Source organism: Variovorax sp. LjRoot175, assembly GCF_964253805.1.
Taxonomy (GTDB): Bacteria; Pseudomonadota; Gammaproteobacteria; order Burkholderiales; family Burkholderiaceae_C; genus Variovorax.
In genome coordinates this window covers 5,236,174-5,292,565 of record NZ_CAXURY020000001.1, presented here as the reverse complement: position 1 = coordinate 5,292,565, position 56,392 = coordinate 5,236,174, and the positions used below count along the sequence as shown (strand labels likewise).

Annotated in this window: 51 protein-coding genes and 1 pseudogene (1 of these 52 cut by a window edge); 23 read left to right on the top strand and 29 right to left on the bottom strand. The window is 63.6% G+C overall.

What is annotated here, in order from left to right:
• The 3 genes in view from ACSQ89_RS26225 to ACSQ89_RS26215 are tightly spaced (at most 58 nt apart) and all read right to left on the bottom strand, a layout consistent with a single transcriptional unit that may run on beyond the window.
• Window positions 1-399: the 5' end (the start) of a M14 family metallopeptidase gene (locus tag ACSQ89_RS26225; RefSeq protein ID WP_436294096.1), read on the bottom strand. It extends 696 nt beyond the left edge of the window; the window shows 399 of its 1,095 coding nt (coding positions 1-399); it begins with the start codon at window positions 397-399; its stop codon lies off the left edge, out of view.
• Window positions 396-1,610, bottom strand: a complete 1,215-nt coding sequence (locus ACSQ89_RS26220; RefSeq protein WP_436294097.1) for a M20 aminoacylase family protein — start codon at window positions 1,608-1,610, stop codon at window positions 396-398. The genes ACSQ89_RS26225 and ACSQ89_RS26220 overlap by 4 nt, the downstream gene beginning before the upstream one ends.
• 58 nt (window positions 1,611-1,668) lie before the next feature.
• Entirely contained in the window at window positions 1,669-2,862 is a 1,194-nt protein-coding gene (locus ACSQ89_RS26215; RefSeq protein ID WP_436294098.1) for a glycerophosphodiester phosphodiesterase, read from the bottom strand.
• Between the two features lie 108 nt (window positions 2,863-2,970).
• On the opposite strand from ACSQ89_RS26215, the gene argE reads away from it, so the two are divergent.
• From argE to ACSQ89_RS26200, 3 genes and pseudogenes are all read left to right on the top strand, one after another.
• Complete coding sequence (gene argE, locus ACSQ89_RS26210) at window positions 2,971-4,179, top strand: acetylornithine deacetylase (RefSeq protein WP_436294099.1); 1,209 nt, start codon at window positions 2,971-2,973, stop codon at window positions 4,177-4,179.
• Between the two features lie 113 nt (window positions 4,180-4,292).
• Window positions 4,293-5,399, top strand: coding sequence for a DUF445 domain-containing protein (locus tag ACSQ89_RS26205; RefSeq protein ID WP_244503912.1), 1,107 nt, complete (start codon window positions 4,293-4,295; stop codon window positions 5,397-5,399).
• Window positions 5,400-5,467: 68 nt separating this feature from the next.
• Window positions 5,468-5,644: pseudogene (locus ACSQ89_RS26200) on the top strand (helix-turn-helix domain-containing protein); the annotation flags it as partial.
• A 407-nt stretch (window positions 5,645-6,051) separates the two neighbouring features.
• On the opposite strand, the gene ACSQ89_RS26195 reads toward ACSQ89_RS26200, so the two are convergent.
• Window positions 6,052-7,176, bottom strand: coding sequence for an ABC transporter substrate-binding protein (locus tag ACSQ89_RS26195; protein ID WP_436294100.1), 1,125 nt, complete (start codon window positions 7,174-7,176; stop codon window positions 6,052-6,054).
• Window positions 7,177-7,248: 72 nt separating this feature from the next.
• Here ACSQ89_RS26195 and ACSQ89_RS26190 point away from each other — a divergent pair, with 72 nt between their 5' ends.
• The 3 genes from ACSQ89_RS26190 to ACSQ89_RS26180 are packed head-to-tail and all read left to right on the top strand — an operon-like array spanning window position 7,249 to window position 10,750.
• Entirely contained in the window at window positions 7,249-9,276 is a 2,028-nt protein-coding gene (locus ACSQ89_RS26190) for a molybdopterin-containing oxidoreductase family protein (RefSeq protein ID WP_436294101.1), read from the top strand.
• A gap of 9 nt (window positions 9,277-9,285) precedes the next feature.
• Window positions 9,286-10,422: an aminopeptidase gene (locus ACSQ89_RS26185; RefSeq protein ID WP_436294102.1), complete on the top strand. Its 1,137-nt coding sequence runs from the start codon at window positions 9,286-9,288 to the stop codon at window positions 10,420-10,422.
• Window positions 10,415-10,750: a polyhydroxyalkanoic acid system family protein gene (locus ACSQ89_RS26180; RefSeq protein WP_436294103.1), complete on the top strand. Its 336-nt coding sequence runs from the start codon at window positions 10,415-10,417 to the stop codon at window positions 10,748-10,750. The genes ACSQ89_RS26185 and ACSQ89_RS26180 overlap by 8 nt, the downstream gene beginning before the upstream one ends.
• A gap of 15 nt (window positions 10,751-10,765) precedes the next feature.
• Here ACSQ89_RS26180 and ACSQ89_RS26175 read toward each other — a convergent pair whose 3' ends face one another.
• The 4 genes from ACSQ89_RS26175 to ACSQ89_RS26160 form a co-directional block, all read right to left on the bottom strand.
• On the bottom strand, window positions 10,766-11,020 hold the full coding sequence (locus tag ACSQ89_RS26175) for an acyl-CoA-binding protein (protein WP_436296567.1): 255 nt from the start codon (window positions 11,018-11,020) through the stop codon (window positions 10,766-10,768).
• Between the two features lie 59 nt (window positions 11,021-11,079).
• Window positions 11,080-11,910, bottom strand: a complete 831-nt coding sequence (locus ACSQ89_RS26170; protein WP_436296566.1) for a hypothetical protein — start codon at window positions 11,908-11,910, stop codon at window positions 11,080-11,082.
• Between the two features lie 20 nt (window positions 11,911-11,930).
• Window positions 11,931-12,605 carry a TetR/AcrR family transcriptional regulator gene (locus tag ACSQ89_RS26165; protein ID WP_436294106.1) on the bottom strand — a complete coding sequence of 225 codons (675 nt, stop codon included), beginning with the start codon at window positions 12,603-12,605 and terminating at the stop codon, window positions 11,931-11,933.
• 79 nt (window positions 12,606-12,684) lie between these two features.
• Complete coding sequence (locus ACSQ89_RS26160; protein WP_436294107.1) at window positions 12,685-13,152, bottom strand: phasin family protein; 468 nt, start codon at window positions 13,150-13,152, stop codon at window positions 12,685-12,687.
• Between the two features lie 153 nt (window positions 13,153-13,305).
• Between ACSQ89_RS26160 and rfbB the strand changes: the two genes are divergently transcribed.
• The 6 genes from rfbB (at window position 13,306) to ACSQ89_RS26130 (ending at window position 18,606) form a co-directional block, all read left to right on the top strand.
• Window positions 13,306-14,367 carry a dTDP-glucose 4,6-dehydratase gene (gene rfbB / locus ACSQ89_RS26155; RefSeq protein WP_436294108.1) on the top strand — a complete coding sequence of 354 codons (1,062 nt, stop codon included), beginning with the start codon at window positions 13,306-13,308 and terminating at the stop codon, window positions 14,365-14,367.
• Window positions 14,364-15,254 carry a dTDP-4-dehydrorhamnose reductase gene (gene rfbD, locus ACSQ89_RS26150; RefSeq protein ID WP_436294109.1) on the top strand — a complete coding sequence of 297 codons (891 nt, stop codon included), beginning with the start codon at window positions 14,364-14,366 and terminating at the stop codon, window positions 15,252-15,254. Before rfbB ends, rfbD begins: the two co-directional genes overlap by 4 nt.
• A gap of 17 nt (window positions 15,255-15,271) precedes the next feature.
• Window positions 15,272-16,159, top strand: a complete 888-nt coding sequence (gene rfbA, locus ACSQ89_RS26145; protein WP_436294110.1) for a glucose-1-phosphate thymidylyltransferase RfbA — start codon at window positions 15,272-15,274, stop codon at window positions 16,157-16,159.
• Window positions 16,156-16,704: a dTDP-4-dehydrorhamnose 3,5-epimerase gene (gene rfbC, locus ACSQ89_RS26140; protein ID WP_436294111.1), complete on the top strand. Its 549-nt coding sequence runs from the start codon at window positions 16,156-16,158 to the stop codon at window positions 16,702-16,704. The genes rfbA and rfbC overlap by 4 nt, the downstream gene beginning before the upstream one ends.
• A 27-nt stretch (window positions 16,705-16,731) precedes the next feature.
• Window positions 16,732-17,775, top strand: coding sequence for a class I SAM-dependent methyltransferase (locus tag ACSQ89_RS26135; RefSeq protein WP_436294112.1), 1,044 nt, complete (start codon window positions 16,732-16,734; stop codon window positions 17,773-17,775).
• Window positions 17,776-17,982: 207 nt separating this feature from the next.
• Window positions 17,983-18,606, top strand: coding sequence for a class I SAM-dependent methyltransferase (locus ACSQ89_RS26130; protein ID WP_436296565.1), 624 nt, complete (start codon window positions 17,983-17,985; stop codon window positions 18,604-18,606).
• Window positions 18,607-18,618: 12 nt separating this feature from the next.
• Here ACSQ89_RS26130 and ACSQ89_RS26125 read toward each other — a convergent pair.
• From ACSQ89_RS26125 to ACSQ89_RS26075, 11 genes are all read right to left on the bottom strand, one after another.
• Window positions 18,619-20,180, bottom strand: a protein-coding gene (locus tag ACSQ89_RS26125; protein ID WP_436296564.1) for an IS3 family transposase whose coding sequence is annotated in 2 segments (ribosomal slippage) — window positions 18,619-19,751 and window positions 19,751-20,180 — 1,563 coding nt in all. Because the reading frame shifts where the segments join, the coding sequence is not laid out codon by codon here.
• A 90-nt stretch (window positions 20,181-20,270) separates the two neighbouring features.
• Window positions 20,271-20,789 carry a hypothetical protein gene (locus ACSQ89_RS26120; protein ID WP_436295681.1) on the bottom strand — a complete coding sequence of 173 codons (519 nt, stop codon included), beginning with the start codon at window positions 20,787-20,789 and terminating at the stop codon, window positions 20,271-20,273.
• 91 nt (window positions 20,790-20,880) lie between these two features.
• A complete protein-coding gene (gene tnpC / locus ACSQ89_RS26115) occupies window positions 20,881-22,437 on the bottom strand; it encodes an IS66 family transposase (RefSeq protein ID WP_436296563.1) in 1,557 nt (518 codons plus the stop codon).
• A 68-nt stretch (window positions 22,438-22,505) separates the two neighbouring features.
• Complete coding sequence (tnpB, locus tag ACSQ89_RS26110; protein WP_436295679.1) at window positions 22,506-22,853, bottom strand: IS66 family insertion sequence element accessory protein TnpB; 348 nt, start codon at window positions 22,851-22,853, stop codon at window positions 22,506-22,508.
• Window positions 22,850-23,260: an IS66-like element accessory protein TnpA gene (tnpA, locus tag ACSQ89_RS26105; RefSeq protein WP_436295678.1), complete on the bottom strand. Its 411-nt coding sequence runs from the start codon at window positions 23,258-23,260 to the stop codon at window positions 22,850-22,852. Before tnpA ends, tnpB begins: the two co-directional genes overlap by 4 nt.
• 344 nt (window positions 23,261-23,604) lie before the next feature.
• A complete protein-coding gene (locus tag ACSQ89_RS26100) occupies window positions 23,605-25,923 on the bottom strand; it encodes a hypothetical protein (protein ID WP_436295677.1) in 2,319 nt (772 codons plus the stop codon).
• Window positions 25,907-26,350, bottom strand: a complete 444-nt coding sequence (locus ACSQ89_RS26095; protein ID WP_436295676.1) for a GtrA family protein — start codon at window positions 26,348-26,350, stop codon at window positions 25,907-25,909. The genes ACSQ89_RS26100 and ACSQ89_RS26095 overlap by 17 nt, the downstream gene beginning before the upstream one ends.
• Before the next feature lie 178 nt (window positions 26,351-26,528).
• Window positions 26,529-27,452: a glycosyltransferase family 2 protein gene (locus ACSQ89_RS26090; RefSeq protein ID WP_436295675.1), complete on the bottom strand. Its 924-nt coding sequence runs from the start codon at window positions 27,450-27,452 to the stop codon at window positions 26,529-26,531.
• 7 nt (window positions 27,453-27,459) lie between these two features.
• On the bottom strand, window positions 27,460-28,323 hold the full coding sequence (locus tag ACSQ89_RS26085; protein ID WP_436295674.1) for an NAD-dependent epimerase/dehydratase family protein: 864 nt from the start codon (window positions 28,321-28,323) through the stop codon (window positions 27,460-27,462).
• Window positions 28,320-29,033, bottom strand: a complete 714-nt coding sequence (locus tag ACSQ89_RS26080) for a nucleotidyltransferase family protein (protein ID WP_436295673.1) — start codon at window positions 29,031-29,033, stop codon at window positions 28,320-28,322. The genes ACSQ89_RS26085 and ACSQ89_RS26080 overlap by 4 nt, the downstream gene beginning before the upstream one ends.
• Window positions 29,034-29,045: 12 nt before the next feature.
• Window positions 29,046-30,044 carry an NAD-dependent 4,6-dehydratase LegB gene (locus ACSQ89_RS26075; RefSeq protein WP_436295672.1) on the bottom strand — a complete coding sequence of 333 codons (999 nt, stop codon included), beginning with the start codon at window positions 30,042-30,044 and terminating at the stop codon, window positions 29,046-29,048.
• Window positions 30,045-30,322: 278 nt separating this feature from the next.
• Here ACSQ89_RS26075 and ACSQ89_RS26070 point away from each other — a divergent pair, with 278 nt between their 5' ends.
• From ACSQ89_RS26070 to ACSQ89_RS26060, 3 genes are all read left to right on the top strand, one after another.
• Window positions 30,323-31,195 (top strand): methyltransferase domain-containing protein, encoded by an 873-nt coding sequence (locus ACSQ89_RS26070; RefSeq protein ID WP_436295671.1) that lies wholly within the window; start codon window positions 30,323-30,325, stop codon window positions 31,193-31,195.
• Window positions 31,196-31,438: 243 nt separating this feature from the next.
• Window positions 31,439-32,476 (top strand): GDP-mannose 4,6-dehydratase, encoded by a 1,038-nt coding sequence (gmd, locus tag ACSQ89_RS26065; protein ID WP_436295670.1) that lies wholly within the window; start codon window positions 31,439-31,441, stop codon window positions 32,474-32,476.
• Between the two features lie 295 nt (window positions 32,477-32,771).
• Entirely contained in the window at window positions 32,772-35,624 is a 2,853-nt protein-coding gene (locus tag ACSQ89_RS26060; RefSeq protein WP_436295669.1) for a glycosyltransferase, read from the top strand.
• Here ACSQ89_RS26060 and ACSQ89_RS26055 read toward each other — a convergent pair.
• From ACSQ89_RS26055 to ACSQ89_RS26040, 4 genes are all read right to left on the bottom strand, one after another.
• Entirely contained in the window at window positions 35,617-39,393 is a 3,777-nt protein-coding gene (locus ACSQ89_RS26055; protein ID WP_436295668.1) for a glycosyltransferase, read from the bottom strand. The two genes, ACSQ89_RS26060 and ACSQ89_RS26055, sit on opposite strands and share 8 nt — an antisense overlap.
• A gap of 305 nt (window positions 39,394-39,698) precedes the next feature.
• Complete coding sequence (locus ACSQ89_RS26050; protein WP_436295667.1) at window positions 39,699-40,400, bottom strand: ABC transporter ATP-binding protein; 702 nt, start codon at window positions 40,398-40,400, stop codon at window positions 39,699-39,701.
• A 6-nt stretch (window positions 40,401-40,406) separates the two neighbouring features.
• Window positions 40,407-41,210, bottom strand: coding sequence for an ABC transporter permease (locus ACSQ89_RS26045; RefSeq protein WP_436295666.1), 804 nt, complete (start codon window positions 41,208-41,210; stop codon window positions 40,407-40,409).
• Window positions 41,207-42,628, bottom strand: a complete 1,422-nt coding sequence (locus ACSQ89_RS26040; RefSeq protein ID WP_436295665.1) for a mannose-1-phosphate guanylyltransferase/mannose-6-phosphate isomerase — start codon at window positions 42,626-42,628, stop codon at window positions 41,207-41,209. Before ACSQ89_RS26040 ends, ACSQ89_RS26045 begins: the two co-directional genes overlap by 4 nt.
• 115 nt (window positions 42,629-42,743) lie before the next feature.
• Here ACSQ89_RS26040 and ACSQ89_RS26035 point away from each other — a divergent pair, with 115 nt between their 5' ends.
• Genes ACSQ89_RS26035 through ACSQ89_RS26025 form a run of 3 tightly spaced genes read left to right on the top strand, consistent with a single transcriptional unit; the run spans window position 42,744 to window position 46,819 of the window.
• Window positions 42,744-44,744: a glycosyltransferase family 2 protein gene (locus ACSQ89_RS26035; RefSeq protein ID WP_436295664.1), complete on the top strand. Its 2,001-nt coding sequence runs from the start codon at window positions 42,744-42,746 to the stop codon at window positions 44,742-44,744.
• Window positions 44,741-45,757 (top strand): glycosyltransferase family 2 protein, encoded by a 1,017-nt coding sequence (locus ACSQ89_RS26030; RefSeq protein WP_436295663.1) that lies wholly within the window; start codon window positions 44,741-44,743, stop codon window positions 45,755-45,757. Before ACSQ89_RS26035 ends, ACSQ89_RS26030 begins: the two co-directional genes overlap by 4 nt.
• 12 nt (window positions 45,758-45,769) lie before the next feature.
• Window positions 45,770-46,819: a glycosyltransferase family 2 protein gene (locus tag ACSQ89_RS26025; protein WP_436295662.1), complete on the top strand. Its 1,050-nt coding sequence runs from the start codon at window positions 45,770-45,772 to the stop codon at window positions 46,817-46,819.
• 11 nt (window positions 46,820-46,830) lie between these two features.
• On the opposite strand, the gene ACSQ89_RS26020 is transcribed toward ACSQ89_RS26025, so the two are convergent.
• A complete protein-coding gene (locus tag ACSQ89_RS26020; RefSeq protein WP_436295661.1) occupies window positions 46,831-47,586 on the bottom strand; it encodes a glycosyltransferase family 2 protein in 756 nt (251 codons plus the stop codon).
• Window positions 47,587-47,630: 44 nt separating this feature from the next.
• Here ACSQ89_RS26020 and ACSQ89_RS26015 point away from each other — a divergent pair, with 44 nt between their 5' ends.
• Window positions 47,631-48,725, top strand: coding sequence for an MraY family glycosyltransferase (locus ACSQ89_RS26015; RefSeq protein WP_436295660.1), 1,095 nt, complete (start codon window positions 47,631-47,633; stop codon window positions 48,723-48,725).
• A 43-nt stretch (window positions 48,726-48,768) separates the two neighbouring features.
• Entirely contained in the window at window positions 48,769-49,662 is an 894-nt protein-coding gene (gene argB, locus ACSQ89_RS26010; RefSeq protein WP_436295659.1) for an acetylglutamate kinase, read from the top strand.
• Window positions 49,663-49,671: 9 nt separating this feature from the next.
• Here the strand turns inward: argB and galE are convergent, their stop codons facing one another.
• Window positions 49,672-50,691 (bottom strand): UDP-glucose 4-epimerase GalE, encoded by a 1,020-nt coding sequence (gene galE / locus ACSQ89_RS26005; RefSeq protein ID WP_436295658.1) that lies wholly within the window; start codon window positions 50,689-50,691, stop codon window positions 49,672-49,674.
• A 124-nt stretch (window positions 50,692-50,815) separates the two neighbouring features.
• Between galE and slmA the strand changes: the two genes are divergently transcribed.
• Both slmA and ACSQ89_RS25995 read left to right on the top strand, forming a co-directional pair.
• A complete protein-coding gene (gene slmA / locus ACSQ89_RS26000; RefSeq protein WP_436295657.1) occupies window positions 50,816-51,463 on the top strand; it encodes a nucleoid occlusion factor SlmA in 648 nt (215 codons plus the stop codon).
• Window positions 51,464-51,575: 112 nt separating this feature from the next.
• The gene (locus ACSQ89_RS25995; protein WP_436295682.1) at window positions 51,576-52,226 is read left to right on the top strand and encodes a catalase; all 651 of its coding nucleotides are present in this window, start codon (window positions 51,576-51,578) and stop codon (window positions 52,224-52,226) included.
• Window positions 52,227-52,241: 15 nt separating this feature from the next.
• Here the strand turns inward: ACSQ89_RS25995 and ACSQ89_RS25990 are convergent, their stop codons facing one another.
• Both ACSQ89_RS25990 and ACSQ89_RS25985 read right to left on the bottom strand, forming a co-directional pair.
• Window positions 52,242-52,754: a BON domain-containing protein gene (locus ACSQ89_RS25990; protein WP_436295656.1), complete on the bottom strand. Its 513-nt coding sequence runs from the start codon at window positions 52,752-52,754 to the stop codon at window positions 52,242-52,244.
• Between the two features lie 32 nt (window positions 52,755-52,786).
• Window positions 52,787-53,593 carry a hypothetical protein gene (locus ACSQ89_RS25985; protein WP_436295655.1) on the bottom strand — a complete coding sequence of 269 codons (807 nt, stop codon included), beginning with the start codon at window positions 53,591-53,593 and terminating at the stop codon, window positions 52,787-52,789.
• 212 nt (window positions 53,594-53,805) lie between these two features.
• Here ACSQ89_RS25985 and ACSQ89_RS25980 point away from each other — a divergent pair, with 212 nt between their 5' ends.
• A complete protein-coding gene (locus ACSQ89_RS25980; RefSeq protein ID WP_093108490.1) occupies window positions 53,806-54,441 on the top strand; it encodes a LysE family translocator in 636 nt (211 codons plus the stop codon).
• Here the strand turns inward: ACSQ89_RS25980 and ACSQ89_RS25975 are convergent, their stop codons facing one another.
• Both ACSQ89_RS25975 and ACSQ89_RS25970 read right to left on the bottom strand, forming a co-directional pair.
• Window positions 54,442-55,476 carry an L-idonate 5-dehydrogenase gene (locus ACSQ89_RS25975; protein WP_436296562.1) on the bottom strand — a complete coding sequence of 345 codons (1,035 nt, stop codon included), beginning with the start codon at window positions 55,474-55,476 and terminating at the stop codon, window positions 54,442-54,444.
• A 20-nt stretch (window positions 55,477-55,496) separates the two neighbouring features.
• Entirely contained in the window at window positions 55,497-56,270 is a 774-nt protein-coding gene (locus ACSQ89_RS25970) for a glucose 1-dehydrogenase (RefSeq protein WP_436295215.1), read from the bottom strand.
• Window positions 56,271-56,392 lie beyond the last annotated feature (122 nt).

Sequence of the window (56,392 nt, the reverse complement as noted above, 5' to 3'; positions counted from 1 at the left end):
CGGCTGCGAGAAGTCGAGGAAGTTGCGGTTCAGGTCCACGTTCTCGTGCGTCACGCGCCGGCTGTACGAGAAGCCGTACGGATTGAGCGCATGCACGTACAGCACGGCCACGCCCTGGTCGCGCGCCTTCTCGCGCCACTCGGCATCGTGCAGCGCGAAGGCCTGCACGCCGCTGCCGCAATGGCCTTCGACGCCGTGGCAGGCGCTGCTCACGATCAACAGCTTTTCGGCCTTCGCTTCGCCATCGAGCGCCACGTCCATCGCGAGCGCTTCGCCGTCGCGCCCCTTGAGCGGATGGACATGGGAGCGCGCGGCCAGCCCGGCGCTCGCGCAACCCTGCAGGAACTTCTGGCGTGCCTGCGCGTAGCGAGGGGAGAAGGCCTCGCCGACGCCGATCATGCGGCCGTCCCTTCAGGCGCCTTCGGCCCCTGGAGGAACTCTTCGGCCAGCCGGACCCAGCAGGTCGCGCCCAGCGGAATCAGATCGTCGTTGAAGTCGTAGCTCGCGTTGTGCAGCATGCAGGGCCCGCCGCCGTGGTGCATGTCGCGGTGGCTGCCGTCGCCGTTGCCGATGAAGGCATAGGCGCCCGGCTTGGCCAGCAGCATGAAGGCGAAGTCTTCGGCCGTCATGGCGGGCTCCTGCACCAGCACGTTGTCCGCGCCGACGATGCCGGCCATCACGCGGCGTGCGAAGTTCGCTTCGTCGGCCGTGTTGATGGTGGGCGGGTAGTTGCGGTGGAAGCGGAACTCGCACTGCGCATCGTGCGCGGCGCTCACGTGCTCGGCGATCTTCTGCATGCGGGCCTCGATCAAGTCGAGCACCTCCAGCGTGAAGGTGCGCACCGTGCCCTTGAGCTCGCAGCTGTCGGGAATCACGTTGTTGGCCTCGCCCGCGTGGATCATCGTGACCGAGATCACGCCGGCGTCGGTGGGCTTCTTGTTGCGCGTGATGATGGTCTGGAAGGCCTGCACCATCTCGCAGGCCACCGGCACCGGGTCGATGCCGGTGTGCGGCAGCGCCGCATGGCCGCCCTTGCCGCGGATGGTGATGGTGAACTCGTTGCTCGAGGCCATGGCCGGCCCCGGGCTCACCGCGAACTGGCCGGCCTTCATGCCCGGCCAGTTGTGCATGCCGAACACGGCTTCCATCGGGAACTGCTCGAAGAGACCTTCCTTGACCATCTCGCGCGCGCCGCCGCCGCCTTCTTCGGCGGGCTGGAAGATCAGGTAGACCGTGCCGTCGAAGTTGCGGTGCTTCGCCAGATGCTGCGCCGCTGCCAGCAGCATCGACGTGTGGCCGTCGTGGCCGCAGGCGTGCATCTTGCCGGGGTGCTTGCTCGCATGCGCGAAGGTGTTGAGCTCGGTGACCGGCAGCGCATCCATGTCGGCGCGCAGGCCGACGGCGCGTGTGCTGGTGCCGTTCTTGACGATGCCGACCACGCCGGTGGTGCCGAGGCCGCGGTGGATCGGGATGCCCCATTCGGTGAGCTTGGCCGCCACCACGTCGGCGGTGCGCACTTCCTGGAAGCAGAGTTCGGGATGGGCATGCAAGTCACGTCGAACCGCGGCGATGCCGGCCGCCTCGGTGACGAGGGAATCGATGAGTTTCATGGGCACGAGTCTAGGCTTTGCGCAAGAGGCTCGCAAAGACCGTGCCCCCTCATCCGACTCAGCGGCCGGTTTCCTTCAGCCAGCTGCGGCGGGCTGCCAGCGCGGTGTCGGTGAAGTCGGTGAAGACGCCGTCGACGCCGAGCCGGTAGTAGGCCAGGTACTCGTTGGCCGCGTCCCCCTTGTAATCCGCCGCCAGCCGGCGCGACTCGTTGCGGAAGGTGAAGGGGTGCACGAACAAGCCGGCCTTGTGCGCGTCGGCCACCAGGCTGGTCGGCGCGGTGGAGGTGGCGTCGGCATCGTTGACCTTGCCGTCGCGGTTGACGTCGACCGGCTTGCCGTCGGCGCCCTTGATGCTCACGATGTAGCGCTTCCACGGGCCGATGCCGTCGGCATAGGTCTTGATCTCGGCCAGGCCCGCGGGCGTGACCATGACGTCGAAGTTGCGCTTGTCGCCGGCCTTGGTCCACTCGTAGGGGCGGTCCACCGGCACCGCATAGGTCATGGCGCCGGTCTTCATGTCGATGCCGTCGCCGTCGATCAGCTGGATCAGCCGGGTCTTCAGGCCCTTGCTCTTCATGTACTTGAGGCTGCCGGGCTCGAAGGACTGCACCAGCACCGGCGCCGTGCGGCTGTTCCAGCCCGCGGCCTCGAGCATGGCGATCAGCTTGTCTTCCATGGGCATGCCCAGGTCGCGGAAGTAGGTCGGGTTCTTGGTCTCGGGATAGATGCCGATGGTGCGGCCGGTCTCGCGCGACTTGGCCTTGGCCAGGTCGATCACTTCCTGGAAGGTCGGCACCTTGTACTGGCCGTTGAACTGCTGCGGCCGCTCGGCATCGGTCGAGATCGCGCCGAGGCGCTTGATCTCGGCCAGCGTGAAGTCGTTGCTGAACCAGCCGGTCTGGGTTTCGCCATCGACCTGGATGGTCTTCTTGCGCGCCGCGAATTCGGGGCGCTTGGCGACGTCGGTGCTGATTGCGAGGTTGGGGTCGTGGCGCGTGATCAGCACGCCGTCCTTGGTCGACACCAGGTCCATCTCGATCATGTCGGCGCCGAGTTCGATCGCGCGCGCGTAGGCTTCCAGCGTTTCCTCCGGCAGCAAGCCCGAGGCGCCGCGGTGCGCCACCACCAGCGGCGGCTGGCCGTCGAGCGTGGGCAGCTTGCCCGATGGGCCGGTGCCCGGCAGGCTGCAGGCGGCCAGGCCGAGGGCGGCGCCGGCGGCCAGTGCGGCCTTCGCGATCTTGGATTGCGTCATGAGCTTCTTCTCCATCCGGTTTGAAAAAAAAGCGCAGCCTACTCCCATGCGGTGACAGTATCCCGGCGGCAGCGGCGGGCTGGCCGGACTTCCGGGACAATCGTCCGCATGTCCTATGTGCTTTCCACCCGCAGCCTCGAACTCGCGCAAACGCTGGTGCGCATGAACACCGTGAGCGCCAACAGCAACCTGGAGCTGATCGACTTCGCGCGCGACCACCTCGCCGGCCTGGGCGTGCGCAGCCGGCTCACCTACAACGCCGACAAGACCAAGGCCAACCTGTTCGCCACGCTGGGCGCCGGCAAGAAGGCCGGCGTCATCGTTTCGGGCCATACCGACACCGTGCCCTGGGACGGCCAGGACTGGAGCGTCGACCCGCTCTCGGCCACCGTGCAGGACTGGCCGCAGGGCGGCCATGACGGCGAGGCGGTGCATGCCGAGCCGCGCCTCTATGGCCGCGGGTCGGCCGACATGAAGAGCTTCATCGCGATCGCGCTGGCCAATGCCGAGCGCTTCGTCGAAAGCGAGTCGCCGTTCGCGGTGCACTTCGCCTTCAGCTACGACGAGGAGGTCGGCTGCTTCGGCGTCAAGGAAATGATCGCCGACATGAAGGACCAGGGCATCAAGCCGCTGGCTTGCATCGTCGGCGAGCCGACCCTGATGGTGCCGGCCATCGCGCACAAGGGCGTCTACCGCTACCGCTGCTGCGTGCGCGGCAAGGAGGCGCATTCCTCGCTCACGCCGCAGTCGGTCAATGCGATCGAGATGGCGGCGCGGGTGGTCGGCAAGCTGCGCGACATGGCCGAGGGTTTCGAACGCGACGAACCGCGCTACGCCGGCTTCGACGTGCCCTTCAGCACCGCCAGCGTGGGCCAGTTCCACGGCGGCATCGCCGACAACGTGGTGCCGCGCGATGCCGAGTTCCGCTACGAATTCCGCGATCTGCCCACGGCCGACGCGCAGCAGATGCAGAAGGAGCTGCGCGGCTACGCGAGCCGCATCGAGGCCGGCATGAAGAAGGTCGCGCCCGACGCCGGCTTCAGCTTCGAGACCATCTGCGAGATCCCGAGCTTCCTGACCACGCCCGACGATCCGGTCACTCGCCTCGCGCAGCGCCTGGCCGGCGAAGTGCGCACCACGCTGGTCGCCTTCGGTACCGAGGCCGGCATCTTCAAGAACGCCGGCATCCCGACCGTGGTCTGCGGCCCCGGCAGCATCAATCAGGCGCACCAGCCCGATGAGTACGTGACGCTGGAGCAGCTGGCGCGCTGCGAGCAGTTCCTGCGGGGGCTGGCAACGACAAAGGAAATCCGCTGAAGCGCATCGCCTTCGGCCTGCTCTGCGCCGCCGCGCTGCTGTACGCGGCGGCGACTGCGCTCGAGGCGCAACACCCCGCCTGGGGCTATGTCGCCGCCTTCGCCGAAGCCGCGATGATCGGCGCGATCGCCGACTGGTTCGCGGTGGTGGCGCTGTTCCGGCATCCGCTGGGCCTGCCGATCCCGCACACCGCGATCATCCCGGCCAACAAGGACCGCATCGGCGCCAAGCTCGCCGGCTTCATCTGCAACAACTTCCTGAGCACGCCGCAGGTGCTGGCCAAGCTGGAGCAGCTCGACCCGGCCGCGCGGCTCGCGCACTGGCTTTCGGCGCCCGAGCATGCGGCCAAGCTCGGCGAGCACCTGGTGGCTGCCGCGCGCTACGGGCTCAGCGCTTTCGACGACGCGCGCGTGCGCGCCTTCCTCGGCCGCATCGCGACCGCGGGCTTGGCGCAGGTCGACATCTCGCGGCTGGCGGGCCAGGCGCTCGATGCGCTGACCGCAGACGGGCGGCACCAGGCGCTGCTCGACGACGTGCTGGCGCAGGTCGCCGGCGTGGTCGAAGGCGACGAGGTGCAAGAGCAGATCACCGAGGCGATCGCGCGCGAGATCAGGGCGCTGCGCTACGTGGGCCTGGACCAGGTCGCCGCCAAGCTCGCCACGCGCAAGATCGTGGCCGCGGTGGCGCGCACCATCGCGGAGATGGCGGCCGAGCCCGGGCATCCGCTGCGGCTGCGCTTCGATGTCTTCATGCACGTCTTCATCGCGAAGCTCAAGACCGACCCCGAATTCCATCGCCGGGGCGAAGCGATCCGCGCCGAGCTGCAGGCGCATCCTGCGCTGGGCGACTACCTGCATGGCCTGTGGGGCGAGCTCCTGGCCTGGCTGCACGACGACCTGACGAAGACCGATTCGGGCATTCGCCAGCGCATCGTCGCGATGGCAGGTGCGCTGGGCGCGCGCCTTGCGGCCGACGCGGCGATGCGGCGCTGGATCAACGAGCAGATCGTGGACGCGGCGCCGCGCACGATCGAGCGCTACCGCGAGGACATCCGGCGCTACATCGTCGAACGCGTCGAAGCGTGGAACGCGGACGAGATGACGCTCGAGCTCGAGCGCCACATCGGGCGGGACCTGCAGTTCATCCGGGTGAACGGCACGCTGGTGGGGGGGTTGGTGGGATTGACCATTCACGCGCTGACGCAGGTGACGAGGGCTTAGTCTCGCATCGTGAACACGACCGATAGATACGTCACCGGGCCGCAAGAAGCCCTGGCTCATCGAGCAGGCATCGAGCAGGCATCGAGCGTTCGCATTTGGGGAAGATCGAGCGCGGCGAGCATATGCCGACCCTGGCGTTGATTTTGCGGCTCGCAAGGGCCCTTGGGCGAAGTGCAGGGGAGCTTCTTATGGAGACGGAAGCAAAGCTCGTTGAGAGGCCGCATGCTCCTAGAGCGGAATACTAGTCCGCTGGCGTTGCTTCAAGGCTAGATGCCCACCGCCACAAACCGCGCGACATTTGGCGAGTCGAGTTGTCGGAACGGCGGCACTCTCTCGAGTGCACCCGCCCGGACACATCGGCGATGCGCCCGGACCCCAAGGCAGATGGCTGCTTCGACGCATTCTTCTGTCATCACCGCTTCATGCGGCTGGATCTGCGTAACCCCGCCACTCCATCCTGAGCATTCAAGGTGTTTACTATGTCCCCGCACACCCGTTACCCAGGTTCCCGGTCCGTACAGCGAGACAAGAAAAAGTGAGTCGCCCGCCGGGGCGAATTTCCGGCCCCGGCCTCACACAGGCGCAGCGTACAAATCAAAGCAAAGGCCCGAGTGCCCTCACCCCAACCCTCTCCCAGAGGGAGAGGAAGCCATCAGGTCCGAATTCGCCCATCTCCCGTGATCATCGACAGCTCGACGAACTTCGAAGCCACGTGGTTGCGCGGCGAGAAGGACACCTCGAAGCCGCCGAACTGCTGCCGGTCGATGGATTCCAGTCCCGCGATCAACCCGTCGCGCGTGAGCTTGCCCGGCGCGCGGCGCAGGCCTTCGGTCAGTACCTTGGCGGCCAGATAGCCTTCCATGCTGGAGAAGTTGGCCTTGGTGGCGCCGCCGCTTTTCTTCACCGCGTCGTTGAACTCGCGCGTGATGCCGTTCGCGGCGTAGTAGGGCGAGGGCACGACCTGGGTGACGACGACGCCGGCGCCGTCCTTGCCGAGTTCGTCGGCCAGCGCCTGCGTGCCGACGAAAGACACGTTGTAGAAGGTGCCGCCATAGCCGGCCTTGCGCGCCTCACGGATGAAGGCGGCGCAGGACTTGTAGGCGCTGACCTGGACCACGGCATCCGGCTTCGCGGCCACGATGGTCTTGACCGCTGCCGCAACGTCGACCGAGTTGCGCTCGACCGTCGCGAGCGCTGCCGGCTTCAGGTCCAGCTGCGACAGCGCGAGCGTCGTGCCGTCGAGACCGGCCTTGCCGTAGGCGTCGTTCTGGTAGAAGACCGCGATCTTCTTCAGGCCCAGGTGGGTGAGCTGCTTCACGATCAGCGCGGTCTCGTCGTTGTACGAGGCGCGCAGGTGGAACACGTTCCTGTGGAAGGGCTCGCGCAGCGCCATCGCACCGGTGAAGGGCGCAATGAACGGGATCTTCGCGCCCACGGCCAGCGGCAGGGCCGCCAGGCTGGTGGGCGTGCCGATGTAGCCGAAGAGCGCGAAGGCTTCCTCGTCGATCAGCTTCCTGGTGTTGGCGACGCAGCGGTCGGGCTCGTAGCCGTCGTCGAGGAACTTGATCTGCACGTCGCGATGGCCCGGCGTCGCGTTGTACTGGTCCAGGAACAGCTTGGCACCCTGGTAGAACTGGATGCCCAGCTGCGCGGCCGGCCCCGAGAAGGGCGCCGACTGCCCGAGCACGATCGGCGCTTCGCTCTGTGCCCGCGCGATATGAAAGCCGCCGAGCGCTCCAGCGCCCGCTGCGACCGAAAAGTGCCTGCGATTGATCATCGTGAAAACCCCTCAGCGCATCTTCGGCGCGCAACTTAGACTCGACTGAATACTCGTTGTCCCCGGCCCACCATGACTTCTTCGATCCAGGTGCTCGGCGCCTGTCCGCACGATTGCCCCGACACCTGCGCACTCGTGACCACCGTGCAGGACGGCGTCGCCGTCAAGCTGCAAGGCAACCCGGCGCATCCGCACACGGCCGGCGTGCTCTGCACCAAGGTCTCGCGCTACATCGAACGCAACGACCATGCCGAGCGTCTTGTCCAGCCCTTGAAGCGCGTCGGCCCCAAGGGCAGCGGCCGCTTCGAAGCGGTGACATGGGATGCTGCCCTCGACGACATCGCCGCGCGCTTGAGCGTGTGCAAAAGTAACAATCCGGAAACGATTGTGCCTTACAGCTACGCCGGAACCATGGGTTTGGTGCAGGGCGAATCGATGGACCGTCGTTTTTTTCACAAGCTTGGCGCGTCGCTGCTGGACCGCACGATCTGCTCGACTGCTGGCGGTGAGGCTTTAAGTTTTACTTTGGGCGGCAAGGTCGGCATGCGGGTCGAGTTTTTCGCCGAAGCGAAGCTGATCCTGATCTGGGGCAGCAACTCGATCGCGAGCAACCTGCATTTCTGGCGCCACGCGCAAGCCGCCAAGCGCACCGGCGCGCGGCTGGTGTGCATCGATCCGCGCAAGACCGAGACCGCCGACAAGTGCGACGAGCACATCGCCCTCTTGCCGGGCACCGACGCGGCGCTGGCCCTGGCGCTGATGCACGAGCTGATCGTCAACGACTGGCTGGACCACGACTACATCGCGCAGCACACCCTGGGCTGGGAGCAGCTTCGCGAGCGCGCCCTGCAATGGCCGCCGGCGCGCGCGGCTGAAGTCTGCGGCGTGCCCGAGGCGCAGATCGTGGCGCTCGCGCGCGCCTACGGAACCACGAAGCCGGCCGCGATCCGCCTCAACTACGGCATGCAGCGCGTGCGCGGCGGCGGCAATGCGGCACGCGCCGTCGCCTGCCTGCCCGCCCTGGTCGGCGCCTGGCGGGATCGCGCCGGCGGCCTGCTCCTGAGCAGCTCGGGCCTGTTCCCGGTGGACCGCGCCGCCTTGCAGCGGCCCGACCTGCTGGCCGGCCGGCGCCCGCGCACCATCAACATGAGCGCGATCGGCGATGCGCTGCTCGATACTGCGAACCCGATCCACGCGCTGGTGGTCTACAACAGCAACCCGGTCGCGGTCGCGCCGGAGTCGGGCAAGGTGGTGGCCGGCTTTGCGCGCGAGGACCTGTTCACCGTGGTGCTCGAGCAGTTCCAGACCGACACCGCCGACCATGCCGACTACGTGCTGCCGGCCACCACGCAGCTCGAGCACTGGGACATCCATACCAGCTACGGCCACACCGACGTGCTCTTGAACCGCCCGGCCGTGGCGCCGCGTGGCGAGGCCCGCAGCAACACCTGGGTGTTTCGCGAACTCGCGCGGCGCATGGGCTTCGACGAGCCCTGCTTCTCGGACGACGACGAGACGCTGTGCCGCAGCGCCTTCGCGCCCGGCGCGATCGACTTCGACGAGCTGCAGGCGCAGGGCTTCACCAGCCTGAAGCTGCCCGATGCGCCCTTCGCCGAAGGCGCATTCCCCACGCCCTCGGGACGCTGCGAGTTCTTCAGTGCCCGGCTGGCCGCGCTGGGCCAGGACGGCCTGCCCGACCATGTGCCGAACTACGAAGCGGCCGGCAGCTCCAAGGAGTTTCCGCTCGCGATGATCTCGCCGCCGGCGCGCAACTTCCTCAATTCGAGCTTCGTCAACGTGAAAAGCCTGCGTGCGATTGAGGGCGAGCCGCTGCTCGAGATCCATGAAGCCGATGCGGCGGCGCGCGGCATCGTCGACGGCGCCACGGTGCGCGTGTTCAACCAGCGCGGCGAGCACCGCTGCCGCGCCGAAGTCTCGCGCCGGGCCCGGCCCGGCGTGGTGCACGGCCTCGGCATCTGGTGGCGCAAGCTAGGGCTCGACGGCACCAACGTCAACCAGCTCACGAGCCAGCGCTTGACCGACATCGGGCGTGGGCCGACCTTCTACGACTGCCTGGTCGAGGTAGCTCCAGATGCCTGAGAGGCACGCGTGAACAGGAGGCGCGCGGTCTTCGCGGCGGCGGCCTTGCTGTGCCTGGCCGGCTGCGCCGACCTCGGCTATTACTGGCAGTCGGCCAGCGGCCATCTCGGGCTCATGCGCGCGGCGCGGCCGGTGCCCGAATGGCTGCAGGATCCCGGCGCATCCGACGCGCTCAAGGCCAAGCTGGAACTCACCCAGCGCATCCGCCGCTTCGCCTCCTCCGAGCTCGGCCTGCCCGACAACCCGAGCTACAAGGCCTATGCCAACCTGCATCGCCCGGCCGCGGTCTGGAACGTGGTGGCCGCGCCGCCCTATTCGCTCACGCTCAAGACCTGGTGCTTCCCGGTCGCGGGCTGCGTCGGCTATCGCGGCTACTACAACGACGCCGATGCCAGGGCCGAGGCGGAGGCCCAGCGCGCGCTGGGCCTGGAGGCGGCGGTCTACCCGGTGCCGGCCTATTCCACGCTCGGCTGGATGAACTGGGCCGGCGGCGACCCGCTGCTTTCCACCTTCATCGGCTACCCCGAAGGCGAGCTGGCGCGCATCGTGTTCCACGAGCTCGCGCACCAGGTGCTCTACGTGCCGGACGACACGATGTTCAACGAGTCCTTCGCGACCGCGGTGGAACGCATCGGCGGTGCGCGCTGGCTGCAGACCCAGGCCGGCGAGGCCGCGCGGCTCGAATATGCGCAGTTCGACGGGCGGCGCCAGCAGTTCCGCGCTCTTGCAAACGAGACGCGCCGCGCGCTCGCGGGCATCTATGCCTCGAAGGAGGCGCAGGCCGGGGACTGGCCGGCGGTCGATGCGATGAAGAAGGCGGCCATGGACGATTTCCGCCAGCGCTACGCCGTGCTGCGCACAGGCTGGACCGGCCCGCGCCAGGGCGCCTACGACGCCTGGGTGGCGCGCGCTAACAATGCGATGTTCGGCGCGCAGGCCGCCTACGACGAACTGGTGCCTGCCTTCGAAGCGCTGTTCGAACGCGAGGGCCGGGACTGGCCGCGCTTCTACGCCGCGGTCAAGCGCTTCGCCGCGCTGCCCAAGGGCGGGCGTGCGCAGGCGCTGAAAGCCGCTGCCGTCCCCGCCACGGCGGACACGCACACCCCACAACCCCACAACCACGACAAGGGAGGCCGCGGTGCCTGACATCCACATCGAACGCAGCCACACGCTGGGCATCGAGGCTGCGCGCGCGGTGGCGCGCCAATGGATGCAGAAGGTCGAGCGGGACTACGGCCTCGCATGCAGCTACGACGAAGGCGAGCGCCGCGATGTCGCCCAGTTCACGCGCCCCGGCATCGACGGCAGCGTCGAAGTCACCGCCGACAGCTTCAGGCTGCGTGCGACGCTCGGCCTTCTGTACGCCAGCTTCAGCGACCAGATCGAGCAGCGCCTGCAGCGCAACCTCGACGAACTGCTGGGCACGAGCGAGTCGGACGACGACGACGGCTACAACGACAAGGCCTGGTTGTAGGCGCGGGCGCGTTTTTCAGCGCAGCGATTCGATGAGGTCGATGTACTTCTGCTTGGCCTCGTCGGCGCCCACGCCCTTCTGAGCCGTCCAGGCGTCCCACTTGGCGCGCGCGACGATGTCGCTGAAGCTGGGCTTCTTCTCGGTGTTGTCGCCCTGGGTGGCCTGCTTGAAGAGGCCGTAGATCTTGAGCAGCGTCGGGTTGTCCGGCCGTTCGGCGAGCAGTTTGGAGTTGGCTTGGGCGGCTTCGAACAGGGCGTTCAGATCGGACATGGCGGCAGGCGGGTTGGAACAAGGACGCGCATCTTAAGTGACGCTGTCGTTGATAAAGATCAGTCGGAGAGCCCCGCGCGCGCCAGTTCCACGTCGAGCCGTTCTCGCGCATCGGCCGGCTCCAGGGCGGCCGCTTTCTCATAGAGGCGCGTGGCTTCGGCCATGCGCGACTCACCCTCCAGCATCAGAAGACCGCGGGCGTATTCCATCAGCGCGCTGGCCGAATGGGGATTGAGCTGCAGGCCGCGCCCGAACAGCTCGATCGCGGTTTCGGCGCGCACGCCGTAGGTCATGCGGCCCACCAGCATCCCGACCTTGTCGATGACTTCGGCATGGAAGGCGGCGAGTGCGATGTGGGCATCGGCATGGTGCGGCCGCAGCTCGATCACGCGCTCGAGCGCGCCCTTGACCTTGGTGCCCAGGCCCTGCGCCAGCGCGCGTGCCACGCTGATGCCCTGGCTGTAGCGCCCCAGCGCATAGGCTTGCCAGTACAGCGCCTGGCAGTTGTCGGGCTCTGCGGCGACCTGCGCGGTGGCGCGTTCGACCACCTGCCTGAACAGGGCCTGCCGCACGGCTTCGCGCGGTTCCAGATAGTTGGCATAGATGGCGGTGGCCTGGTTGGCGAGCGCCAGCCCTTCGTGGCCGTGCCGCAGGCCCACGCCGGCGGCTCGCTCGAATTCACCGCTGTGATAGAGCGCCCAACCCTCGGCCAGCGGTCCGGGCACCGGCGGCTGCAGGCCCTGGCCGGCATGCAGCTGCGGCCAGTGGCTGAGAAGGTTGGCCGTGTCGAAGGACGGCGCGTCTCTGTAGGGCAAAAGTGTCCATGGCTCCGTGGCAGGCACCGTGCCGGTCGACAACAGCGAAAGGGGTTGGATGTCGTGGTGGGGCATGCGATGGAAGGATGGAATTTTCAGACCGTTGCTCTGTGATCTTCGCCTGTGTAGGCGCTGCTCAGTGTCAGCAAATGCCGCCGTTGTTCCGTCGCCAAGTAGGGTGCCAGCAGATGCAACGTGTGGTGGGCGCCGCGCAGCAGGGCGCCCTGGGCGTGCGCCGGCTCCAGCGCTTCGCGCGGGTTGCGCACGTACTCGTAGCTCAGCCAGTAGGTCAGCACCACCACCATGCTCTGCGCCAGCGGGTCGACCTCGCGCATGTCGATGTCGAGGTGGCCGGCGCGGCTCATGCCGGCGAGCAGGGTGCGGATGGCGCGCGCCTTGTTCTTCAGGACCAGCTGGAACTGCGTTTCCAGGTGCCGGTTCTTGCTCAGCAGATCGTTGAGGTCGCGATAGAGAAAGCGGTAGCGCCAGATGAGCTCGAACAGGCTGTGCATGAAGAACCAGGCATCCTCGACATCGTGCACGCCTTCGCTGGCATGCAGCAACTCGTTGAGCTCGGTCTCGTAGCCCTCGTAGAGCCGATTGATCAGCTCGTCCTTGGCGGGGTAGTGGTAGTAGAGATTGCCGGGGCTGATGTTGAGCTCGCCCGCCACCAGCGTGGTCGAGACGTTCGGCTCCCCGAAGCGGTTGAACAGGTCAAGCGCGGCTTCGAGGATGCGTTGTGCAGTGCGGCGTGGCGCTTTCTTGGCCAATTCGTAGCCCTGGTTTTTGTCTCCTGGGGCCACTCTAGCGCAAGTCTGTGCCGGCCGGGGTGGGTGTTCTTCCTGCCCCTCAGGCCCCGCTGCCCGGTTTGTGCCGCCGCGACGGCCTCGCGGCCTCGGGCGGCGTGCGCGCGGCGGTCTTGCGCGTGGTGCCGGTCGCGTTCTTCCGCTTCAACTGAGCCTCGAGCGCCTCTACCCGCACCTGCAGCGCGGCCACTTCCTGCGCCGAGGGCATGCCGAGCTTTTCGAGGGCGCGCGCCACGCGGTCTTCGAAGATGGTCTCCAATTTGCCCCAGCCGCCCGCGGCCTTGGTGCCGAACTCGCTCGCAAAGCCCGCCATCCGGGCCTGGGCCTGCGACAGTGTTTCCTCGGCGGCCTGCTGGGTCTTCTTCTGGACGCCGAGGCCATCCTTCACGAGCGCTTCGAAGGCCTTGCTGCCTTCCTGCTGCATCTTGGCGAAGGCGCCCAGGCCGGCGAGCCAGATCTGTTGGGCGGAGTCCTTGATGCGGTCGGGTTTGTCGTCGTCTTTGTTGGCCATGGGCATTCCTTGAAGTACGTCGGAAGCACTCTATCCGCGCTTCGGGTTGCCCGGTAGGGACTGGTCTCTAGCAGCGTCTTGAAACATTCCACGATGGGATAATCGCGGTTCGACCGCCACCCGGCGGTTTTTTTCCAACAAACGGGAGACCCCATGATCCTGGTTACCGGCGGCGCCGGCTTCATCGGCGCCAACTTCGTACTTGACTGGATTGCGCAAGCCGACGAAGCGGTCGTCAATCTCGACAAGCTGACCTACGCCGGCAACCTCGAGACCCTGGCCTCGCTCAACGGCAACCCCAAGCACGTGTTCGTGCAGGGCGACATCGGCGACAGCGCCCTGGTCGACCGCCTGCTGGCCGAGCACAAGCCGCGCGCCGTGCTCAACTTTGCGGCCGAATCGCATGTGGACCGCTCGATCCATGGCCCTGAAGACTTCGTGCAGACCAATGTGCTGGGGACATTCCGCTTGCTCGAATCCGTGCGCGGTTACTGGAGTGCATTGCCGGCCGACCAGAAGGCGGCGTTCCGCTTTCTGCATGTGTCAACCGACGAGGTCTATGGTTCGCTGTCGGCCACCGACCCGGCCTTCACCGAAGAGAACAAGTACGAGCCCAACAGCCCCTACTCGGCCAGCAAGGCCGCCAGCGACCACCTGGTGCGCGCATGGCACCACACCTACGGCCTGCCGGTGCTCACCACCAACTGCTCGAACAACTACGGCCCCTTCCATTTCCCCGAGAAGCTGATCCCGCTGATGATCGTCAACGCGCTCGCCGGCAAACCGCTGCCTGTGTACGGTGACGGCATGCAGGTGCGCGACTGGCTCTACGTCAAGGACCACTGCAGCGCCATCCGCCGCGTGCTCGAGGCCGGCAGGCTCGGCGAAACCTACAACGTCGGCGGCTGGAACGAGAAGCCCAACATCGAGATCGTCAACACCGTGTGCGCGCTGCTCGACGAACTGCGCCCGCGCGCCGACGGCAGGAGCTACCGCGAACAGATCACCTACGTGACCGATCGCCCCGGCCATGACCGCCGCTACGCCATCGATGCGCGCAAGCTGGAGCGCGAGCTGGGCTGGAAACCGGCCGAGACCTTCGACACCGGCATCCGCAAGACGGTTGAGTGGTATCTGGACCATGCCGACTGGGTGCGCAACGTGCAAAGCGGCGCGTACCGCGAGTGGGTGCAGAAACAGTACGAGGCGGCATGAAACTATTGCTGCTCGGCAAGACGGGACAGTTGGGCTGGGAACTCCAGCGCAGTTTGGCGCCGCTCGGAGAGCTGGTCGCGCTGGATTCCGCAAGCAGCGAGTTCCATGCCGATTTCCAGCACCCCGAGCAGGTGGCGCAGACGGTGCTGAAGCTGCGCCCCGACGTGATCGTCAATGCCGCGGCGCACACCGCGGTCGACAAGGCCGAGAGCGAACCCGAACTCGCGCGCACCTTGAATGCGACAGCGCCTGGCGCGATCGCGCAGGCCGCGCAAGAAGTCGGTGCGCTGATGGTGCATTACTCGACCGACTATGTATTCGACGGCAGCGGCAGCAAGCCGTGGCAGGAAGACGATGCCACCGGCCCGCTCAGCGTGTACGGCCGCACCAAACTCGAGGGCGAGCAACTGATTGACGAACATTGCCCGCGTCACCTGATCTTTCGCACCAGCTGGGTCTATGCCGCGCGCGGCGGCAACTTCGCGAAGACCATGCTGCGGCTGGCCAAGGAGCGCGAGCGGCTCACCGTGATCGACGACCAATTCGGCGCGCCGACCGGTGCGGAGCTGCTCGCGGACGTGACGGCCCATGCGATCCGCGACACGCTGCGCGATCCCGCCAAGGCCGGGCTCTATCACCTGGCGGCGGGCGGCGAGACGACTTGGCACGGCTACGCGCGCTTCGTGCTCGAACAGGCGCAGGCGGCGGGTGTCGAACTCAAAGCGCAGCCGACAGCTATCGATCCCGTTCCGACAAGCGCGTTTCCCACACCCGCCAAACGCCCACACAACTCTCGCATGAACACTGACAAGTTGCAGGCCGCGTTTGACCTCAAGCTGCCGCACTGGCAGCTTGGCGTGGCACGCATGCTGGTCGAGACCCTCTAACTTAACGACGCTAAAGAATGACCCAACGCAAAGGCATCATCCTCGCCGGCGGCTCCGGCACCCGCCTCCACCCGGCCACGCTCGCGCTGAGCAAGCAACTGCTGCCGGTGTATGACAAGCCGATGATCTACTACCCGCTCAGTACGCTGATGCTAGGGGGCATCCGTGACATCTTGGTTATCAGCACGCCGCAGGATACCCCCCGCTTTCAGCAACTGCTGGGCGACGGTAGCCAGTGGGGCATCAACCTCGAATACGCGGTGCAGCCGAGTCCCGATGGCCTGGCGCAGGCCTTCATCATCGGCGACAAGTTCGTGGGCAATTCACCTAGCGCACTAGTGCTGGGCGACAACATCTTCTATGGCCATGACTTTGTGCATCTTCTTTCCGATGCCAACGCCAAGGAGACCGGCGCGACCGTGTTCGCCTATCACGTGCATGACCCGGAACGCTACGGCGTGGTGGCTTTTGATGCACAAGGCAAGGCCAGCAGCATCGAAGAGAAACCCGTCAAGCCCAAGAGCAGCTATGCGGTGACGGGGCTCTACTTCTATGACAACCAGGTCGTCGACATCGCCAAGGCCGTGAAGCCGAGCGCGCGCGGAGAGCTGGAGATCACGGCGGTCAATCAGGCCTACCTCGATCGGGGCAAGCTCAGCGTGCAGATCATGCAACGCGGCTATGCGTGGCTGGACACAGGCACGCACGAAAGCCTGCTGGAAGCCGGGCAATTCATCGCCACGCTGGAGCATCGGCAGGGCCTGAAGATCGCTTGTCCGGAAGAGATTGCGTGGCGGCACGGGTTCATCGACCGGGAGCAACTCGCCAGGCTTGCGAAGCCGCTCGAGAAGAGTGGCTACGGCAAGTACCTCAACCATCTGCTGGCTGAAGAGATCCGCTCATGAAAGTGACCGCCACATCGATCCCCGACGTACTCGTCATCGAGCCGAAGGTCTTTGGCGACTCGCGCGGATTCTTCCTGGAAAGCTTCAATCAGAAGGCGTTCGACGAAGCGGTGGGCGGGCACGTGGAGTTCGTGCAAGACAACCATTCGCGTTCCGTCAGGGGGGTGTTGCGAGGGCTGCATTACCAGATCCAGGAACCCCAGGGCAAGCTGGTCCGCGCCGTGCGCGGCGCCGTGTTCGATGTGGCAGTGGACATCCGCAAGTCATCACCGACATTCGGGAAATGGGCCGGCATCGAACTCAGTGAACAGAATCAAAAGCAGTTCTGGGTGCCAGCGGGCTTCGCGCACGGGTTCCTCGTCTTGAGCGAATCGGCGGACTTTCTCTACAAGACGACCAGCTACTACGCGCCGGTCCATGAACGCGCGATCGCCTGGAACGACAAGGTGCTCGGCATTCGCTGGCCTGACACTGGAGGCAGTCCCCAGCTGTCTGCCAAAGATGCTGCTGCCGCCGCATTCGAGACGGCCGAAGTATTTGATTGACCCGAAACCATTGAAGAAAAATTAGTCATGCTTGATTTCACGGGCGAACGATTCATCCCGACAGAGAGTGGCGAAATACGCTACGAGCACATGCATCGGTACTGCTGGGTCCAATCGCTGTGCTCCGGGCGCGACGTGCTCGATATCGCGTGCGGCGAGGGATACGGGTCGGCGCTATTGGCTGACGTCGCACGGTCGGTGGTCGGCGTGGACATTTCGCACGACGCGGTGGCTCATGCGAGTCGCACCTATGCGGCGCACGAGAACCTCCGCTTCCTTCAAGGGAGCGCCACGCAGATACCTGTGGCAGACGCCTGCATCGATGTCGCGGTTTCGTTCGAAACGCTCGAGCATCTTGCTGAGCAAGAGGAAATGCTGACTGAACTTCGCCGCGTTCTAAAACCCTCCGGCATTCTGATCATCTCGTCGCCCAACAAGAAGGTGTATTCGGACGACCGGAACTATGTGAATGAATTTCATGTGAAGGAGCTCTACTTCGATGAACTCGGCGGGTTGCTCCATCGACACTTTCCTGCCACGCGGTACTTCGGCCAGCGTTTCCTGACCGCTTCGGCATTGCTGCCGATCGACGAACCTGCAGATCACTATGGTGCCTTGTTGATGGCTGACGACCAGGCAAAGGCCCAGACCTTCGTCTCGGACCAGAGCATGTATTTCGTCGCGATCTGCGCGGCGGACGAAAATCTGTTGCCTGCGATTGGGCCGAACATCTTCATGGAGAACGGCAGCGATCTCTACACCAGTCAGCAAGGAGTGATGAGATGGGCGTCCCAGCTGGACAAGGATCATGCGGCCCTCTCAGCCAGACATGTCTCACTCCAGGCGGAGTTTGATGAGCGCAGCGCTTGGGCGTTGATGCTGCGCGCTGAGCGAGACACCCTCGAAAAGCGCCTCGCCAACTGCCTTAGCCAAGAGGAGGCGTCTGAAAAGGCGTTGGCCGCGGCTCTTGCCAGCAATGCGGATGTCAAGCGGCAGCTTTCAGCGATGGTGAACTCTCGCTCGTGGAAGGTCATGGCGCCCCTTCGATGGGTTGCTCGCATGCTTCGGTGAGGCGACCTGTCTAGCTTCATGCACTGAGCGCGGGCTGGCGGCCGGAGGCGCAATACCGATAGGCTCCAAAGTCGCCGGATGCTCAAGACCTTCGCCAGGTCGATGGACCGGCGAGCACATCCGCGCGGAGCCGTACGGGTGACGGCTGCATAATGCCGCATGCATTGCAGTGTTTGCGGTGGCACCGCTTTCGCCAGCCGACCTATCTTGTGGGACTCCCTTATTGCCGAATGGCAGATCTCCCGGGCCGAAGCTGATTATGTTGACCGCCAGCAAGGTGAAACCTGCAACTCATGCGGCTCGAACCTGCGCTCCATAGCCCTCGGAGAGGCGGTCAGATCGTTCCTCGGCACGCGTGAACCTTTGCGCACGGCAGTAGGCACTGAGGCAGGTCGCAAGCTGAGCATCCTCGAGATCAATGAAGCCGGGACGCTCACACCAGTGCTGCGGCAATTTGGTGGCTATGTTTTTGGAGCCTACCCAGAAGTCGACATGCACGCGATCCCCTATCCCAGCGGCACGTTCGACATCGTGATCCATTCGGACACCCTGGAGCACGTGCCGAATCCTGTGCATGCGCTTTCCGAGTGCCGGAGGGTGCTTAAACCAGGTGGCGCGCTGTGTTTCACAGTGCCGATCATCGTGGGCCGCATGACGCGAGACCGGGCGGGCTTGCCGAAGAGCTACCACGGCGATCCAACAACTGCGACCGACGACCTCATCGTACGCACAGAGTTCGGCGCCGATGCATGGACCTATGTGATGGAGGCGGGGTTCAACCGGGTGACGATCCATGCTGTCGGCTACCCGGCGCGGCGCGCGTCAAGGTAGTTGTCGCCTCTTTCATGCAGCCAGCGGCTGTATGTCTGATGCCCGCGAATGTGTCTGAACGACGCAGTCACGTTCGGGGTTGAGGGTCACCGCGCCGATGGGCGCCCAGTTGCGAGTAGGTCCAGACCAGCGCGCCGGGTTGAGCGCCCGGGCACGGGTGTACAACTCGTGGCGAGCAGCCAGGACTGCGCAGTCTTCACCGGTGTGGCGCTGAGCGGGACTGACGTAGCGAATGCCGCTGTGTCGATGGTCATGGTTGTACCAACGTACGAAGGCGCCCGCCCAGGAGCGCGCGTGCTCGAGATCGGCAAAGCCCTTGGTGGGGAACTCCGGGCGGTACTTGGCCGTGCGGAACAGCGACTCTGCGTAGGCGTTGTCGTCGCTCACGCGGGGCCGCGAGTACGACGGCTTCACGCCCAGCCAGTTGAGCATCGCCAACACCGTCGTTGCCTTCAGCGTGGAGCCGTTGTCGCCATGCAGCACCGGCTTGGCGTCGAGCGTGGCGATGCTCTCGGCGAGCGCCGTGCGGCGCACCAGATGCGCAGCATGGTCGGAGTCGTCCGTGTCATGCACTTCCCAACCAACGATCTTGCGGCTGTACAAGTCCAGGATCAGATAGAGGTGGAACCAGCGCCCGAGCACCTGCGCCGGCAGGTAGGTCATGTCCCAACACCACACCTGCCGAGGTGCTGCGGCGACGTGCGTGGTGGGCGGGCGCACGATCTTGGGTGCCTTGGCCCGGCCTCGGTGAGCAGTCTGCCCCCGAGCGCGCAGCACGCGGCTGAAGCTGGACTCACTGGCCAGGTAGATGCCCTCGTCAGCCAGCATGGGCACGATGCGCGCCGGCGGCACGGCGGCAAACCGCGGCTCGTTGGCCACGGCCAGCAGCTGTGCGCGCTCGTGCGGGCTCAAGGCATGGCCAGGCATGGGGCGCACGGCCTGCGGCCTGCGATCGCCCGCCGTGAGCCCCTTGTGGGCCAGCCAACGCTGCAAGGTGCGCGCATCGATGCCGGCGGTCTCGCAGGCCGGGCGCAGCCGCGCTCCGGCGGCGTGTGCAACATCGATGTCTCGGGCCAAGGCTTGGCGATCTTCGAGGCCGATCATTCGTCCTCGCCTTTGTTGAAGATCGCCGCGACTTTTTTTGACAAGACCAAGAGAGCCGCAGTCTCTGCCAGCGCCCGGTCCTTGCGCAGCAGGTCGCGCTCTAGTTCCTTGATGCGCTTGGCGGAGGCTCGCGTGGCCTGGGGGCTGGCCCGGGCCTCCTCGGGTTCGGCCAGCGCGGCTGTCGCGCTCGAGTGCCATTTGTCCAGTTCGGCGGGGTACACGCCGTGCTCGCGGCACCACGCGCTCTTCGCGACCTCGGCCATCGCCGCCGTCGTGATCACCGCCTCAAGCCGGGCGCGCGCAGTCCAGGCCCGCCCTCGGGCGGGCCTGGACTGCGCATCCTCGCGCCAACGCTCCAGTGTTTCCACTCCAATGCCAACTTCGCGCGCCACCACCTCCAGCGCCGAACTCTCCGGCGGCAGCAACCTCGCTACCGCTCGGTCTTTGAATGCTTGTCCGTATCGAGCCACTCTCATCCTTCATCGCCGCCCCCGGGTTCTTGGTTCGTAATAGTCCGGCCGACCCCGTTCTTGACGTCAGTGGTCACGGCCAGGAGGGCGTCAGGCTGTGACGTCAGTGATGTGCTGAAGGAAGGCGAACCCAACTCGCCAGGCACGGCCGTCGCAATGAATGGTGGCGGTGCGTTGGTTGATGCGCGTGATTTGCCCGATGTGCCGCTGCAAGCCTTGATCGGCGAAGCTCACGCGCTGGCCGACACGGAAGTTTTCGCGGCGCGGAATCTCCGGCGGCGGAGTGGGCTTGCTCGGCGCGGATGCTTGCTCGCCCGTGTTTGCGGTGGCCGACTCCGTCGTCATGATGGCGGCGTAAGGCAGGCTGAGATGTTTGTTGTTGGCCTCGTCGAGCACCGTCACACGGTCGTTCTTCATTGACACGACCCGCACCGTCCGCCACTTGCCGTCGCCCCAATGGAGATACTGCACCTGCTGACCCAGATGCAGTTGGCTGCGCGCCTGTACGACGCGCCGCGGATCGGCCAGCAGTTGTTCGATCACCCAGCTGAGCTGGTACAGCTCAGCACTGGTGGCCATGGGCAAGTCTTCGATCAGCTTGATGCGCATGGCCCATTTTGCCCACGACGCCAGCTCAGGCGGCCTGCGCGAGCTCCTCGTACCAGGATGGCCGAAGCTGTTGGAGCTGGGGCGCCACGACCTAGGGCAGCAGCTCGTCGATTCGGTTGATCGGGTGGTCGGCGATGCGCTCCAGTACATGGCGTAGATACGCCTGCGGGTTGATCCCGTTGAGCTTGGCCGTTCCGATCAACGTGTAGATCACTGCAGCGCTGTGGCCGCCGGCATCCGAGCCCAGATGCAAGAAGTTTTTTCTTCCGATTGCAACGCCGCGCAGCGCGCGCTCGGCCGCATTGTTGTGCGCCTCGATGCGCCCGTCATCCACGAAGCGTGTGAGCGCCGTCCAGTTGCCCAACGAGTATCCGATGGCCAGCGCCAAGGGCGACTTTGCCGAGAGCTGCGCCAAGGTCGTGTTCAGCCAGAGCTTCAGGTCCTCGAGCAAGGGGCGCGTGCGCGCCTGCCGAACGCGCATGCGTTCATCGGGCGGCTTGCCATTGATCTCGGCCTCTACCTTGAAGATCTTGCCGATGCGCAGCAGCGCTTGATGCGCCAAGGTGCCAGCCAGCTTGTGTTGCCGCTCGTGGATGTCCCACACCTTTCGTCGCGCGTGGCTCCAGCATGCCGCCTCGATGACCCGGCCGTCTTCGTAAAGGGGGTGATACCCCGCGTACGCATCGGCTTGCAGGATTCCCCGGAAGTCCTTCAGGTGACGCACCGGATGCTCGCCCCGGCGGTTGGCCGAGTACTGGAACCACACCGCCGGCGCGGCCGTGTCGGCACTCGGGCGATCATCTCGCACATAGACCCACAGCCGCCCGGTGCTCGCCTTGCTCCCGGCACCGCCGAGCACACGGATAGGCGTGTCGTCGCCGTGGACCTTTGCGGCGCGCAGCACATGGCGCCCGAGGGCATCGGCCAGCGGCGCCATCAGGCGTGCCGCCTGGCCGACCCAGTCTGTCGGCGTGGAGCGAGGCAACTCCACGCCATCGCGCGCATAGATCTGGCACAGCCGGTACAGGGGCGTGTGGTCCGCGAACTTGCTCGTCAGTACGTGGGCGAGCAATCCGGCACCGGCCAGGCCGCGCGCGATCGGACGGCTCGGCGCGAGCGCCTGCACGATCGTGCTGCATCCGCCGCAGGCCAGCTTCGGTCGAACATGGCGCACGACGTGGAAGCTGCCGGGCTCGTAGTCGAGGACCTCCGAGACGTCCTGGCCGATCTCGCGCAGGCCGTTGCCGCACGCCTCGCACGTGCAGCCACCTTCAGGCGTGTGCATCACGGTGCGCCGCGGCAAGTGCTCGGGCAGTCCGCGCGAGCCGGTTTCCTGCCCGGCCTTGCGCTTCTTGCGAGCGTCTTGCATCGACCTGACGTTGGACTGCTGCTCGCTGTCTTCGGCGCCCTCGCTGCCCTCGCAATGAGCCGTCAACACCACGGCCGGCTGCGCGACCTGGCCACCCACTAGTTCAAGCTGTGCATGCTCGAGCTGTTCGCTGGAACGGCCGTATTTCATGCGCCGCAAGTAGGCCAGCTCGACCTTGAGCTTGTCGATGGTCAGCAACGCGATCTTCAACGCCTCCTGCGAACGCACCACTTCGCCATTGAGCAAAGCGTTGCTGGCAAGCAGTTGTTCGGGCGTCATGGCATGACTGTGCCGGATGCGCCCGGCACTCCCCACGGGAGATGTCCTGTCAACCCGTCGGCTTGGGTCTACGCCGCGGCACGCGGTTGCCAGGTGCGCTCGGGGCGGCGCCAGTCGATGCCTTCGAGCAGCATGGACAGTTGCGCGGCACTGAGCGCGATCGAGCCGGACTCGGCGTTCGGCCAGATGAAGCGGCCACGCTCCAGGCGCCGGGACAGCAGGTACATGCCGTCCCCATCGCTCCACAGCAGCTTGACCAGATCCCCGCGGCGGCCGCGGAAGACGAAGACGTGACCGCCGTACGGATCTTCAGTGAGCGCGGTCTGCACTTTGACGGCGAGCGTGTCCATGCCACAGCGCATGTCGGTGACACCGGCGGCCAGCCAGATCCGGGTACCCGCGCGCGGACCGATCATGACGATTGGCGCAGCGCGCGCAACACGCTGCACAGGCTCGCTTCGTCGACGGCGCCGTGCAGGCGCAACTGCGCACCTGCGATCTCCAGTTCGATGACGCCGGTCCGCGCGGGCTTGGCCGGCGCCGGTGCGATGGTGGCAAGCGGCGAAATCGCGTTGACACCCGAATCTTCGCCGACCGATGCCAGGCGCACGGGCAGCAGTACGGCAGGCGTCGTATGAAGCAACGTCAATTCGCGTTGGCGATCGCGCCGCCACTTGAACAACAGGTTGGCGTTGATGCCGTTGGCCATCGCGATGGCCGACACCGACGCGCCGGGCTGCATGCTCAACTCGATCAGCCGCGCCTTGAATGCGCGCTCGTGATGGCGACGTGACGGTTCGACGCCCTCTGCTTGACTCTTCATGGTGTGCACGATCTCCTGTTGGTGCACACCATCTCCGGGCACGCACTGTTCAGGTCACATGCTCCGAGATCTCGCCAGCTCCAACAAGAACGGTGCTGGCCGGACTATTACCTTGGTTCTATGGAGGCGACAACTATTCTGACGCGGGGGGGGCGGCAACGGCGTTTGCTGCTTACCATGAGTAAGTAGCTCTTGGCGCGGAAACGAAGCTGAGGGTCCGACCTACGGGAGTGTTTGACGGCAGCGGCGCGAGGGGTGCGCAGTGAGAGACTGGGAATCGCCAAACCGTGCGTCAGGCGAGCGGCGGTTTGTGTGCTGTCTACGATGACTTTGGTATTCGGTTGTCAAGGGTTCAAGGCACCGCGCTTGCGGCGCCCGGCAGCGAACTTGCTGAAGACCATCAGGCATGCCAGCAGCGCTGCGCCGATGAGCGCTATTGGAATGGAGGCGAAGAACGTCTTTGGCTGGTAACGGAATTCGACGAGGTGTGAGCCAGGGGGAATCTGAGCGGCCATCTGGTTCCCGTTAATGCGGAGAATTCGCACTCTCTTTCCATCCACAGCGGCTTTCCAGGCTGAGTCAAAAAACTCGTTCACCGCCAGCACGCTTGGTGACGGGCACATGACCATCATGCGCATTCGATTGGTTGAGCGAAGAATCTCCTGGCTCGCGCATTCAGCATGCGTGCCATTCCTCAGCACGCCAACGTCGTCGGGTTGCACATAAAGCAGTCCGTTTGCAAGATCGGCGTCGGCAATCTTCGAGGAGAAGTCGCCCAGGCTCGAGAAGGTGCCGTCGATCGTAGTGAATACATGGCTGTGCGGCAAAACATCCTTGGCTTCGTAGATTTGGAGGCCCTCGATACTTTCACGATAGGCGTATCCGCGTAGGGAGTCTGGCGCACATTGGTCGCAGACCAGGTATTTCGCGCCCAATGCTTGAAAGTAGTTGCTTGAGCGCGGACCGTGATAATACAGCTCGTCGAATTGTCGGCTGGGCGCAGGATTGAAGTAGGCGTTGAGTGTCCGGATGCCTTTATATGAGGCCAGCATGGATGCCACTTGCTTGTCGATCTTTCCATCGAAGATGACCCGGTACTCACGCTTGGGATCGAGTGCCACCAACCTGTCGAACACGCGATCGAGCTCACGGCCGCCACCCGTGTTGTATGTACTGATCGAAACCAGGGGAGGAATCCACTTCACCTCAACAGCGAGGAGCACTAGGGCCGCTCCACCCCATAGCAGGGCTGCAACTACACCTCTGTGCGCCCAAGACCTTCGCGCAAGCAGCGCGGTCATCAAGATCAGTGAAACGAGGATGAAGACGGGCACCAGGGGCGGCACCACGGACACGATCCGATCACCAGCAGCAAGCAGCGCGACAACACTGAAGAAAGCGGAGGCCCATAGCGCAATGAATGGACGTCGCTTCAGCGCCGCCCCTCCATCGCCCCGCGAGACCGTCTTTCGCAACTCGTCTATTCCCAGTGCCGCCAGCGCGGCGATTGCAAATTGAAAGAGGACCAGGAAGCGGCTAGGCTCGCGAATCTTGTTGAGGAGGGGGATGAGATAGTTGATATACGCTAGGCCAAGATTGCTCCCCGTCGAAGAGATGATCGAGTAGACCGCGATGAAAAGCAGCGAGCCCGCGATCCACGAACGCGGACGCGAAAAGGCTGCCACACAAGCCGATGCCAAGGCAACAACACCGACGTATGGACTCCCGACTGCAGCCCCTTCAAGTCTGAAAAGTACGCCCGTCAGGCTCGATATGGAGAGCTGATCGACCTGAAAGGCCACAAACGGAATTCGTTCGTTCCCCTGCACTGGGGGGAACGGGCCGATCCAGCGAATCATGTCTTTGAACTCGAGAACCGCCGGGAGGATGACCGGAGCGACCAATAGGAGCGCCAGTACTCCAACCGTCATCACCAGCGCCAGCGGGTATCTCGTTTGCTTCCATCCCTCGATGAGCCCGTGGTTGGCCCAGTGCGCGACGGCAAAAACCGCCGACACAATCACAGCGTGGATCAGCGGCTGCGCCGGCGACGCCAACGTCAAAAGCACAATGCCAACTAGTGCTATCGCAAGGCAGCGTTTTCGGCCTGGATACTTAAAGGTTCCGACGAGCCCCGCCAGATACAGGGGAAACCAGGCATATGGAGCCGTGATGTTAAGCCAGACCGAATAGGTCAGGCTGTTTGCCCCAAAAGCGAACAATGCTGCCGCCATGAGCGCAGCGATACGCGATGCACCGATGACTCTCAGAAAGACATACATGTTGATCTCGAGAACCAACAAGTGCGCCAGTGTGATCCAGTGCATCGACCGGACCACTTCTGCAGGACTGCCAAAAATGGGCAGCGAAGCGAAATAGAAGGGATAAAACGGGGAAAGCTGCGGGAAGTTATAAAGCGGCAGGCCTCCCAATGCAGTGTCCATCCTCAACGGCCATTCGCCGTGCGCCAACGAGGCAGAGATGGACGAGAGCACGGCACCGATGAAGAACTCGTTGTCCATCCATAGCGCAAAAGACCGAGTCTTGTCGAAGGCGGGCCAAAGGATGATGCACCAGAGCGCGAAGAGGCCAGCTATGACCCCAAGGACCTGCGCGATGCGATAACTTCGAGAGTTGGGAAAGCGGCTACTTTCGAGCGACATGGGTCTTCCGGAACACATACAGCTTGCTCATCACGAACGAAACGACCACGTAAACCGCGCTGGCGAGGATTTGGCTGACCGCCTCATGGACTCCGATGGCGCGTACCAAGATGACCAGCGCCACGAAGTTCGATGCATAGGCCACGGCGAAAACCACGAGGAATCGGACAAAGGCCTCGCGATGCCGCCTGTCGCTGTTGAAGGTGAACACCTTGTGCAGCACATAAGAGACCAGCAGGCCTATTCCGTAGCCGATGGCGTTGCTGATCTCTGCGGATAAACCCGCGATGTACATGCACGCGAAGATGATCGAATAGCCGAAAACGGTATTGATGACCCCGACGACGAGGAAGCGGAAGAGCTGATGCGCTGCCGGCGTCCGGCACTGGTCGAGGACCGATCGAAAAATGGCAGCTGATCGCGACATGGAGTTTGGGAAGAGGTTGCGAGCTTGAGGTCGGGGGAGGTGCTTTCGTTCGAAAACGATAGAAAGCCAGCGGAGGACATCAACCGGTCAGATGTGATCGGTTGACCAACGCAGGGCTGCGTATCGGCCGAAACAATCCGCCCAGGGCCAAGGCGATCATCATCGCCCGTTCACTGGGCTAGCCGTGCGAGATTTCCTCTTCAACGATGTAACGCGGGCGACCTTTGACCTCCTCGTAGATCCCCCCCACGTAGGCCCCCATGATGCCGAGGACGATGAGTTGGATGCCGCTGAACAGCAGAAGAAGGACCACCAGCGTCGTCCAGCCATCCGGGATGGACTGCACTACGAAGTACTTGATGATCGACACGACGATCAGCACGAAGGCGAGCATGGCAAAGAGGCTGCCGATGAAGACGCTGAGCTGAAGCGGCTTGGTGCTGAACGACAGGATGCCGGCCGTCGCAAGCTGGAGCATCTTCGACAAGGAATATTTCGAGTGGCCGGCAAAGCGCTTCTCTGCGATGTACTCGACGCCTGCCTGCTTGAAGCCGATCCAGGAGAACAACCCTCTCAAGAACATGTTGCGCTCCTGGAATCCCTGGGACAGCGTTCGCGCCACGCGCTGCGAGATCAATCGAAAATCGGCCGCGTTCGGATTGATCGGGATCTGCGAGATGCTGCCGAGCAGCTTGTAGAAAAGATTGCCGGCCTTCTTTCGTATGAAACCGATATCATCCGTGTCGCGCCGCAGGGTATACACCACCTCAGTGCCGCGCTTGAATTCCTCGAGTAGCGTCGGAATCAGTTCAGGCGGATGCTGGAGGTCACTGTCCATCATGATGATGGCGTCCGATTCCAGCGAATGTTCGATTCCGGCCAGCAGCGACATTTGGTGCCCAAACCGAGAGGAGAGCGCAAGCACCTTCGTGCCCGGATCGGAGGATGTCAGCGTCCGCAGCACGTCGAGCGTGCCGTCCGTGCACTTGTCCACCACATAGAGGATGTTCCATTCGAGATCCTCTATGGAGCTCAGCACTTGCCTCGTGCGAGCGTGGAAATGTGCGATGACCTGCTCTTCGTTGAATACCGGGGTGATCACAGTCAACTTAGTCTTTGGCACGCTCGACCTCTCTCCCCAGCAATTGCAATGTCTTGGTCATGTCTGCGTAGATCACAGGAACGTCGTAGCCGGCGCGGTTCGTCAAGGCGGGCGACTCGAGCACGGGGACCTGCGTCAACCCATGAAAGGCCAATTGGCGCTCAAGCAGCGCGCGCATGGTGATCGGCTTGCCGCTGCCCACGTGATAAATCTGTCCGGTCTCGCCCATCGCGGCGATCGCGAGCATCTGCTTTGCTGCCTCATCCGTGCTTATGTAGTCCCGGGTCGCCGTGAGAGGACCGAATTCGAAGGCCTGCCTCGTCCCGCTCCGTACTTCGTCGATCTGCATCTGCACCCGACCGACGAACAGCCGATTCGACAAGCCTTGCCCCTCGAGATTGAAAACCCGTGCGACAAGCACATCGACGCCGCGAAGCGCATAGAACTGTGCAAGCTGCGTTTGCCACGATTTGGTCAGGCCGTAGACCGACTGCGGATTCAACGCGTGATCCTCGCGGATCGGATTTTCTTCGGGGCGGACCGCTCCGTACTCCGCGGCAGAACCCACGAGCAAGACGCGCGTTGTCGCGTCCGTGCGCTGAACGGTGTCGAGTAGCTGACGTGTGGCCTCGACGTTGATCGCGTAGGCCTCGTCGTACTCGCTGGAGAAGGTGGCGGCCAGATGGAGGATCAGGCTGGGCTGCGTCTGCTGGACCAGGGTCTGGAGGCGTTCAGCGTCGCGCACGTCGAGCGGAAATTCATCCGCGCGGCGACTGGTGGCGATGACTTCGAAGGCCTTGTTCTGCCGCAGGCGGGCGATGACTGTCCGCGCCAACGCGCCGGTGGAGCCGGTGACCAGTACGGTCTTCAAGGGCCGATACCGAGCTTGGTTGCAAGCTCTTCGAAATGATCGTCGGCGTATTGGTAATCGTCCGGGCGGCCGATATCCAGCCAATAGCCATCGAAGGGCCATATGGCGATGTTCTGGTTGTTCTTGAGGCCGTCGACCATGAGCTCGTCGAAGCCATACTTGCCCCCCTTGGGAAGAGCTTCGACCACCGAGCGATGGATGCAGTAGATGCCCATGCTGACATCGAAGTCGTAAGTCGGCTTTTCCTGGAATTCTTTCAGGCGGCCGTTCTCGTCGTAGCGCAACACGCCGAAATCGATCCGTACCTGGCGGCGATACGCCGAGACCGAGACCTTGCTGCCGGAACTCACATGCGACTCGAAGAAGCGTCTGTAGTTGAGATCGCAAAGAATGTCGCCGTTCATGACAAGGAAGTTCTCCGGAAGATCGGGAATCAGCGTCAGAGGGCCGATCGTGCTGAGCTCACCTTCCTCCAGCGAGTAGTCGAGCTGCACCCCCAGGCGAGATCCGTCGCCGAAGTAGGCCATGATAAGCTGTGACAGGTGATTGACGGCAAGGGTGATCCGGGTGAAGCCCGCCTGCGCCAACTGCATGATGATGATCTCAAGGATCGAGTATTTGCCGCCGAGGGGTACCAGCGGTTTGGGAATCAGCGTGGTGTAGGGGCGTAGCCGCGTACCCTTGCCGCCGGCCAGAATGACTGCTCGCATCTTCGAACCTTTTCAGACGTTGTAGAGCCAGGCCTTGTAGCGCGACAGGTTTTCCGGGTTCTTGAACCAATCGATCGTGTCGCGCAGTCCGTCCGCGAGGTCGTAACGTGGCCGCCACGGAGTCAGGGACGTGATCAAGGTGTTGTCGCCCATCAGGCGGAAGACTTCGGACGCGTCCGGACGAAGGCGCTGATCGTCCGTGACGATGCGGGCGCTTGGGTTGAGTTCGGCGACCAGGATCTCCGCGACCTGGCCGATGGAATATTCCTTGCCGGTGGCAATGTTGATCTCTTTTCCGATCGTCGCATCGGCTTCGGCGAGCGCAAGGAAGCCCTGCGCGGTGTCTTTGACGAAGTTGAAATCGCGCGTAGGCGTGAGGCTCCCGAGTCGCAGTTCCTTCTCGCCCAACATGAGCTGGGTGATGATGGTAGGAATCACGGCCCGTGCGGATTGGCGAGGCCCATAGGTGTTGAACGGCCTCACGATAACGACCGGCGTTTCGAAAGATCTGTAAAAAGATTCCGCCAGCCGATCCGCTCCTATCTTGGTGGCGCTATAGGGCGACTGTCCTTGAAAGGGGTGCTTCTCGTCGATCGGCGCGTATTGGGCTGTACCGTAGACCTCAGATGTCGACGTCACCAAGCAGCGTTCGATGCCGAGCCGTTTGGCCGCTTGAAGAATGTTGAGCGTGCCCTTGATATTCGTATCGACGTAGGAATCGGGAGAATGGTACGAAAACGGAATCGCGATGAGGGCCGCCAAGTGAAAGACAACCTCGCAACCCTTCATCGCTTCGAGCACTCCGTTTGGGTCCCGAATGTCACCCGGAAACACGTCGAGGTCGCGCACAACGTTCTGCGGCAACGAATCCAGCCAGCCCCAACTGTTGAACGAGTTGTAGTAGACAAAAGCGCGGACGTCGCAGCCGTGTTCGATCAACGCTTCCACCAGATGGCTGCCGATAAACCCGTCCGCACCTGTCACGAGTACTTTTTTTCCTTTGAGGTGCATGGTTCGAATCAGTAGTTGAGGGGTTAGCGTCCGCAACGCCAGTTGGTGTCCGTGACTGGGAAACGAGGGTTCAGCAAGACGACCGCGGCAGAACGACCACGGTCATTTTGAAAGCAGGCGCAAGGCGCACTGCATCTTCAGTGGCGAACGGCGCATTTTAGTCGAACGATTCGCCTTGACCGCGGGGCTCCCGACCGATGCGAAGCGCGTTCGCGCAGAGAGGAAGGCGCTTCCGAGATGACGTTAGACTGCCGGCGACCAGATGGAGGGACGTGGAGATGAAAGATTTCTTTGGGCGGATGCTTGGGCTTCCCTCGGAGCGGTTCGCTGTTGCGTCGCTGCCGAGGCACGCGACGATAGCGGCTTATCCGTTTGCAGCGCAGCTGGCGTCTGAGCCGGACCTTTTGGGGGGCTCGGCGAAGGGCGAGTTGCGCGGGACGTGCCCCATATGCGGCATGCAAACCCTCTTCGAACGATTCACTGACAACCTTCGCGAATCCGGCTTCTGCTCCTCGTGCGGATCTTTCAACCGTCAGAGGCAAATCGCGCACGTCCTCCGAAAACGATCCGGCCTGCCCGTAGGCACGGCCTTGTCGGTGCCTGCTGGACGCGTCGTCTACAACACGGAGACCACAGGGGCGGTGCATAAGAGCTTGTCGGGCAACCCGAACTACTTCTGTTCAGAGTACTTCGGGGAGGAATATGCGCCGGGGGAGTTTGTCGATGGCCGACGGCATGAGGACCTCCAGCGCCTGTCCTTCGAAGACGAAGCCCTTGATCTGGTACTTTCGAGCGACGTACTGGAACACATGCCAGACCCGTACTTGGCGCATCGTGAAATCTTTCGCGCGCTCAAACCTGGGGGAAGACACATCTTCACCGTTCCTTTTGATTGCCAAGCCCCGTTGGATGACAGGAGGGCGGCTTTGGTCGAAGGACAGATTGTCTACCTCGCGGACAAGCAGTTTCACGGCGACCCCGTCAGGCCTGATCAGGGCATCCTTGTCTGGACGATCTTCGGTCTGGAGATGCTGGTGCAGTTGGCAAGGATCGGGTTTCAGCCGGCCGCATGGAACCTTTACGAACCTGAAGAAGGCATCGTTGGTCCATACTCGTTGGTATTTGAGGCCTTCAAGCCCCTCGGACGTTGAGGCCAGAGCGCCGACAGCTTCGCAGCGAGCTCGAGCGGTGGTCATGCTTCCTGAGCAGTGTTACGACTAGCGCCAAAGCGATGTCTGTCTCATGGTAGGGTTGCCTGAAAGCTCCAGGTTGCAGATCGACCACACGAGAAGCGCTGGGCGAGAAGCACTGGCGCCGCGTACTTGCCGTGATCGTGAGACCTAGCCGGTGCGGCACAATCTTGGGCTGTAGCTTCAACACCAAACTCCTAGCAAATGAAAAAGCACGCTGTAGTCACGGGTATCACCGGCCAAGACGGGGCCTACTTGGCTGAACTTCTCCTGAGTAAGGGGTACGTGGTGCATGGCACCTTTCGTCGCACAAGCTCGGTGAACTTTTGGCGGATGGAGGAACTGGGAATTCAGAACCATCCGGATCTCAAGCTGGTCGAGCACGACCTGACTGATCTGGGCAGTTCCCTGACGCTGATCAAGGACGCCAAACCGGACGAGGTGTACAACCTCGCCGCCCAAAGCTTCGTGGGAGTCAGCTTCAATCAGCCGGATGCGACCGCTCAGATCACCGGCATGGGGGCACTGCATCTCTTAGAGGCCATTCGTCTTACCGATCGAAGCATTCGCTTCTACCAAGCATCGACGTCCGAGATGTTCGGAAAGGTGCAGGCGATCCCGCAAGACGAAGACACACCGTTCTATCCCAGGAGTCCCTATGGCGTTGCCAAGCTGTTTGCTCACTGGATGACCATCAATTACCGTGAAAGCTACAACATTTTCGGCTGCAGCGGAATTCTCTTTAATCACGAGAGTCCTCTGCGCGGCAGAGAATTTGTCACTAGGAAGATTACCGACGCAGTCGCCAAGATCAAGCTCGGCAAGCTGGATGTTCTTGAGCTCGGGAACCTGAGCGCGAAGCGAGATTGGGGTTTCGCAAAGGAATACGTCGAAGGAATGTGGCGAATGCTCCAAGCCGACGAGCCGGACACTTTCGTTCTCGCCACCAATCGTACGGAGACGGTTCGGCATTTTGTGGACCTCGCCTTCAAAGCCGCAGGTTTCGAACTCCGTTTTGAAGGAGAAGAGCAGCATGAAGTTGGGATTGACGTCCGGACAGGTAAGACGTTGGTGATGGTCAATCCCAAGTTTTATCGCCCCGCAGAAGTCGATCTCTTGATTGGAAATCCCGCTCGCGCAAAGGCAAAGCTAGGCTGGGAGCCCAAGACGACATTGGAACAGCTTTGCACGATGATGGTCGAGGCGGATTTGAGGCATAACATGCAAGGTCAATCGTTCTGACGAGAGATTGGCGAATTGACGATCGCGGGTCTCTTGCATGGGAGCGGTAGCAGATTCCGTATGTGGTCCTTGACCCGGAAAAAGGCGCCTCCCGCGGCGCACCCTTCGATCGAGTTCTTGTGACGCCGTGTTGTATGACGGTGCGCTCCAGTGATCTGGCTCGATCGACGTTCGGCGAGGATGCTGCTATTACCTTGTCAGCGAGATGCTTCGCTGGTTAGCGTAACGTACGTGAAATGGTGCCTCCTGCAATTTAGAACACGCCGAGCCGTTTGAGTCAGTTTGAGAGGGAATCATGAAACAGGGGATTGGTCGCGAGGTAGCGATACTGGCGCGAATAAGGCGTCGTCTTGCTTGGTTCAACAACGAGCCCGCGCCGGTCCAAGAGTCAGAGGAAATTCGAACTGCGCGGGCATTGAGCGAGGCAGGCATATTCGACTCGGATTTCTATCGGAGGGCTTATCCGGACGTTGCCGCGAGCGAGCTTTCGCCGATAAATCACTTTATCGAGTTCGGTCTTCAGTTAGCTCGGCAACCCTCCCTGCGCTTCGATCCGGTTGCATATGCCGACCTCAACTTCGATGTCGGAGGAGCTGCCAACGCCGTTCTCCACTACGTGTACTATGGACGGCGCGAAGGCCGTAACCTTGGGGTGCCGCCGCTCGATCCGGCAAGACTGGACGCGGTGCTGCAGTCCATTGAAGAAGGTGGGTTCTTCGACGCCGCGCACTACAGATGTGCCAATCCAGTCGTCGAGACGAGCGGCATGGACCCTGTCTTTCACTACCTGGTCAACGGCCATCGAACCCTGGCTGAGCCTTCGCCGAACTTTTCGACCCGCGCCTACGTCGGTCTGTACGCCGATGTGAGGGCGTCGGGATTGAATCCGTTGGCCCATTGGTTGGAGTTCGGTCGATTCGAAGGGCGAACGCTGCCTGACGGTAAACCCTCCAATTTTCGATGGACGGATCCAGCCAAACCATATGCTCTACCTGACGATATCGTGCATTGCGAACTTATGGCTGGAAAAGCCTACTTCGCCGGGCAAGGTTTCGACTTCGCTGACCGAGGCACGCCGGACTTGATCGCGCGAAGTGTTGAATGCATGGCGGAACGCGAACCAAGGCTGTCTATTGGGCAGAACTCACCGAAGGTGTCCATCATCGTACCGGTTTATGGGCAAACACATTTCGTGCTGAATTGCCTTGATTCACTCGTGCAGCATGTGTCGAAGCATTCCGTCGAAATCATCGTGGCGGACGATGCTTCCCCCGAGGAAACTCGAACGGCGTTGCTCGCGCGGATACCGTGGATCCGTTACGAGCGGCGCAAAAGCAATGGCGGATTTCTTGAATGCTGCAACTTCGCAGTCAATTTGTCGCGCGGAGAATTCGTTGTGTTGCTCAATAGCGATACGCGTGTTGTGCCTGGCTGGCTGGATGAACTCGTCGATGGTTTCGAACTATTCCCCAACGCGGGCCTGACGGGCTCCAAGCTCTTTAACGATGACGGTACGCTGCAGGAGGCTGGCGGCATCTTTTGGCGCGACGGCTCAGCACACAACTATGGCCGTGGCGATGACCCAAATCGGCCTCAATATTGCCATGCTCGACAGGCGGATTTCATTTCGGGTGCATCGATAGCTGTGCGACGGAGGGTGTGGGACGAACTTGCCGGATTCGACGAACTGTACCGCCCAGCCTACTGTGAAGACGCCGATCTTGCATTCCGTATGCGGCGAGCCGGCTACGAGGTATGGTATGTGCCGTTCTCGCGCGTAATCCACTACGAAGGCGTAACGCACGGCCGCGACACCACAAGGGGTGTCAAGGCGTACCAAGTTGAGAACCTGAAGAAGTTCGCTGAACGATTTGCCTCCGAGCTACACGTTCATCCTCAGCCGGGCACGAACGCCGCTCGTGCAGCATCTTGGCGTTCTGCGAGAAACATTTTGGTCGTTGACGCTTTGACGCCGCGCCCTGACAAGGACTCCGGCTCCATCGTTACCAACGAGGTGATGCGGACCTATCGAGAGATGGGGTTCGGCGAGAGCTTTGTTCCGCTGCACAACCTCTACTACTTCAGGAGTTATTCGGCACCACTTCAGCGCCGTGGCGTTTGCTGCCACTACCTGCCTTTCTCGCCTGATATCAGGGCCGTTCTCGAAGTTTCACATGCCTTCGACTATGCGCTGCTCTATCGCTATAACGTTGCTCAAGGGGTTTGCGCGCAATTGCGTGAGTTGTCGCCGGCCACGAGGGTCATCTTTGCGAATGTTGACTTGCATTATTTACGCGAATCTAGGGCTGCGTCGGCAAATGAAGATGCAAACGGCATCTTCAAAGCTGCAGTCACGAAATCTCACGAGCTGGCAATGTTTGCTCGGGCCGACGCTTCGTTTGTGCACACGGAGGTCGAAAAGAAGATCATCCAGGCCGCAATGCCGCGTCCGCTGAACAACATCGTGGTGTTGCCTTGGCTCTCCGACATCTTGCAAGATGCTCGTGCCTTTTCGGACCGCGATGACATCATGTTTTTGGGCAACTTCCCGCACGATCCCAACGTCGATTCGATCAAGTTCTTCATGACCTCAATCTGGCCTGCGCTTGTGAAGCGGCTTCCTCCGCAGGCAAAACTTCTAGTGGTTGGCAACAAGCCGCCGCCGGAGGTTGTTGCAATGGCAAGCGAGCGCGTGGTTGTGACTGGATATGTGGAAGATCTGAAGCCCTATTTCTCGTCATCGAGGGTGTTTGTCGCTCCGCTACGCTATGGAGCCGGTATCAAAGGCAAACTGGTGATGGCGCTGGCGCATGGTGTACCGAGCATCGCTACCACGATCGCGGCGGAAGGTATCGGAACCAATGAATCGGGCTACTTGTGCGTGGCTGACGATCCGAAAGTGTTCGCCGACGACGTCATGCGCGTGTACGCGGATGAGGCGCTGTGGACCCAGATGCGTACAGCGGGTTGGGCCTTTGTCCAGGAGCACTACTCAAGCGCTGCGGCCGCAGCACTGTGCTCACAAGCGCTCAAGGTCGCAGACGAAACATGGCTAGCTCGCCAAGAGACCAAGTGTCGAGCCACGCTCATAGAGGTCATGAGGGAGAACGGCGAGTTGTCAGAGTCCCCCACGTCACTCGCTACTTGAGTTGCTTGCTTGGGCCGTGATTGAGCTGTTCGATCGCCTCTGAGAACATCCTCAGCGGCTCTGCCCATTCCGTTACCTTGGCAATGCGCTGGCGTTGGCTGTCCTCAGAGAGGGAAACCAACTCGCGGGCTGCTGACGATGCGTCGTTCGAAACGAAGACGCCAAATGCGCGATGGGCTGGGATCTCTGAAGCTACAACCGGCAGTCCCAACGCCAGCGCCTGTCCAATGCCGAAGTTATAGCCTTCCCAACGCGAAAAGTTGGCATACAAATCCGCGCAGCAATAGAGGTCGATCAACTCTTCGTCGCTGATGTTGGCGAACACTTTCAGGCCACTGGCTTCCATCTCTTCCACATCGGCTTGTGTCCCCTTTCCGGCGAGCACGAACATGAAGGGGTTGGATCGGTCGGAATACAGCGCGTCGAGCATCGCTTTGACGTGACAGTACTCGTCGACGCCCTTGTAGTATCGCTCGCCTTCATGAAACCGGCATACGTTGAGAACCACGATGCGGTCGCCGAAGCCAAGCTCTTCGCGTTTGGCAGCGCGCCTTGCCATGGAGCTCTCTTCCCAGCGCGCCAAGTGGGCATTCCCTAGAGGAATGACGCCCATTCGTTCGTGAGGTGCCTCTGCCTTGACCGCGTCGGAGATCGCGTAGAGAGCATCTGCCATTTCGAGGCAAAAGTCCTTCTCCTGCAGCTGTTGCTTGCGCTCTTCTGCGTCGGGAAAGAAATCCGGATTGGGTTCGCCGTAGTCATATGCGAGCGTCTTGACGCCAGCGCCGAGCCATCGGGTCGTGGAATAGAAGGGCGGGGTGTGCATCACCACACAGTCGATCCCATGTTGAACGGCGAAGATTGCCGCCTCCTTCGGAGCATTGAGCTCAACGCGAATGCACCCGGGATAACTGAATTCGTTTGTTGAAACAGGACCGCCGATGAACACCTCGTGCCCTACTGACGCGAGATGCCTCGCCTGCAGGTCGACGACAACGGGCACACCGTGGCCAATTTGATGTGTGACGCTCAACATGAGAATACGGAGCTTGCCGATCGACTCGCTCCTGAATCGATTCCATGGCTTCGAAACACGCGGGGGAAACGCGAAATCGTACGCGCGTTCGAGGCTCAAATTGCTGTTGTAGAAGGGGTCATTCTTGAACAGCGCCTGGTCCTTCCGGCGCGCGTAGCGGGCCTCAGCGCGAAACAACTGCTGCTTGGCTGCGGTGTCGTCGAAGCCCCGCGTCTTCGACTCGAAATGAAGCATCAATGGATGGCCCACATAGACGTTCCTGTAGCCTCTCTGGGCCAAATCCATACACAGCAATACATCGTTGAACGCGACCGCCAATTCCTGATCGAAGCCGCCAATCTCTTCGAACCGGCTCCGCTTGAGAACGAGGCATGCGCCCGTCACAGCGGAAATGCCGTGTGTTGCGCTGGCTAGGCCCAGGTATCCAGGCGCGCCGGCATCAAGACCGTGATGCGCGTGAGCCGCCACTCCTTGAATGCCAAGAATGATGCCGCCATGCTGGACGGTGCGATCGGGGTATAGGAGCTTCCCGCCCACTGCGCCCACTCCTGGCTGAACCGCCTGGAAGGCAAGGCGCCGCAGCCAAAGCGGATCGATGATCACAATGTCATTGTTCAAGAAGGCGATGAGATCGCTCTGAGTATTGCTGGCTGCCAAGTTATTGAGCCGAGAGTAGTTGAACTTCTGCGGATCTCGAAATACGGTGATCCTTTCCAGCCGTTCCATCTCGTCGAGATACTTCAGGATGTCGGGCTCATTCGAACCATTGTCGACGACGACGATTTTGTACCGGTCGCGCGGGTAGTCGGACTTTTCGATGCTCGTGATGCAGGGTTCCAGAAAATCGAGACGGTTCTTGGTCGGAATGATGATGGCAACAGTGGGAAGTTCGACGTCGCCCTCCAGATAGCTCCGCTGCGTTGGTGGCAGAAGAATTGGCTCTGCCTTCGCGTGGAATAGAACAAAGGGAAGGTGGCGTGGCGGAAGTGAGCTCTCTGTGCTAGCCGTCGATAGCATTTTGCCGAGATCGATTTCCCCGGTAGTCAGCGCCGCGAGCATATCCTCTGACCCATGCAGAAGCGCCAGGGTTCCGACAGCAGCGTACTCAGGAGAATAAGCTGGTGCAAACCGAGGCGCTTTGCGCTCGTGCGCCGGTCCTAGGTCTTCGTCGCAGTAGACCGCCGAATAAGAATTCAAGGCGTCAAGCCCGAACATGTACGTCGCATGGTCCGCGAGTTCGCCCGGCCCGTTGAGCACCAGGCAGTGCTTGTCTCGCAACTGTGTTAACTCCTCACTCGATAGTCGGGACTTCAAGCTGAATCGAGAATCGGTCCTGATCAATTGAGCGAGTGCGCGCGACTGCCCGCCTGGGTTAGCGCTGACAAGAATGGCACGCCAGTTACCGCATATTTGGCGCAACAGGCTACTGGCAGCAGTATGTACGGCGGAAGAGTCGTCCGCGGGTAGAAGCCAGACGACCTGAAGTTCTGCTATCTGCACTGCTTCAGCATGGGCTTTGATCAATGCGTGGTCCGCAGCATTCAGGATGTCGAACTTTTCAACCCAGTGCAGATAGGACTCTGGATGATCCGATGGATCCGCAACGTAGCTCCCGGGGCGGATTCGTCTCGTGATCGCTGCCTTGAGTTGTCTGCGGTCTCGCGTCCCGTTTGGCTGGGCAGCGCGCCAGAGAACAGCCGATCGGTTCCGCTGCCGCTGTAGCCACGCAGACAAACGCCGTATAGGCGTTGTAATCTTCCAGGAGGTCGAGTTCTTGGTTGCCTCCACCACCTGCTCAAAATGATTTGCGCGATTTCGATCTTGAAACGCTTGCGCCTGCAGCGTTCGAATTCGCGCATTGAGGGCGAATTCTTTGCTCAAACTTGCGGCTCGCGTCCTTTCGAGTTGATTGCGTGACCATTCAAGTTCATTTCTCAGATCTGCGATACGTGCGGAGATCATGTCGATCTGTTTGCTTGATTCATTGGGCGCAAACGGCTGAGGATTATCCATCTGTTTCACATAGATGTCTCGAGATCTTGTGCTTGCAGTCGAACTCGAGTCAACCAAGCGTCGTTTGTGCACCAAAATGGCTGCGCCTCTAAATTCCACCGAACAGATATTCGTCAACTCGGCATCCGAAAGCTCACATCCAGACGTCTCAGCAAGCAACTTCAGTTGTTCTGTGCGGCTGCCCTTGGGTCTGCGCTGTTCGGCAAAGATGATGTCGGCAAGCTGTCTAAAAAATTCGATGGAACGCGATGAGGCCATGGCGCCATCTCGCGCCCCAAGATCATCGGAATAAATATCGTGAACCACATACAAGCCGCCGGCAGCCAAGCTCGGGAAATAACGCGAAAAAGTCGATGCTGTATCGTTTATTTGCTGAGATCGATCATCAAGAATGATGTCGAATTCATTGGAATGATTGAAGATTTGGATTTGTGCTGAATCTGTATCTGCTTCGCCTATTACCATGCGAATTCGAGGGTCAAGATGGTGAAAACCGGGGGCGGCATCCTGGTTCTCGCAGCCAACAACTATTTCGCAATGGGGAAAGCGCGTAGGCCAGCTCGACAACGAATCACTATGTTCAATTCCGAATTGGAGTAGTCGAATTGGTAGATCGGTGAAAGCCGAAAAGGCGTCATTGCAATTTGCCAAACCTCGCAGTCGTGCTTCAGAGGTCCTATCTCTTTGATCGCTATGAGTTGTATATGAGGTGAAAAAAGTCATCGGCTACTGTATTTGGATGGTGCCCGGGCAAATGCAAGATGTTGCGCTGTCCCGCCATCAGAACTCGAAGCCGACCGAACGCTGATCATCGACAAACCGCGACGAACGCCATATTCGCTCCCCCGAGGCTGGAACCTCACCTGCTGGGTGGATTTTAGAGGCTCGGGAGTTGGCCCCTTGACAGTCAACAGCGCATATTCAGCCTGCAGTTGGATCGATGCGTAACGTCCGCTCGAGGTCACACGATGACTGTGTGCATGTTTCAGGCGAGCCCTGGACCGTGCCGTTCGAGAGGATTTGCCAGCTCACACCCCGACGATCCGCCCGTGCTCCAGGTGGATCACCCGGTTGCATTCCTTCGCGATCAGGTCGGGCGAATGCGAGGCCAGCACCAGGATGCCGGATTTGGACACCACGTCCTTCATCCGCTGCTCGGCCTTCTCGGTGAACTCCGCGTCGCCGACGGACAGCCACTCGTCCATCAGCAGGATGTCGGCCTCGACGCTGGTCGAGATCGAGAAGGCGAGCCGCATCAGCATCCCGGTGGAATAGGTGCGCACCGGCATGTTGACGTATTCGCCCAGGCCGCTGAATTCGCAGATCTCGGGCGTGAGCGCATCGATCTGTTTCTTGCTCATGCCCATCACGAGCCCGCGCAGCATGATGTTCTCGATGCCCGTCGCGTCGTGCTCGATGCCCAATGCCGGGTCGATCAGGCTCGACACGGTGCCCTGGCGGACGAATTCGCCCGAGGACGGCTCATAGACGCCGGCGAGCGCGCGCAGCAGTGTCGACTTGCCCGCGCCGTTGTGGCCGACCAGACCGAGGCGGTCGCCGCTCTTCAACTCGAGGTTGATGTTGCTCAGCGCCTGCACCACGTTGACGCCGGTCTCCTTGCCGAAGCGACCGCCGGTCACGGACGCCGCGAGCGTCTTCTTCAGCGAGGCCGCCCCGGCCCCGTAGATAGGGAAGTTGACCGAGACGTTCTTGAGGGAAATGGATGCCATGTTTTTTTACAGCCAATAGACGACGCGGCGGCGGTACTTCGCGAAAAGCAGGCTCGAAGCGATCAAGCTCAGCGCCGTCCACCCCAGAATCCCCCACCAGTTGTGGGCGCCGGAGACACCGCCCATGAGGGGCGCGCGCAGCAGGTCGAGCATTTGCGCGAACGGATTCCACAGGATGTACTGGGCGCGGCCGGGCAGGCTTTCGGGCAGCCAGAAAACCGGCGTCAGGAACATCAGCATCTGCATCACGCTGGTGACGATCTGGGTCACGTCGCGAAAGCGCGTGCAGACGAGGCCGAGTGCCATGCCCAGCGCCTGGGCGTTGATCAACGTCAGAAAGAAGGCGGGCACGAAGAGCAGCGCAGACCACGACAGCGAGATGCCAGCCCACAGCGCTACCGGCACGTAGAGCACGATGTGATGCGAGAACTGAATGAGGTTGCGCGCCATGCTCCGCCAGACGAACAGGCTGATCGGGAAGTAACCCTGTTTGAGATAGTTGCTCGACCCGACGAAGGCATTGCAGGCGTCGGTCACCATGCTGGAGAAGAAGCTCCAGAAGATGATGCCCAGCGCCAGGTGGGGAAAGAACTTCGACAGCTCGGTGCCGAACAGCGAGCTGTACAGCGGCCCCATGCCGCCGATCATGGCGCCCATGCTGAGCGTCAGCCACAAGGGTCCCAGCATCGAGCGCCGGTAGCGCAGCACGATGTCGAACCAGGCCAGCGTCCACCAGATGTCGGTGCGGCGGGTGCCCTCCCACCAGTCGGCCCATGCGTTGCGATGAAGATTGGAATGTGCCTGGCTCATACGCGTCCGTAGGTGTCCACCAGGCGCACGATGTCGTCTTCGCCGAGGTAGCTACCGCACTGGACTTCGATGAGAACCAGTTCATCCTGTCCGATATTGGTCAAACGATGCTTCTCCTTGAGTGGGATGTAGCGGTACTCGCCGGGCAAGGTCTTGTGCTCCACATCGCCGATCTGGACGATTGCCGTCCCCTGGACGACTACCCAGTGCTCCGCGCGCTGGTGGTGGTACTGCAGCGAGAGCGCCTCGCCCGGCTTAACCGTGATGCGCTTGACCTTGTAGCCGTCTTCTTCCTTGAGCGAGGCGTAGGTGCCCCAGGGACGGTGGACGACCGCAGGCAGATTCACCGTTTCGTGCTTGCGTGCTTTGAGGATGTCGACCACCTTCTTGACCTGCTGCGCGCTGTCCTTGTGCGCCACCAGCAGCGCGTCCGGCGTGTCGACGATTACGAGGTCGCGCAGGCCCAGGGCCGCGACGATCTTTGGCCCGTGGCTCTCGACCTGGATGTGGGTGCCCGTGGTGTCCACGGCCACCACGTGATCGTCGGGAAAAGTGTTGCCGCTGGCGTCCGCCGGCTGGGCCTTGGCGACGGCCGGCCAGGAGCCCACGTCGCTCCAGGCGAACCGGGCCGGCACCACGCGCACGTTGTCGGCGTGTTCCATCACCGCGTAGTCGATGCTGATGTCGGGCTGCAGGCCGAAGGCGTGCAGATCGAAGCTGATCGCCTCGCCCTTGGTCTGCGCCGTGTCCAGCGCATGGCGCGCCGCCTTCAGCACTTCCGGCGCATGCAGCTCCATCGCCGAGACGATCGCGGCCGCGGTGAAGCAGAACATGCCGCTGTTCCAGTAGTAGCGACCCGTCGCGAGGTATTCCTGCGCGGTGGTCATGTCCGGCTTCTCGACGAAGCGCTTGACCGGCTGGCTGTCGCGCGAGACGCGCTCGACTTCCACGTAGCCGAAGCCGGTCTCCGGCGCGGTCGGCGAAATGCCGAAAAGCACCAGCGCACCTTCCTGGGCCAGCCGGAATGCCTCGCTCGCGCTGGCGACGAAGGCTTCCACATCGGGCACCAGATGATCGGCGGAGAGCACCAGCATCACGGTGTCGCCGCTGAACTGGCGCTCGCACTGCAGGGCCGCCAGCGCGATGGCCGGCGCCGTATTGCGGCCCTTGGGTTCGAGCAGGAAGGTGGCCGTGGGCGGATCGCTCATCTGGCGCAGCACGTCCTTGGTCAGGAACTGGTGGTCCTTGTTGGTCACCACCATCAGGTCGCCCGTGCCGCAGGCCTGCCCTCGTTCGATGGCCTGTTGGAGCAGGGTCGAATCGCCGAGCTTCATGAAGGCTTTGGGGAAGGCTTGTCGCGATGCAGGCCACAGACGGGAGCCTGCGCCTCCCGAGAGCACAACAGAAAGCAAGCGCATTTTTTTTGGGGATGTGTGAAGAAGGGGATAATTTTACCGGTCCCGGTTCAGCGGTTGCCTAACCAACAGACACAACTTCAGGCACGGATGCCCGCCAATTTCGTGATCTCCCCCGATGCAGAGTAAGCCGACGTTGCCGGCGGCAGCGTCACCGTGTGCGCAGCCGAAGTCCGATCCCCGCGGGCATGATGTCGGCCTCCATCGCCGCATCAGCGCGCTCGAATCGCAGCACAAGACCTTGCTGGCGCAGGCGAGCGCCCTTCGGCAGTCCATCAGCTGGCGTATCACCGCCCCGTTGCGCTGGTTGCTGGAGCACGCGCGGCGTGCCAAGCGCGCCATGCACGCCCTCCGGGGGGTGAGGCCACGCTCCAGCTATCAGGAATGGGTGGCGGCATACGACGCGCCGGATCGAAGCACGCGCATGGCCCTGCGGAGCGCCATCGCCGACTGGCCGTTGCGGCCGCGGCTGTCGGTGATCGTGCCGAGCTACAACGGCCGTCCGGCCTGGCTTCGCCAGGCCATCGAATCGGTACGCTCGCAGATTTATCCGGACTGGGAGCTGTGCATCGCCGATGACGCCTCGACCCGCGATGAGGTCCGCTCGCTCCTTCGGAGCTATGCGCGGAGCGATCCGCGGATCAAGGTCGAGTTCCGTCCGCGCAACGGGCACATCTCGGTCGCCTCCAACAGCGCGCTGGCGCTTGCGTCGGGCGAGTGGATCGTCCTGCTCGACCACGACGACCTGCTGGCACCGCATGCGCTCTATTGCGTTGCGCGGGAAATCGTCGAGCACCCCGAGGCACGCATGATCTACTCGGACGAAGACACGATCGACGCGCGAGGCTGGCGCAGTCATCCCTATTTCAAGCCCGACTGGAATCCCGATCTGTTTCGCTCGCAGAACATGTTCTCCCACCTCGGTGCGTACCAGAAACGGCTGGTCGAGGGGGTAGGCGGCTTTCGCGAAGGCTTCGAAGGATCGCAGGACTATGACCTGGCGCTGCGATGCATGGAGCGCCTGAACAGCGCGCAGATCCGGCATATACCGCGCGTGCTCTACCACTGGCGCGCGCACGACCAGAGCACGGCACAGTCTGCTGACGCCAAGCCTTATGCGCAAGCTGCTGCCGAGCGAGCATTGAACGAGCATTTTGGACGCGCGGGCGTCAGCGCCGTGGCGGAAGCCGTGCCCCAGGGCTACTGCGTGCGCTACGGGCTGCCGGAACTGCCGCCGCTGGTGACGCTGATCATTCCCACGCGTAATGCCGAGGCGCTGGTGCGCCAGTGCGTCGAAAGCATCGTGGCCAGGACCGCATATCCGAACTACGAGATCCTGCTGGTGGACAACGGCTCGGACGATCCCGAGGCGCTGGCCTACTTTGCGAGCTTGGATGCGCAGCCGGGCTTCGCCGTGCTTCGAGATGACAGGCCTTTCAACTATTCTGCACTGAACAACTTCGCCGTCTCGCGCGCCCAAGGCGAATTCGTGGCCCTGGTCAACAACGACATCGAGGTGATCTCGCCCGAATGGCTGGCCGAGATGGTGTCGATCGCGATGCAGCCGGGTGTCGGCGCGGTCGGCGCGAAGCTGTTGTATCCCGATCGCACGCTGCAGCATGCCGGCGTACTGCTCGGAGTCGGTGGCATCGCGGGCCATGCGCACAAGCACTTCGAGGCTTGGCAGCCGGGGTATGGCGGCCGCGCCCAACTGATCCAGTCTTTTTCCGCGGTGACGGCCGCCTGCATGGTGGTGCGCAAGAGCCTCTATGAACAGGTCGGCGGCCTGGACGAGCAGCACCTCCCCGTGGCATACAACGACGTCGACTTCTGCCTGCGGCTGCGGGAAGCCGGCTATCGCAACGTCTGGACGCCGTACGCGGAACTGCTGCACCACGAGTCGGCCACGCGCGGCGCGGACATCACGGCCGAAGCGCGCGAGCGCTTCGAAATGGAGTCGGCCTACATGCGGCAGCGCTGGGGCGAATTGTTGGCGGCGGACCCCGCCTACAACCCCAATCTCACGCTCGACCATGAAGGCTTCGGCCTGGCCTGGCCCCCCCGCGTGGCGCCCCTCGACGCCCCGCTTCGAATCCATAGCCCGCAGCCCCAGCCATGAACGCCGCCGAAGCCGCCAGGCCAGCCCTCCGCGTCTCCGTCGCCTTGTGCACCCACAACGGCGCCCGCTTCCTGCGCGAGCAGGTGCGCAGCATCTGCCTGCAGGAGCCGCCGCCGGCCGAGATCGTGCTGTCCGACGACGCCTCGAAGGACGATTCGATCGAGGTGGTGCGCGCCGCCGTCAATGAATGCATGCGCGAACGGCCGGGCCTGCAGCTGCCGCTGCGCGTGCTGCACAACGCCGTGGCCCTGCGTGTCACGAAGAATTTCGAGCAGGCCATCGGAGCCTGCGAGGGCGAATTGATTGCGCTGAGTGACCAAGACGACGTGTGGCTACCGGGAAGGCTCGCGCGTATGGTGTCCGAATTCGAAACCCGGCCCGGGCTGCTCCTGCTGCACACCGACGCGCGCCTGGTCGGTGCCAATCGCGAAGACCTGGGCCAGACGCTCTTCCACGCGCTGGAAGTACAGCCCTTCGAGGCCGAACGCATCCATGGCGGCCGGGCATTCGACGTCTTCCTGCGCCGCAACCTGGTGACCGGCGCAACCACCGTCTTCCGCCGTTCCCTGCTCGCCCAGGCGATGCCCTTGCCGCCCGAATGGGTGCACGACGAATGGCTGGGCATCATTGCCGCCGCCACCGGCGAGGTGGACGTGCTGGAAGAGCCCTGGATCGAGTACCGCCAGCACGAAGCCAACCAGATCGGCGCGCGCCGCGATTCGTTCGCCGGCAAGGTCCGCAAGGCACTGGCTTCCAGGGGGCGCATTCATGTGGAACGCGCCATCAAGGCCGAGATCCTGCTGGCGAGGCTGCTCGAATCCGGCGATCGCGTGGCGCCCGAAACCATCGAGAAGGTGCGCGGCAAGGTGGCGCACCAGCGCTTCCGGGCGGCGTTGCCGGCGTCGCGCATCGCGCGTTGCCTGCCGGTGCTGCGCGAAGCCATGACCGGCCGCTACGACAAGTTCGGCCGCGGCGTGCGCGGCGTTGTGCGCGACCTGTTCGAATCCGTATAGACAATGCACCCCATGAATGTTTCGCCCGACACGCCGACCGATCAGCCCACGCGATGGCCAAGCGTCGCGGTCGTCATCCCCTTCTACAACGGCGCCGATTTCATCGAACGCTCGGTCAAGAGCGTGTTCGAGCAGACGGTGCCGGCCGCCGAGGTGATCGTCGTTAACGACGGCTCGCGCGCCGAAGAGCGGGCCGCGCTGGATGCGCTGGCGATCCGCTATCCCTTCCGCATCGTCGACAAGGAAAACGGCGGGCAGGGCTCGGCGCGCAATGCCGGCGTCGCGGCTTCCACTTCGGACTATCTCTGCTTCCTGGATCAGGACGATTTCTACCTGCCCAACCACATCGAGACCCTGGCGTCGGCCATCCCGGACGGCGATCGGCTGTTCGGCTTCGTCTATGCCGACGTCTACGAGGCGCACGCCGACGGCAAGACCATCCGCACCGGCGTGGTGAAGGAGCATTCGACGCATCCGAAGCGCGATATCTTCGAGCTGCTGCGCGAAGACATGTTCGTGCTGCCCTCGGCGGCGCTGGTGAGCCGCGAGGCCTTCGAGGCCGTGGGCGGGTTCGATCCGCAGTTCATGGGCTACGAAGACGACGATCTGTTCCTGCGGATCTTTCGCCAGGGCTACAGCAACCATTTCGTGGACCGTGCCGTGACGGTGTGGTGCATCCATACGGAGAGCACCTCGTTCAGCATCCGAATGGTCAGAAGCCGTTTCAGGTATTTCAAGAAGCTGCTGGCCATGTTCCCCGACGAGCCGCGGCGAAACCGCTTCTACCTGCGCGACTATCTGGTGCCGAGGTTCGGCCAGGTGTTCGTGGACGAAGCGATCCAGGCCATCAAGCTGCGGCACGAGCATCAGGAGGAGATGCGCGCCCGTTTCACGGAATACGTGGGGATCGTGCTTTCCAATCCCTATGTGAGCCGCCGGGTCAAGCTCAAGATGCGCGTGATCGCCTTCCTGCTCGAGCACGATTCGCCCGCCCTGGTGAGGCTTATCGCCGCCGTGACGCGGCTGCCCGGGCTGCGAAGCCTGCGGCGCCTGGCGCGCTAGCCGGCATCCGCTCAGGGACGAGGCGGATGCATCCGCCGATAGCGCCAGAAGGGCCGCGACAGCCAGACCTTGAGCAGGCTCGTCACGTGCCAGTACAGGTGTTTCAGGCTCGTTCGGCTGGCGCGCTGCGCATCGTGCAGCGCCGTCAGGTCCTCCGCCACCTGCAGCTTCCAGCCGGCAAGCCGCGTGCGTGCGCAGATGTCGAAGTCTTCGCCATACATGAAGAAGCGCTCGTCGAAGCCGCCGACCTGGCGGTAGGCCTCGCTGCGAAACAGCATGAAGAGGCCGGGAATCCAGTCCGGCACCAGCGGGCGCACATAGTCCGGCCGCTTGCGCCGCAGGATTTCCAGCGGCGTGATGATGGCCCGGTGCTGCTCGGGCTCGCTCTTGCCCGGCTCGAGGATGCGCGGCGTGAGCAGGCCGCTGTCGGGCGCGGCCTGGGCGATCAGCGGCGCCAGCACGTCGCGATCGAAGCGGATGTCCGGGTTGAGCACCAGGAACCAGGGCGTCGTGCAGCGATCGAACGCCTGGTTGTGGTTGGCGCCGAAGCCCAGGGGGACCGCGTTCTCGATGCGTTCGATCTCGAAACCCCAGCTGGCGCCCGCCAGCAGGTCGGGCTCGGGGATGTTCTGCGTGAGCACGACCTTCGCCGTGAGCGCGCGGCTGAAGCGGTCCAACTGCTCGAGCAGCGGGCGCACCAGTTCGAGCTGACCATGGCTCACGATCGAGACCGTGACGGCGGGCGAGGGGGAGGGGTATGTGGACATGGTCTAATTTCGCTCGGGGATTCTAGAGTTCCCGATTTCCATCCATGCTTACCCTGATCGTCATCAGCTTTCTCGTCTCCGCCATTTCGGTGCTGTTCTTCATGCGCCGGGCGCGCCGCCATGCGCGGCGCTACGGCACCGACATGCCGCAGCGCTTCCACAAGGGCCACGTGCCGCGGCTGGGCGGTGCCGGCATCTTCCTCGGCACGGGCGCCGCCTGGCTGGTGGCCGGCATCGGCCCGGACCCCTTCAACGTCTCGTGGCCGCTCAAGGCTTCCGCCTTCACGCTGCTGTGCATCGCGCCCGCCGTGCTGGGCGGCATCATCGAGGACCTGACCCAGCGGGTCTCGGTGCGCTACCGGCTCGCGCTCACCATCGGCTCGGCGTTGCTCTTGTGCTGGCTGCTCGGCCTCGGCGTCTCGCGCACCGGCATCGGCTTCGTCGATGGCTGGCTGCAGGCTTGGCCCTACGCGGCGATCCTGTTCGCGGCCTTCGCCATCGGCGGCCTGCCGCATGCCTTCAACATCATCGACGGCTACAACGGCCTGGCCGGTACGGTGGCCGTGCTGGTGTGCCTCGCGGTCTCGCACGTGGCGCTGCAGGTCGGCGACCGGCAGCTCGCCGCCATGGTGATCTGCCTGGTGGGCGCGACGGCGGGCTTCCTGGTCTGGAACTACCCGCGCGGCAAGATCTTCGCCGGCGACGGCGGCGCCTACGTCTGGGGCATGGTGATCGCCATCGCCGTGGTGACGCTGGTGCAGCGGCACCGCGTCGTCTCGCCCTGGTTCCCCATGCTGCTCTTGATCTACCCGGTGTGGGAGACGGTGTTCTCCATCTACCGCAAGCTGGCGCGCGGCCAGTCGCCGGGCGATGCCGACGCACTGCATTTCCACCAGCTGATCTTCCGGCGCATCGTCCGGGTGGCCCTCGCGGACGACGAGGCCCGGCAGCTGCTGGCGCGCAACAACCGCACCTCGCCCTACCTGTGGATCTTCGCGGCGCTGACCGTGGTGCCGGCCGTGCTGTTCTGGAACAACACGCCGATCCTGATGGCCTTTTGCGCGCTGTTCGTCGCCACCTACGTGGCGGCCTACCTCATGATCGTGCGCTTCAAGGTGCCCCGCTGGCTCCGGCCCTGAGTTCCGTCACAATCCGCCGCATCCGTCTACTCCACCGCCGACCATGACCGATCCCGTCCTCAACATCCCCCCGCGCGACAAGGCCGAGATCCTGGCCCAGGCGCTGCCGTACATCCGCAAGTTCCACGGCAAGACCATCGTCATCAAGTACGGCGGCAACGCCATGACCGACCCGGCGCTGCAGGCCGACTTTGCCGAAGACGTGGTGCTGCTCAAGCTGGTCGGCATGAACCCGGTGGTGGTGCACGGCGGCGGCCCGCAGATCGAGGCGGCGCTCAACCGGCTCGGCAAGAAGGGCCACTTCATCCAGGGCATGCGCGTGACCGACTCCGAGACCATGGAGGTGGTCGAGTGGGTGCTGGCCGGCGAGGTGCAGCAGGACATCGTGGGCCTGATCAACCAGGCCGGCGGCAAGGCGGTGGGCCTCACGGGGCGCGACGGCGGCCTGATCCGCGCGCAGAAGCTCAAGATGGCGGACCGCAACGACCCCAACCTGCATCACGACGTCGGACAGGTCGGCGACATCGTCTCGATCGACCCGAGCGTGGTCATCGCGCTGCAGGACGATGCCTTCATCCCGGTCGTGAGCCCGATCGGCTTCGGCGAGGAAAACGAGAGCTACAACATCAATGCCGACGTCGTGGCCGGCAAGCTCGCCACCGTGCTGAAGGCCGAGAAGCTCATGCTGCTCACCAACACGCCCGGCGTGCTCGACAAGAACGGCAAGCTCCTGACCAACCTGAGCGCGCGCGAGATCGACGACCTGTTCGCCGACGGCACCATCTCCGGCGGCATGCTGCCGAAGATCGAAGGCGCGCTCGATGCCGCCAAGAGCGGCGTCAATGCCGTGCACATCATCGACGGGCGTGTGCCGCACGCGATGCTGCTCGAAATCCTCACGGACCAGGCGTACGGGACGATGATCCGAGCCCGCTGAACGCGCGCCTCAGCTCTCGTAACCCTTCGGATTCCCCTGCTGCCAGCGCCAGCTGTCCGCGCACATCTGCTCCAGCCCGCGCTGCGCGCGCCAGCCCAGCGTGGCCTGCGCGAGCGAGGGGTCGCCCCAGTAGGCCGGCACGTCGCCCGGCCGGCGCGGGCCGATCTCGTAGGCGATGGTCTTGCCGCTGGCGCGTTCGAAGGCCTTCACCACCTCCAGCACCGAGGCGCCCTGGCCGGTGCCCAGGTTGAGCGTGACCAGGCCGGGCTGCTGCTCGGCATGGCGCAGCGCCGCCACGTGGCCTTCGGCCAGGTCCATCACGTGCACGTAGTCGCGCACGCCGGTGCCGTCGGGCGTCGGGTAGTCGCCGCCGTGCACCGCGAGCTTGTCGCGCAGCCCCACGGCCACCTGGGAGACGAAGGGCATCAGGTTGTTGGGCTTGCCCTGGGGATGTTCGCCGATCAGGCCGCTCTCGTGCGCGCCGACCGGATTGAAATAGCGCAGCAGTGCGATGCGCCAGGCCGGGTGCGCATGCTGCAGGTCGGCCAGGGCCTGCTCGACCATCCGCTTCGAGTGGCCGTAAGGATTGGCCGGCCTGAGCGCCGCGCTTTCCGGGATCGGCGAGCTGTCGGGGTCGCCATAGACGGTAGCCGAAGACGAGAAGATCAGCGTGCGCACGCCCGCCGCCTGCATTGCTGCCGCCAGCACGAAGCTGCCGTGCACGTTGTTGTCGTAGTAGGTGATCGGGTCCGCTACCGAGTCGCCCACCGCCTTCAGGCCCGCGAAGTGGATCACGCCGCCGATCGGCTGTTCGCGAAACAGCTTGTCGAGCAGCGCGCGGTCGCGCACGTCGCCTTCGATGAAGCGCGGCGCGGTGCCGATGATGCGCGCGAGCCGGTCGACGACGCGCGCGTCGCTGTTGCCGAGGTTGTCCAGAATCAGCGGCGTGTAGCCGGCCGCCGCCAGTGCCACGCAGGTGTGGCTGCCGATGAAGCCGGCCCCGCCGGTCACGAGAATCGTCGAACCCATCGTTTTTCTTTCGCTGATTGTGTGAAAAAAGCCCAGCCATTCTGCGCGACGTACAGTGCATGCCCAGTAGGCACGCGCTCACTGCGCTGTGCGAGAATCAATTTTTTACATTTTGCACGCGCCCATGCAGAACGATGAGACAAGCGCCTCGCGCGCTGAAGACAGCAGTTCAGGTCCGGTGGCCATACCGACGCGCAAACGCCCCAAGCCGGGCGAGCGGCGCGTGCAGATCCTCCAGGCCCTGGCCGCCATGCTCGAACAGCCTGGCGCCGAGCGGGTGACGACCGCGGCGCTCGCGGCGCGGCTCGACGTGAGCGAAGCCGCGCTGTACCGCCACTTCGCGAGCAAGGCCCAGATGTTCGAGGGCCTGATCGATTTCATCGAGCAGAGCGTGTTCACGCTGATCAACCAGATCACCGAGCGCGAGGCGCCGGGTCACGAGCAGGCCGCGCGCGTCGTCGCGATGCTGGTGCAGTTCGCTGAGAAGAACCCGGGCATGACCCGCGTCATGGTCGGCGATGCGCTGGTCTACGAGAACGAGCGCCTGCAGAACCGCATGAACCAGTTCTTCGACAAGATCGAGTCCACCTTGCGCCAGTCCCTGCGTGGTGCGGCGGCGGCCGATGGCTCGGCCACGCCGAGTGTCGATGCGCAGGTGCGCGCCTCGACGCTCACCGCCTTCGTGGTCGGCCGCCTACAGCGCTTCGCGCGCTCGGGCTTCCGCCGTGCGCCTTCCGAGCATCTGGAAGCCGCAGTCGCCTTGATGCTCTAAAAACCGTTCAGGCTGAGCTTGGCCTGTCCTGAGCTTGCCGAAGGGTCGAAGCCGGGGCGAGCCCTTCGACAAGCTCAGGGCGAACGGGGGGTCGGCTCTATTGCCGAGATAGATCGACATCGGCACCCTCACGCTCAACCGCAACCCCGACAATTACTTCGCCGAGATCGAGCAGGCCGCTTTCAACCCCGCCAATTTCGTGCCGGGCATCGGCCCCTCGCCGGACAAGATGCTGCAGGGCCGCCTGTTCAGCTACGGCGACACCCAGCGCTACCGCTTGGGCGTCAACCACACGCAGCTGCCGGTGAACTGCCCGCACGCGACCAAAGCCGCCAACTACGGCCGCGACGGCGCGATGCGCTACGACAACGGCGGCCGCGCGCCCAACTACGAGCCCAACAGCTTCAGCGATGCGCCCAAGCAAAGCAACGAGCCGGTGTACGCGCCGCTCGAGATCCACGGCTGGACCGGCAGCCACGCCTGGACGAAGCACCCAGCGGACACCGACTTCGTGCAGGCCGGCGACCTCTACCGCCTGATGGACGAGGCCGCCAAGAGCCGCCTGGTCGCCAACATCGTCGGCAGCTTGGGCGCCGTGACGCGGCAGGACATCATCGACCGCGCGGTCAACCACTTCCGCCAGGCGGATGCCGACTACGGCGAGCGCGTGCACAACGCGGTGCGCGCCGTGCAGGCCCGCATCAAGGGCGAAGAAGTGACGATCCAGGTCGGCAAGCCGGCGCATGCCGAGAGCCGGAGCTGATCGAGGCGCGCGGCCTCAGTTCGCCGCGGTCACCTCGAGCCGGTTGTCGACCGAGCTGACGCCCTTCACGGCGCGGGCGATTGTCTCCGCCCGCGCCTTGGCTTCGGTGCTCGGCGCGGGGCCGGCGAGCCGCACCGTGCCGGCGTTTGTGCGCACGTCGATGCGCCGGGCGCTCAGCTCGGGATCGCGCGCCAGCGCGGCCGTGACCGAGGCCGTGATCGCGGCGTCGTCCGTCTTGGCCGTCAATGCGTCGCCGGCGTTCTTCAGCGCATCCTTGGCCGCCGCGACGTCCCGCTTCACCTCGGGCGACTCGAAGTAGGCCTTGGTGTTGTCGCGCGCCTTCTCCGCCAGCTCGGCGGCCTTGCGCGCGGCGGCCACGGTCGCGTCCTGCGTCTTCTCCACCGCGGAGTCGACTTTTCTTTCGGCGCTCTGCTTGCTCGCCTGATCGCTGCACGCCGCCAGCGACAGGATGGCGCCCGCTGCGCACAGCGCCAGGGCCAGTGCCGGTTTGAGTTTCTGCAAGGTCACCGTCGTTCCTTCCGCCCCCTTGCCCGCGGGGCTCAATTGCCCAGAAACAGATTGCGGCGCGCTTCGTCCTGGCGGCGCTGGCTCAGCGGTTTCTTGCACTGCGGGTGGTGGGCACTGCCGGGCTGGGCGCAGCGGTTGTTGACGCAGACGGCGTGCGCAATGAAGTTGCGTCCATCGCACGATGCCAGCGGGCCCGGCGCCGAACGCCGGAAGCTCGCCGCCCGCTGTTCGGGCGGCAGCGCCGAAGTCTTGCGCACGGTCTGGGCGTGGGCGTGGGCGCGCGGCTCGCGCTTCAGCGCGGGGCCTGTCGCGGGAGGTGCCGGCCGCTCGTCGACGAACACCGCGGCCGTCGGGTTCTCGCCCGAGGAGGTGGCGTGGAGGCTCGAAGCCATCGCCGGTAGCGCGACCGGAAGCACGCTGGGCGCAGCCACCGGCGTCACGGCCGCGGGCGAGGTGGCCGTCGAAACCGGTGGCGGCTCCACCGTCGTGCCGCCGCCGTACCAGAGGCCGAGCAAGGCGAGCATCGTGGCCAGCGCCGCGGTAAAGCCCAGCACCGAGATCGCGAGCGTCAGCACGGTAGGCGTGCGCTCGTCGTCGATGCCCGGCGCGTGCGAAGCGTTGTCCGCGACGGCACCCGTCGCGTAGAAGGCCGGCAGCTTGCCCGCGCAGCCTTTGCAGAAGAGGGCCGAATCCCGGTTGATGGTCCGGCAGGTCTCGCACACCACGGTGGTCGACGGGTCGCTGTGCAGCAGCACCCTCGACAGGTCGATCAAGCCCCCGAATGCTTCTGCAGACACGGGGCCGGGCGGGGGGACGAAGTTGGCGGTGAGGGCAGTCATGATGAGATCGAGTCAGTGCATGGATGAGATACCTGTTCCCGAAAAAGCCGGGCTCCTTCTCTTCGCCAGGGAGCTCGACCACAGAACGAATTAACGAAGCCTTGTTGCAACACCAACTTCGGAAAAGCGCCGCAGCAGATGTAGGACGGAAGCCTGCAACGAAGAGTTGCAAAAGAAGCCCTTGATCGCGCGCCTCGGCTAAGCTGCGCCGCATGAATACCGCAACCCTGCTCGTCTTCGCTTTCGTCGCGCTGGTGGCCATCGCCACGCCCGGCCCCACCGTGCTGCTCGCACTCGCCAACGGCTCGCGTTTCGGCGTGCGACGCTCGCTGCCCGGCATGCTGGGCGCAGTCGCTTCCGACTTCGTGCTCGTGGGCGCGGTGGCGCTCGGTCTCGGCGCCTTGCTGGCGGCGTCGGAGTTCTGGTTCTCGGTGCTCAAGTGGGTGGGCGCGGCCTACCTGGCGTGGCTCGGCATCCGGCTGCTGCGCTCGCAGGGCGGGCTCGACCTCTCGCGGCAGGAAGGCGAGGTGCCGAGCGGCGCGACGCCGCGCGCCATCTTCGCCAAGTCCTTTCTGGTGGCCGTGACCAACCCCAAGGGCTATCTTTTCTGCTCGGCGCTGATGCCGCAATTCATCGATCCCGCTGCAGCCCAGTGGCCGCAGTACGCCGCCATCAGCATCGTGTTCGCGGGTCTCGACTTCTCGGTGATGCTGGCCTATGCCGTGATCGGCGCGCGCGCCGTCAAGCTGCTGCGGCAGCGTGCGGTGCTGTGGCTGGACCGCTGCTGCGGCGGCGCGCTGCTGGCGTTGGCGGGCTCGCTGGCCTTCTATCGGCGCAGCGCGACCTGATCAATCGAAGTTCAGCAGCACCTTCATGGCCTGCGAGCGATCGGCCGCCAGCGCAAAGGCGCGCGCCGAGTCGCGGTAGGACAAGGTCGCCGAGATCAGCGGCTTCACATCGACCAGCCCCTTGTTGAGCAGCTCCACCGCCACCGCGAACTCTTCATGGAAGCGGAAGGCCCCGCGCAGGTCGAACTCCTTGGCCACGATGGTGTTGATCGGCAGCGTCATCTCGCCGCCCAGCCCCAGCTGCACGATGATGCCGCGCGGGCGCAGCGCATCGAAGGCGCCGACCAGCGCGCGCTGGTTGCCGCTGGCTTCGAACAGCACGTCGAAATGCCCCTTGTCGGCCTTGAAGCGCGCCAGGCCATCGGGCTCCTCGGCCACGTTCACCACCTCGTCGGCCCCGACCTTGAGCGCCTTGCCCAGCGTGTGCGCACCGATGTCGGTGGCCACGATGTGGGTGGCACCCGCGCGCCGCGCCGCGATGATGGCCAGCGCGCCGATCGGCCCGCAGCCGGTGACCAGCACGCTCTTGCCGAGCAGCGGGCCCGCGCGGCGCACCGCATGCAGCGCGACCGACAGCGGCTCGGCCATCGAGCCTTCGCCGTCGCTCACGCTGTCGGCCAGCCGATGCGCCTGCCAGTGCTCGACCACGATCTGCTGGCGGAAGGCGCCCTGCACGTGCGGCGTGCGCATCGCGCTGCCGTAGTAGCGCATGTCCAGGCAATGGTTCTGCAGGCCTTGCTGGCAATAGCGGCACAGCCCGCAGGGCCGGCTCGGGCTGATGGCGACGCGCTCGCCGGCCGCAAAGCCGCCTGCACCGGCGCCCACGGCCTCGATCACGCCGGCCACCTCGTGGCCCAGCACCATCGGCTCCTTGATGCGGATGGTGCCGAAGCCGCCATGCTGGTAGTAGTGCAGGTCGGAGCCGCAGATGCCGCCGCAGCGCACGCGCACCTGCAGCTGGCCGAGGCCGAGTTCGGGCGTGGCGACTTCTTCGACGCGCAAATCGCCGGGGGCGTGGATGACGAGTGCTTCCATGTGAATTCTCCTTGGCGGGTTCAGAGCGTGGCCGTCACGCCGCCGTCGACGTACAGGACGTGGCCATTGACGAAGTTGGAGGCATCGCTCGCGAGGAACACCGCCGCGCCGACCAGGTCCTCCACGTCGCCCCAGCGGCGCGAAGGCGTGCGCCCGACCAGCCAGGCGGTGAACTCTTCGTTCTTGACCAAGGCATCGGTCAGCTCGGTCTTGAAATAGCCCGGCCCCAGGCCGTTGACCTGGATGCCGTGCTGGCCCCAGTCGATCGCCATGCCTTTGGTCAGCATCTTCACTGCGCCCTTGCTGGCGGTGTAGGGCGCGATGCCAGGGCGGCCGAGCTCGCTTTGTACCGAGCAGATGTTGATGATCTTGCCGCGCTGTCGCGGGATCATCCGGCGCGCCACCGCCTGGCCGACCAGGAAGACGCTGTCGACGTTGGTCTTCATCAGCTCGTGCCAGTGCGCTTCCTCGAACTGGTCGAGCGGGCCGCGGCGCTGCATGCCGGCGTTGTTGACGAGGATGTCGATGGCGCCGATGTCGGCCTCGATGCGCTCGATGGCCGCGCCCACCGCCTCGCCCGAGGTGACGTCGAAGGCGGCGGTGAAGACGCTGAAGCCTTCCTCGCGCAGCCGTGCCGCGGCCTGTTCGAGCTTGTCGGCGCTGCGCGCGTTGAGGATCACGCGCGCGCCGGCGCCCGCCAGTCCGCGCGCCAGCGCGTAGCCGATGCCGGCGCTGGAGCCGGTGATGAGGGCGGTGCGCCCGCTGAGGTCGAAGCTTTTGAGGACGGGATTCAAGGCGGTGTCTCCATCAAGGTGCGTGTGTTGCGTGGCTGAGTAGCGCAGTATCGCTTCGCCGATCGCGAATGAGCGCAACGGTACGCAAGCCCGCCGGTCGCGACCAAGACGAGATCGCTCTG

Bases quoted from the DNA above. Each gene is read 5' to 3' on its own strand.
- ACSQ89_RS26220 (WP_436294097.1), bottom strand. From the start codon at position 1,610: ATGAAACTCATCGATTCCCTCGTCACCGAGGCGGCCGGCATCGCCGCG.
- ACSQ89_RS26215 (WP_436294098.1), bottom strand. From the start codon at position 2,862: ATGACGCAATCCAAGATCGCGAAGGCCGCACTGGCCGCCGGCGCCGCC.
- argE (WP_436294099.1), top strand. From the start codon at position 2,971: ATGTCCTATGTGCTTTCCACCCGCAGCCTCGAACTCGCGCAAACGCTG.
- ACSQ89_RS26205 (WP_244503912.1), top strand. From the start codon at position 4,293: ATGATCGGCGCGATCGCCGACTGGTTCGCGGTGGTGGCGCTGTTCCGG.
- ACSQ89_RS26195 (WP_436294100.1), bottom strand. From the start codon at position 7,176: ATGATCAATCGCAGGCACTTTTCGGTCGCAGCGGGCGCTGGAGCGCTC.
- ACSQ89_RS26190 (WP_436294101.1), top strand. From the start codon at position 7,249: ATGACTTCTTCGATCCAGGTGCTCGGCGCCTGTCCGCACGATTGCCCC.
- ACSQ89_RS26175 (WP_436296567.1), bottom strand. From the start codon at position 11,020: ATGTCCGATCTGAACGCCCTGTTCGAAGCCGCCCAAGCCAACTCCAAA.
- ACSQ89_RS26170 (WP_436296566.1), bottom strand. From the start codon at position 11,910: ATGCCCCACCACGACATCCAACCCCTTTCGCTGTTGTCGACCGGCACG.
- ACSQ89_RS26160 (WP_436294107.1), bottom strand. From the start codon at position 13,152: ATGGCCAACAAAGACGACGACAAACCCGACCGCATCAAGGACTCCGCC.
- rfbB (WP_436294108.1), top strand. From the start codon at position 13,306: ATGATCCTGGTTACCGGCGGCGCCGGCTTCATCGGCGCCAACTTCGTA.
- rfbD (WP_436294109.1), top strand. From the start codon at position 14,364: ATGAAACTATTGCTGCTCGGCAAGACGGGACAGTTGGGCTGGGAACTC.
- rfbA (WP_436294110.1), top strand. From the start codon at position 15,272: ATGACCCAACGCAAAGGCATCATCCTCGCCGGCGGCTCCGGCACCCGC.
- rfbC (WP_436294111.1), top strand. From the start codon at position 16,156: ATGAAAGTGACCGCCACATCGATCCCCGACGTACTCGTCATCGAGCCG.
- ACSQ89_RS26135 (WP_436294112.1), top strand. From the start codon at position 16,732: ATGCTTGATTTCACGGGCGAACGATTCATCCCGACAGAGAGTGGCGAA.
- ACSQ89_RS26120 (WP_436295681.1), bottom strand. From the start codon at position 20,789: ATGCGCATCAAGCTGATCGAAGACTTGCCCATGGCCACCAGTGCTGAG.
- tnpC (WP_436296563.1), bottom strand. From the start codon at position 22,437: ATGACGCCCGAACAACTGCTTGCCAGCAACGCTTTGCTCAATGGCGAA.
- tnpB (WP_436295679.1), bottom strand. From the start codon at position 22,853: ATGATCGGTCCGCGCGCGGGTACCCGGATCTGGCTGGCCGCCGGTGTC.
- tnpA (WP_436295678.1), bottom strand. From the start codon at position 23,260: ATGAAGAGTCAAGCAGAGGGCGTCGAACCGTCACGTCGCCATCACGAG.
- ACSQ89_RS26100 (WP_436295677.1), bottom strand. From the start codon at position 25,923: ATGTCGCTCGAAAGTAGCCGCTTTCCCAACTCTCGAAGTTATCGCATC.
- ACSQ89_RS26095 (WP_436295676.1), bottom strand. From the start codon at position 26,350: ATGTCGCGATCAGCTGCCATTTTTCGATCGGTCCTCGACCAGTGCCGG.
- ACSQ89_RS26080 (WP_436295673.1), bottom strand. From the start codon at position 29,033: ATGCGAGCAGTCATTCTGGCCGGCGGCAAGGGTACGCGGCTACGCCCC.
- ACSQ89_RS26075 (WP_436295672.1), bottom strand. From the start codon at position 30,044: ATGCACCTCAAAGGAAAAAAAGTACTCGTGACAGGTGCGGACGGGTTT.
- ACSQ89_RS26070 (WP_436295671.1), top strand. From the start codon at position 30,323: ATGAAAGATTTCTTTGGGCGGATGCTTGGGCTTCCCTCGGAGCGGTTC.
- gmd (WP_436295670.1), top strand. From the start codon at position 31,439: ATGAAAAAGCACGCTGTAGTCACGGGTATCACCGGCCAAGACGGGGCC.
- ACSQ89_RS26060 (WP_436295669.1), top strand. From the start codon at position 32,772: ATGAAACAGGGGATTGGTCGCGAGGTAGCGATACTGGCGCGAATAAGG.
- ACSQ89_RS26055 (WP_436295668.1), bottom strand. From the start codon at position 39,393: ATGACTTTTTTCACCTCATATACAACTCATAGCGATCAAAGAGATAGG.
- ACSQ89_RS26050 (WP_436295667.1), bottom strand. From the start codon at position 40,400: ATGGCATCCATTTCCCTCAAGAACGTCTCGGTCAACTTCCCTATCTAC.
- ACSQ89_RS26045 (WP_436295666.1), bottom strand. From the start codon at position 41,210: ATGAGCCAGGCACATTCCAATCTTCATCGCAACGCATGGGCCGACTGG.
- ACSQ89_RS26040 (WP_436295665.1), bottom strand. From the start codon at position 42,628: ATGCGCTTGCTTTCTGTTGTGCTCTCGGGAGGCGCAGGCTCCCGTCTG.
- ACSQ89_RS26035 (WP_436295664.1), top strand. From the start codon at position 42,744: ATGCAGAGTAAGCCGACGTTGCCGGCGGCAGCGTCACCGTGTGCGCAG.
- ACSQ89_RS26030 (WP_436295663.1), top strand. From the start codon at position 44,741: ATGAACGCCGCCGAAGCCGCCAGGCCAGCCCTCCGCGTCTCCGTCGCC.
- ACSQ89_RS26025 (WP_436295662.1), top strand. From the start codon at position 45,770: ATGAATGTTTCGCCCGACACGCCGACCGATCAGCCCACGCGATGGCCA.
- ACSQ89_RS26020 (WP_436295661.1), bottom strand. From the start codon at position 47,586: ATGTCCACATACCCCTCCCCCTCGCCCGCCGTCACGGTCTCGATCGTG.
- ACSQ89_RS26015 (WP_436295660.1), top strand. From the start codon at position 47,631: ATGCTTACCCTGATCGTCATCAGCTTTCTCGTCTCCGCCATTTCGGTG.
- argB (WP_436295659.1), top strand. From the start codon at position 48,769: ATGACCGATCCCGTCCTCAACATCCCCCCGCGCGACAAGGCCGAGATC.
- galE (WP_436295658.1), bottom strand. From the start codon at position 50,691: ATGGGTTCGACGATTCTCGTGACCGGCGGGGCCGGCTTCATCGGCAGC.
- slmA (WP_436295657.1), top strand. From the start codon at position 50,816: ATGCAGAACGATGAGACAAGCGCCTCGCGCGCTGAAGACAGCAGTTCA.
- ACSQ89_RS25985 (WP_436295655.1), bottom strand. From the start codon at position 53,593: ATGACTGCCCTCACCGCCAACTTCGTCCCCCCGCCCGGCCCCGTGTCT.
- ACSQ89_RS25980 (WP_093108490.1), top strand. From the start codon at position 53,806: ATGAATACCGCAACCCTGCTCGTCTTCGCTTTCGTCGCGCTGGTGGCC.
- ACSQ89_RS25975 (WP_436296562.1), bottom strand. From the start codon at position 55,476: ATGGAAGCACTCGTCATCCACGCCCCCGGCGATTTGCGCGTCGAAGAA.